General features: G+C 71.8%; 47 protein-coding genes and 3 tRNA genes (2 of these 50 cut by a window edge). 36 read left to right on the top strand and 14 right to left on the bottom strand.

Annotation, left to right across the window (positions count from 1 at the left end; all coding sequences use genetic code 11):
• The 9 genes from ACIP6W_RS00760 to ACIP6W_RS00720 all read left to right on the top strand — a co-directional run.
• Positions 1–145, top strand: the final stretch of a protein-coding gene (locus ACIP6W_RS00760) for a sugar ABC transporter substrate-binding protein (protein ID WP_251159823.1). Its footprint begins 1,151 nt before the window's first position; the window shows 145 of its 1,296 coding nt (coding positions 1,152–1,296); its start codon lies beyond the left edge, outside the window; the stop codon is at positions 143–145.
• Entirely contained in the window at positions 145–1,017 is an 873-nt protein-coding gene (locus tag ACIP6W_RS00755) for a carbohydrate ABC transporter permease (RefSeq protein ID WP_058727596.1), read from the top strand. Before ACIP6W_RS00760 ends, ACIP6W_RS00755 begins: the two co-directional genes overlap by 1 nt.
• Positions 1,014–1,979: a carbohydrate ABC transporter permease gene (locus tag ACIP6W_RS00750; protein WP_200884135.1), complete on the top strand. Its 966-nt coding sequence runs from the start codon at positions 1,014–1,016 to the stop codon at positions 1,977–1,979. The genes ACIP6W_RS00755 and ACIP6W_RS00750 overlap by 4 nt, the downstream gene beginning before the upstream one ends.
• Positions 1,979–3,358, top strand: a complete 1,380-nt coding sequence (locus ACIP6W_RS00745) for a glycosyl hydrolase (protein ID WP_400427680.1) — start codon at positions 1,979–1,981, stop codon at positions 3,356–3,358. The genes ACIP6W_RS00750 and ACIP6W_RS00745 overlap by 1 nt, the downstream gene beginning before the upstream one ends.
• A gap of 66 nt (positions 3,359–3,424) precedes the next feature.
• A complete protein-coding gene (locus ACIP6W_RS00740) occupies positions 3,425–6,454 on the top strand; it encodes an alpha-mannosidase (RefSeq protein ID WP_400427678.1) in 3,030 nt (1,009 codons plus the stop codon).
• A gap of 86 nt (positions 6,455–6,540) precedes the next feature.
• Entirely contained in the window at positions 6,541–7,503 is a 963-nt protein-coding gene (locus tag ACIP6W_RS00735) for an endo-beta-N-acetylglucosaminidase H (RefSeq protein WP_209683458.1), read from the top strand.
• A 13-nt stretch (positions 7,504–7,516) separates the two neighbouring features.
• Positions 7,517–10,708, top strand: coding sequence for a GH92 family glycosyl hydrolase (locus tag ACIP6W_RS00730; protein WP_400427676.1), 3,192 nt, complete (start codon positions 7,517–7,519; stop codon positions 10,706–10,708).
• A gap of 137 nt (positions 10,709–10,845) precedes the next feature.
• Complete coding sequence (locus ACIP6W_RS00725) at positions 10,846–12,012, top strand: hypothetical protein (RefSeq protein WP_251154781.1); 1,167 nt, start codon at positions 10,846–10,848, stop codon at positions 12,010–12,012.
• The gene (locus ACIP6W_RS00720) at positions 12,009–13,721 is read left to right on the top strand and encodes a glycosyltransferase (protein ID WP_400427673.1); all 1,713 of its coding nucleotides are present in this window, start codon (positions 12,009–12,011) and stop codon (positions 13,719–13,721) included. Before ACIP6W_RS00725 ends, ACIP6W_RS00720 begins: the two co-directional genes overlap by 4 nt.
• A gap of 75 nt (positions 13,722–13,796) precedes the next feature.
• On the opposite strand, the gene ACIP6W_RS00715 is transcribed toward ACIP6W_RS00720, so the two are convergent.
• Positions 13,797–13,870 (bottom strand) — tRNA-Gly (locus ACIP6W_RS00715).
• 55 nt (positions 13,871–13,925) lie between these two features.
• On the opposite strand from ACIP6W_RS00715, the gene ACIP6W_RS00710 reads away from it, so the two are divergent.
• From ACIP6W_RS00710 to ACIP6W_RS00690, 5 genes are all read left to right on the top strand, one after another.
• Positions 13,926–14,249, top strand: a complete 324-nt coding sequence (locus ACIP6W_RS00710; protein WP_209683452.1) for a hypothetical protein — start codon at positions 13,926–13,928, stop codon at positions 14,247–14,249.
• Positions 14,250–14,302: 53 nt separating this feature from the next.
• A tRNA-Pro gene (locus ACIP6W_RS00705) sits at positions 14,303–14,379 on the top strand.
• 36 nt (positions 14,380–14,415) lie between these two features.
• The gene (gene tig, locus ACIP6W_RS00700; protein WP_066653120.1) at positions 14,416–15,759 is read left to right on the top strand and encodes a trigger factor; all 1,344 of its coding nucleotides are present in this window, start codon (positions 14,416–14,418) and stop codon (positions 15,757–15,759) included.
• A gap of 158 nt (positions 15,760–15,917) precedes the next feature.
• The gene (locus tag ACIP6W_RS00695) at positions 15,918–16,544 is read left to right on the top strand and encodes an ATP-dependent Clp protease proteolytic subunit (RefSeq protein ID WP_066653123.1); all 627 of its coding nucleotides are present in this window, start codon (positions 15,918–15,920) and stop codon (positions 16,542–16,544) included.
• A gap of 26 nt (positions 16,545–16,570) precedes the next feature.
• Positions 16,571–17,230: an ATP-dependent Clp protease proteolytic subunit gene (locus ACIP6W_RS00690; protein ID WP_066653125.1), complete on the top strand. Its 660-nt coding sequence runs from the start codon at positions 16,571–16,573 to the stop codon at positions 17,228–17,230.
• A 112-nt stretch (positions 17,231–17,342) separates the two neighbouring features.
• Here the strand turns inward: ACIP6W_RS00690 and ACIP6W_RS00685 are convergent, their stop codons facing one another.
• Both ACIP6W_RS00685 and ACIP6W_RS00680 read right to left on the bottom strand, forming a co-directional pair.
• A complete protein-coding gene (locus ACIP6W_RS00685; protein ID WP_066653127.1) occupies positions 17,343–17,966 on the bottom strand; it encodes a copper resistance CopC family protein in 624 nt (207 codons plus the stop codon).
• A gap of 65 nt (positions 17,967–18,031) precedes the next feature.
• Positions 18,032–18,754: a YcnI family protein gene (locus tag ACIP6W_RS00680; RefSeq protein WP_251154786.1), complete on the bottom strand. Its 723-nt coding sequence runs from the start codon at positions 18,752–18,754 to the stop codon at positions 18,032–18,034.
• A gap of 196 nt (positions 18,755–18,950) precedes the next feature.
• Between ACIP6W_RS00680 and clpX the strand changes: the two genes are divergently transcribed.
• A complete protein-coding gene (gene clpX, locus ACIP6W_RS00675) occupies positions 18,951–20,231 on the top strand; it encodes an ATP-dependent Clp protease ATP-binding subunit ClpX (RefSeq protein WP_066653131.1) in 1,281 nt (426 codons plus the stop codon).
• 250 nt (positions 20,232–20,481) lie between these two features.
• Here clpX and ACIP6W_RS00670 read toward each other — a convergent pair whose 3' ends face one another.
• From ACIP6W_RS00670 to valS, 4 genes are all read right to left on the bottom strand, one after another.
• Positions 20,482–22,509, bottom strand: coding sequence for a M3 family metallopeptidase (locus tag ACIP6W_RS00670; RefSeq protein ID WP_066653134.1), 2,028 nt, complete (start codon positions 22,507–22,509; stop codon positions 20,482–20,484).
• A 139-nt stretch (positions 22,510–22,648) separates the two neighbouring features.
• Positions 22,649–23,257 (bottom strand): TetR/AcrR family transcriptional regulator, encoded by a 609-nt coding sequence (locus ACIP6W_RS00665; protein WP_271827119.1) that lies wholly within the window; start codon positions 23,255–23,257, stop codon positions 22,649–22,651.
• 115 nt (positions 23,258–23,372) lie between these two features.
• On the bottom strand, positions 23,373–23,600 hold the full coding sequence (locus ACIP6W_RS00660) for a hypothetical protein (RefSeq protein WP_251159813.1): 228 nt from the start codon (positions 23,598–23,600) through the stop codon (positions 23,373–23,375).
• Positions 23,601–23,723: 123 nt separating this feature from the next.
• Positions 23,724–26,315: a valine--tRNA ligase gene (gene valS, locus ACIP6W_RS00655; RefSeq protein WP_245171563.1), complete on the bottom strand. Its 2,592-nt coding sequence runs from the start codon at positions 26,313–26,315 to the stop codon at positions 23,724–23,726.
• Positions 26,316–26,540: 225 nt separating this feature from the next.
• Here valS and proP point away from each other — a divergent pair, with 225 nt between their 5' ends.
• Complete coding sequence (proP, locus tag ACIP6W_RS00650; protein WP_235426521.1) at positions 26,541–28,115, top strand: glycine betaine/L-proline transporter ProP; 1,575 nt, start codon at positions 26,541–26,543, stop codon at positions 28,113–28,115.
• A gap of 175 nt (positions 28,116–28,290) precedes the next feature.
• Here proP and ACIP6W_RS00645 read toward each other — a convergent pair whose 3' ends face one another.
• The 4 genes from ACIP6W_RS00645 to ACIP6W_RS00630 all read right to left on the bottom strand — a co-directional run bounded on the left by ACIP6W_RS00645 (position 28,291) and on the right by ACIP6W_RS00630 (position 33,501).
• Complete coding sequence (locus tag ACIP6W_RS00645; RefSeq protein WP_400427666.1) at positions 28,291–29,859, bottom strand: ATP-binding cassette domain-containing protein; 1,569 nt, start codon at positions 29,857–29,859, stop codon at positions 28,291–28,293.
• A 68-nt stretch (positions 29,860–29,927) separates the two neighbouring features.
• Positions 29,928–30,797 carry an ABC transporter permease gene (locus ACIP6W_RS00640; RefSeq protein ID WP_400427664.1) on the bottom strand — a complete coding sequence of 290 codons (870 nt, stop codon included), beginning with the start codon at positions 30,795–30,797 and terminating at the stop codon, positions 29,928–29,930.
• 5 nt (positions 30,798–30,802) lie between these two features.
• Positions 30,803–31,873, bottom strand: a complete 1,071-nt coding sequence (locus tag ACIP6W_RS00635; RefSeq protein ID WP_400427662.1) for an ABC transporter permease — start codon at positions 31,871–31,873, stop codon at positions 30,803–30,805.
• The gene (locus tag ACIP6W_RS00630; RefSeq protein WP_251154790.1) at positions 31,858–33,501 is read right to left on the bottom strand and encodes an ABC transporter substrate-binding protein; all 1,644 of its coding nucleotides are present in this window, start codon (positions 33,499–33,501) and stop codon (positions 31,858–31,860) included. The genes ACIP6W_RS00635 and ACIP6W_RS00630 overlap by 16 nt, the downstream gene beginning before the upstream one ends.
• A 31-nt stretch (positions 33,502–33,532) precedes the next feature.
• Here ACIP6W_RS00630 and ACIP6W_RS00625 point away from each other — a divergent pair, with 31 nt between their 5' ends.
• The gene (locus ACIP6W_RS00625) at positions 33,533–34,132 is read left to right on the top strand and encodes a TetR/AcrR family transcriptional regulator (RefSeq protein WP_066653145.1); all 600 of its coding nucleotides are present in this window, start codon (positions 33,533–33,535) and stop codon (positions 34,130–34,132) included.
• An 11-nt stretch (positions 34,133–34,143) separates the two neighbouring features.
• On the opposite strand, the gene ACIP6W_RS00620 is transcribed toward ACIP6W_RS00625, so the two are convergent.
• Positions 34,144–35,178: a cation diffusion facilitator family transporter gene (locus tag ACIP6W_RS00620; RefSeq protein ID WP_066653147.1), complete on the bottom strand. Its 1,035-nt coding sequence runs from the start codon at positions 35,176–35,178 to the stop codon at positions 34,144–34,146.
• A 241-nt stretch (positions 35,179–35,419) separates the two neighbouring features.
• Between ACIP6W_RS00620 and ileS the strand changes: the two genes are divergently transcribed.
• The 5 genes from ileS to ACIP6W_RS00595 are packed head-to-tail and all read left to right on the top strand — an operon-like array spanning position 35,420 to position 41,888.
• On the top strand, positions 35,420–38,674 hold the full coding sequence (gene ileS, locus ACIP6W_RS00615; protein WP_400427659.1) for an isoleucine--tRNA ligase: 3,255 nt from the start codon (positions 35,420–35,422) through the stop codon (positions 38,672–38,674).
• Positions 38,671–40,155, top strand: coding sequence for a folylpolyglutamate synthase/dihydrofolate synthase family protein (locus tag ACIP6W_RS00610; RefSeq protein WP_251159807.1), 1,485 nt, complete (start codon positions 38,671–38,673; stop codon positions 40,153–40,155). Before ileS ends, ACIP6W_RS00610 begins: the two co-directional genes overlap by 4 nt.
• A gap of 41 nt (positions 40,156–40,196) precedes the next feature.
• Positions 40,197–40,568, top strand: coding sequence for a DUF4233 domain-containing protein (locus ACIP6W_RS00605; RefSeq protein WP_066653151.1), 372 nt, complete (start codon positions 40,197–40,199; stop codon positions 40,566–40,568).
• Positions 40,569–40,594: 26 nt separating this feature from the next.
• The gene (gene ndk / locus ACIP6W_RS00600) at positions 40,595–41,014 is read left to right on the top strand and encodes a nucleoside-diphosphate kinase (RefSeq protein ID WP_058728426.1); all 420 of its coding nucleotides are present in this window, start codon (positions 40,595–40,597) and stop codon (positions 41,012–41,014) included.
• Between the two features lie 25 nt (positions 41,015–41,039).
• Positions 41,040–41,888, top strand: coding sequence for a thioredoxin domain-containing protein (locus tag ACIP6W_RS00595; RefSeq protein ID WP_058728427.1), 849 nt, complete (start codon positions 41,040–41,042; stop codon positions 41,886–41,888).
• Positions 41,889–42,511: 623 nt separating this feature from the next.
• Here ACIP6W_RS00595 and ACIP6W_RS00590 read toward each other — a convergent pair.
• Positions 42,512–43,120 carry a vitamin K epoxide reductase family protein gene (locus ACIP6W_RS00590; protein ID WP_251154794.1) on the bottom strand — a complete coding sequence of 203 codons (609 nt, stop codon included), beginning with the start codon at positions 43,118–43,120 and terminating at the stop codon, positions 42,512–42,514.
• 333 nt (positions 43,121–43,453) lie between these two features.
• On the opposite strand from ACIP6W_RS00590, the gene ACIP6W_RS00585 reads away from it, so the two are divergent.
• Together ACIP6W_RS00585 and ACIP6W_RS00580 are read left to right on the top strand one after the other, a co-directional pair.
• On the top strand, positions 43,454–46,606 hold the full coding sequence (locus ACIP6W_RS00585; protein ID WP_400427654.1) for an Rne/Rng family ribonuclease: 3,153 nt from the start codon (positions 43,454–43,456) through the stop codon (positions 46,604–46,606).
• Between the two features lies 1 nt (position 46,607).
• Positions 46,608–47,585, top strand: a complete 978-nt coding sequence (locus ACIP6W_RS00580) for a hypothetical protein (RefSeq protein WP_400427652.1) — start codon at positions 46,608–46,610, stop codon at positions 47,583–47,585.
• A 586-nt stretch (positions 47,586–48,171) separates the two neighbouring features.
• On the opposite strand, the gene ACIP6W_RS00575 is transcribed toward ACIP6W_RS00580, so the two are convergent.
• Positions 48,172–48,459 (bottom strand): DUF4031 domain-containing protein, encoded by a 288-nt coding sequence (locus tag ACIP6W_RS00575; protein WP_251159805.1) that lies wholly within the window; start codon positions 48,457–48,459, stop codon positions 48,172–48,174.
• A gap of 178 nt (positions 48,460–48,637) precedes the next feature.
• On the opposite strand from ACIP6W_RS00575, the gene rplU reads away from it, so the two are divergent.
• The 12 genes from rplU to ACIP6W_RS00515 form a co-directional block, all read left to right on the top strand.
• Positions 48,638–48,946, top strand: a complete 309-nt coding sequence (rplU, locus tag ACIP6W_RS00570; protein ID WP_066653169.1) for a 50S ribosomal protein L21 — start codon at positions 48,638–48,640, stop codon at positions 48,944–48,946.
• Positions 48,947–48,960: 14 nt separating this feature from the next.
• A complete protein-coding gene (rpmA, locus tag ACIP6W_RS00565) occupies positions 48,961–49,212 on the top strand; it encodes a 50S ribosomal protein L27 (RefSeq protein ID WP_022905368.1) in 252 nt (83 codons plus the stop codon).
• 123 nt (positions 49,213–49,335) lie between these two features.
• Positions 49,336–50,853, top strand: a complete 1,518-nt coding sequence (obgE, locus tag ACIP6W_RS00560; RefSeq protein ID WP_066653172.1) for a GTPase ObgE — start codon at positions 49,336–49,338, stop codon at positions 50,851–50,853.
• Positions 50,854–50,860: 7 nt separating this feature from the next.
• Positions 50,861–51,679 carry a glutamate 5-kinase gene (proB, locus tag ACIP6W_RS00555; protein WP_400427650.1) on the top strand — a complete coding sequence of 273 codons (819 nt, stop codon included), beginning with the start codon at positions 50,861–50,863 and terminating at the stop codon, positions 51,677–51,679.
• Positions 51,680–52,030: 351 nt separating this feature from the next.
• Complete coding sequence (locus ACIP6W_RS00550; RefSeq protein WP_400427648.1) at positions 52,031–53,296, top strand: glutamate-5-semialdehyde dehydrogenase; 1,266 nt, start codon at positions 52,031–52,033, stop codon at positions 53,294–53,296.
• Positions 53,297–53,340: 44 nt separating this feature from the next.
• Positions 53,341–53,541: a hypothetical protein gene (locus tag ACIP6W_RS00545; protein WP_058728434.1), complete on the top strand. Its 201-nt coding sequence runs from the start codon at positions 53,341–53,343 to the stop codon at positions 53,539–53,541.
• A gap of 11 nt (positions 53,542–53,552) precedes the next feature.
• Complete coding sequence (gene nadD / locus ACIP6W_RS00540) at positions 53,553–54,152, top strand: nicotinate-nucleotide adenylyltransferase (RefSeq protein WP_081984738.1); 600 nt, start codon at positions 53,553–53,555, stop codon at positions 54,150–54,152.
• Complete coding sequence (locus tag ACIP6W_RS00535; RefSeq protein ID WP_209683423.1) at positions 54,149–55,747, top strand: hypothetical protein; 1,599 nt, start codon at positions 54,149–54,151, stop codon at positions 55,745–55,747. The genes nadD and ACIP6W_RS00535 overlap by 4 nt, the downstream gene beginning before the upstream one ends.
• A gap of 139 nt (positions 55,748–55,886) precedes the next feature.
• Positions 55,887–56,261: a ribosome silencing factor gene (rsfS, locus tag ACIP6W_RS00530; RefSeq protein ID WP_066653181.1), complete on the top strand. Its 375-nt coding sequence runs from the start codon at positions 55,887–55,889 to the stop codon at positions 56,259–56,261.
• A gap of 103 nt (positions 56,262–56,364) precedes the next feature.
• A tRNA-Ala gene (locus ACIP6W_RS00525) sits at positions 56,365–56,437 on the top strand.
• Positions 56,438–56,519: 82 nt separating this feature from the next.
• Positions 56,520–57,488 carry an aldose 1-epimerase family protein gene (locus ACIP6W_RS00520; protein WP_400427644.1) on the top strand — a complete coding sequence of 323 codons (969 nt, stop codon included), beginning with the start codon at positions 56,520–56,522 and terminating at the stop codon, positions 57,486–57,488.
• Positions 57,467–57,671, top strand: the start of a protein-coding gene (locus ACIP6W_RS00515; protein ID WP_400427641.1) for an anthranilate synthase component I family protein. 1,298 nt of this gene lie beyond the right edge of the window; only the first 205 of its 1,503 coding nucleotides appear in the window; the start codon lies at positions 57,467–57,469; its stop codon lies beyond the right edge, outside the window. Before ACIP6W_RS00520 ends, ACIP6W_RS00515 begins: the two co-directional genes overlap by 22 nt.

The raw sequence follows: 57,671 nt of genomic DNA, 5'->3' as shown, positions 1-57,671 counted from the left end.
GGTCCTCAACCCGGTCGAGGCGAACTCCGCGATGACGGACTTCCTCGACCAGCAGATCGCCCTCGCCATGAAGGGGCAGGTCTCGCCGGAGAAGGCCCTGCAGACCGCGCAGGACAAGATGAACTCGCTCCTGGCCAACGGCTGATGCGCGCCAACCGCTGGTTCACGCCCTGGCTGCTCGTCCTGCCGGCACTCGTCTGGCTCCTCGCGTTCAGCCTCTGGCCGTCGATCAACACCGTCCGGTTGTCGTTCACGAACGCCAGCCCGCTCGGGGGCGTGAGCCAGTGGGTGGGCGTCCGCAACTTCCAGACCCTGCTCGCCGACCCGCAGGTGTGGGAGGCGTTGCTCAACAGCGTCATCTACATGGCGATCTGCCTGCCGCTGCTCACCGTCCTGCCGCTGCTCATCGCGGTGCTCGTGCAGCAGAAGCTCCCCGGGATCGCGTTCTTCCGTACGGCGTACTACACGCCCGTGATCGCCTCGGCCGTCGTGGTCGGGCTCATCTGGACGTGGATCCTCGACGACCGCGGCGTGGTGAACGAGATCGTGAAGGCGCTCGGTGGCGCGGGCATCCCGTTCCTCACCGACCGATGGCTGCTGCTCATCAGCGCGATCAGCCTGACGGTCTGGAAGGGCCTCGGCTACTACATGATCATCTTCCTCGCGGCGCTCGGGAACGTCGGCAAGGACCTGCACGAGGCCGCCGCCCTCGACGGTGCCGGGTCGGTCCGCCGCTTCTGGTCCGTGACCATGCCCGGTGTCCGCGGCACCATGACGCTCGTCGGCATCCTGGTGTGCGTCAGCGCGCTCCGCGTGTTCAGCGAGCTCTACATCCTCACCAACGGTACCGGCGGACCCGGCGGGCAGGACAACTCGCTCGTCATGCTCATCCAGCAGTACGCCCGCGGCTTCACCGGCAACCTCGGCTACGCGTCCGCGCTCAGCCTGCTGCTCTTCGTGGTGACGCTGGTGCCGATGCTCGCCCTGGCGCGCATGAACAGCAAGGCGGACAAGTGACGAACACGACCAGCACCACGGAACCCGTGATCGGGGGCGCCGCCGGCGTCGCCGCACCCGCACCGGACGTGACCGGCGCGACGGCACGCGGACGCGCCTCCGGTCCGACACCGCGGAAGCGCCGCCGGGTCTGGGGCGTCATGTCCACCCGTGAGAAGGTCGTCCGCTACGTCCTGCTCGTGGTCGTCCTCTTCATCACGATCGGCCCGTTCCTCTGGCAGTTCTCCACCTCGCTCAAGGGTGCGGGCGAGGACATCTACACCGCGAACCCGTCGTTCATCCCGAGCGAGCCGACGTTCGACAACTACCTCAAGGTGGCGGCGGCGATCCCGGTCTTCCGGTACATCGGCAACTCGCTGCTCGTCGCCGCGATCGACGTGTTCGGCAACATCGTGTTCGCCACCCTCGCCGGGTTCGCCCTCGCCCGCCTGCAGTGGCGCTTCCGGAAGCTCGTGCTCGGCCTCTTCCTGGCCACCCTGGTGCTGCCGGGCGAGGCGACGATCATCAGCCAGTTCGTCACGGTCAAGGACCTCGGGCTCGCCGACAACCTGGTCGGCGTCGCGCTGCCGGGCATGATCGCCGCACTCAACGTGCTGCTCATGTTCAACGCGTTCCGGCAGATCCCCGAGGAGATCGACCAGGCCGCGGTGGTGGACGGCGCGAACGCGATGCAGCGCCTCCGGTACATCTCCCTGCCCGCCGTGCAGGGGACCATCGCGGTGATCGCGATCTTCTCGTTCATCGGTGCGTGGGACGACTTCCTCTGGCCGCTCATCGTGCTGCAGTCGCCCGAGAACCTCACGCTGACGGTGGGACTCCAGTACCTGCAGGGCACGTTCGCGACCGACCAGCGCATGATCGCCGCAGGCACCATGATCGCCTTCATCCCGATCGCCGTGATCTTCGCCGTCCTGCAGCGCTTCTTCTTCAAGGGCGTCGAAGAGGGCGGGGTGAAGGGCTGATGCGCTTCGGTGTCAACCACACCCCGTCGGTCGGCTGGTTCCACTCGTGGCTCGACTTCTCGCCGGCGGACACCGCGCGGGACATGGAGCAGATCGCCTCGCTCGGTGCCGACCACGTGCGGATCTTCCCGCTGTGGCCGGTCGTCCAGCCGAACCGGACGCTCATCCGGGAGGCGGCGTTGCGCGACGTCGCCACCGTCGTCGACATCGCCGGCTCCTTCGGGCTCGACGTGAACGTCGACGCGCTGCAGGGGCACCTGTCGAGCTTCGACTTCGTGCCGTCGTGGCTCGACAGCTGGCACCGCCGGAACATGTTCACCGATCCGGACGTGGTCGCGTCGACGGCCGCGTACGTCGAGGCACTCGCCGCGGCGGTCGCCGACAAGCCGAACCTGCTCGGCATCTCGATCGGCAACGAGGTCAACCAGTTCGCGCACGCACCGCACCCCGCACCGCACGACATCACCGCGGAACAGGGACACGCGTGGGCCGCGGCGATGGTCGCGGCGGCGCGGCGCGGGCTGTCCGGTGGGTCCACGGTCGGGTCGTCCGCCGGCCGGGAGGCACCACCCGCGTCCGCCTCGTCGGCTCCTGCCGCCCCCGGGTCGCGTCCTGCGCCGCTGGTCACCGTCGCGCAGTACGACGCGGCCTGGTACGACGACACGCAGCCCTTCGGTCCGGCCCACGCGGCGGACCACGGCGACGCGACGGTCACGCACTCGTGGGTGTTCAACGGGTCCGCGGCCCTGCACGGCGCACTCGGCGCCGGGTCGGTGCGGCACGGGGAGTACCTGCTCCAGCTCGCCGCGGCCTGGAACCGTGAGCCCGGTCGACCGAACTGGCTGCAGGAGGTCGGCGCCCCGACGAACGTCGTCGACCCGGCCGACGCCGCCGCGTTCACCGACCGGACCATCCGGCACGTCGCCGGCGCCCAGGACCTGCTCGGGGTGACCTGGTGGTGCTCGCACGACGTCGCACGGTCGCTCGCCGACTTCCCGGAGCTCGAGTACGACCTCGGGCTGTTCACGAACGACGGCCGGCTGAAGCCCGCGGGCGAGGCGTTCGCCGCCCTGGCCCGGACCGGTCTGCCCGCCTCAGCGGCGCCGCCGACCACCGCGGTCGTGCTGGACGACGTGCTCCCGGACGGCTCGCCCCGGTACGGGGTGCGTGCGGACTGCGCCCCCGGTGGCCGGTTCGCGGCCGCGTGGCTCGCGTGCGCCGAGTCCGCCACGGACGGCCGCGGACCCCAGGTCGTGCTGCGTTCCCGGCTGCCCGACACCGCGCACACCGCGGCCAGGGGCATCAGGAGCACCGTGGAGGTGCCGGACGACCTCGCCGGCACCGCGCTGTCGATCGCCCACCCCGCGACGATGCCCTGACCCCGGCCCACCACGGCCCACCGCCCCGCCCGACCACGCCCCGATCCGTCCACCCGGAAGGACCCCATGCACGACGACATCCCCCTCACCACCGGACGCGCCCGACGGGTCCTCGACGAGCGGATCCTGCCCGCGGTGCACGCGACCGCGGTGCCGCTCGGAGCCGCCTGGCACGAGCTGCCCGGTGAGCCGGTCCCGCCCGCCGCCGGTCTGCAGCTCGACTTCACGCCGTACGAGGTGGGGACGCCGTGGGGCGCGGCCTGGGGCACCACGTGGTTCCGGCTGTCCGGCACGATCCCGCAGGAGTACGCCGGGCAGCGCGTGGAGGCGGTGATCGACCTCGGCTTCGACGAGAACATGCCCGGGTTCCAGTGCGAGGGGCTCGTGTACCTGGCCGACGGCACGCCGGTGAAGTCGATCAACCCGCGGAACCAGTGGGTGCTCGTCACCGAGCGGGCCGAGGGCGGCGAGACCGTCGAGCTCTTCGTCGAGGCCGCGTCGAACCCGGTGCTGCTCGACTACCACCCCTTCCTGCCGACGCAGGAGGGCGACGTGCAGACCTCGTCGTCGAAGCGGCTGTACACGAGCCGCCGGATGGACCTCGCGGTGTTCGCGTCCGAGGTGCACCACCTGTCGCTCGACCTCGAGGTCCTCCTCGAACTCCAGGCCCAGCTGCCCGACGGCCCGCGGCGGATGCGGATCCTGCAGGCACTCGACGACGCCCTCGACCGGCTCGACCTGCAGCACATCGTCGGGACGGCAGCGGACGCCCGCGCCGCACTCGCCGACGTGCTCGCCGCGCCCGCCGAGGCCTCGGCGCACACGATCTCGGCGATCGGGCACGCACACATCGACTCCGCGTGGCTGTGGCCCGTCCGCGAGACGATCCGGAAGGTCGCCAGGACGACCTCGACGATGACCGAGCTCATCGACCAGACCGACGACTTCCTCTACGGCATGTCGAGCGCGCAGCAGTACGCCTGGATCAAGGAGCACCGGCCCGAGGTCTACGCTCGGGTGCAGGCCGCGGTCGAGGCGGGTCGTTTCCTGCCGCTCGGCGGCATGTGGGTCGAGTCCGACACCGTGATGCCGACGGGCGAGAGCATCGTGCGGCAGTTCTCGCAGGGACAGCGGTTCTTCGAGCGGGAGTTCGGCATCCGGCCGAAGGGCGTCTGGCTGCCGGACAGCTTCGGGTACTCGCCGGCGCTGCCGCAGCTCATGCGCCGCGCGGGCTTCGAGTGGTTCTTCACCCAGAAGATCTCGTGGAACCAGGTGAACAAGTTCCCGCACCACACCTTCCTCTGGGAGGGCATCGACGGGTCGCGGGTCTTCTCGCACTTCCCGTCCATGGACACCTACAACTCCCGGCTCTCCGGGGAGGAGGTCGCGAAGGCCTCCCGCCAGTTCCGCGAGAACCGCCTCGCCACGGGGTCGATCGCCCCGGTCGGGTGGGGTGACGGTGGCGGGGGCACGACGCGCGAGATGACCGGCACGGCCGAACGCCTCGCCGACCTCGAGGGCAGCGCGAAGGTCCGGTGGGAGCACCCGGACGCGTTCTTCGACCGGGCGAAGTCGGAGCTGCCGGACCCGCCGGTGTGGGTGGGGGAGCTGTACCTCGAGCTGCACCGCGCCACGCTCACCAGCCAGCACCAGACGAAGCAGGGCAACCGCCGGTGCGAGCAGCTGCTCATCGAGGCCGAGCTCTGGGCCACGACCGCCGCGGCACGCACCGGGTTCGTGTACCCGTACGACGAGCTCGACGCGCTCTGGCAGCAGGTCCTCCTGCAGCAGTTCCACGACATCCTCCCCGGCACCTCGATCGCCTGGGTGCACCGCGAGGCGGTCGCGAAGTACGCGGAGACGGCCGCGGCCCTGACCGCGATCATCGAGGACGCGCTGTCGGCACTCGCCGGCCCCGGGACGGAGACCGTCGTCGTCAACCCGGCCCCGGTCCTCCAGGCCGGTGCTCCCGCGCAGGGTGCGCTCCCGGCGACCGACGTGCCCACCGCGGAGCCGGTCTCGCTGGCCCGGCAGGACGGCGGGTACGTGCTCACCAACGACCTGGTGCGGATCGTCGTGACCGCACAGGGGCTCGTCACGAGCGCCGTCGACCTGGCCACCGGACGCGACGCGATCGCCCCGGGGCAGGCCGCGAACCTGCTGCAGCTGCACCAGGACTTCCCGAACATGTGGGACGCGTGGGACGTCGACCGGTACTACCGGAACCGGGTCGAGGACCTGGTCTCCGTCGACTCGCTCGACGCATCGGTCGACGCCGCCGGGATCGCGCGCATCGTCGTGTCGCGCTCGTTCGGGGACTCCACCGTCACGCAGGAGATCGTGCTCGCGCCCGGTTCCCGCACGCTCGAGTTCGACCAGACGACCGACTGGCACGAGACCGAGAAGTTCCTCAAGGTGGCGTTCCCGCTCGACGTCCGCGCCGAGCACACGGTCGCCGAGACGCAGTTCGGCGCGCAGAAGCGCGTCACGCACACGAACACCTCGTGGGAGGCCGCGAAGTTCGAGACGTCGATGCACCGCTACGTGCTGGTGGAGGAGCCCGGGTTCGGGGTCGCCCTCGTGAACTCGTCCATCCACGGCTTCGACACCACCCGTGACGCCGTCGACGGCCACGTCACCACCACCGTCCGGCTCTCGCTGCTCCGCGCACCGCGCTTCCCCGACCCGGAGACCGACCAGGGCGTGCAGACCCACCGGTACGGCATCGTCGTCGGGACGGACCAGCTCGGCGCGACCGCGGCCGGCATCGTGATGAACGCCCCGGCACGGCGCCTCACGGGCGCCCACGGGTTCGAGCCGCTCGTGCAGGTGTCGGGCGACGTCGTGCTGTCGAGCGTCAAGCTCGCCGACGACCGCTCGGGCGACCTGGTCGTCCGCGTGTACGAGCCGAGCGGGCGGCGGGGGACCGGCGGCATCGCCGTGGCCGAGCCCGGCGTCTTCGGCGACCCGGTCGAGGTGACGCTGCTCGAGGAGGTCGACGACGCCCTGCCGGGCGTCGCCGCGCTCACCGACGGTGTCGCGGCCTTCCCGGTCGACGCGTACGAGGTCCGGACCTTCCGCTACCCGCGCGCCTGAGACCCCCGCCGCCGGGGGTTCGGGATCCCCGGCGGCGGTCCCCGGTCGGCACCGGTCGACCGGGCCACCACTCGATGAGGAGTGACATGAAGCAGTCCGTGAAGATCGGCATCGTGGCGGCGCTCGCCGCGATGCTCGCAGCACCGATGGTGCCGGCCGCAGCGTCGGCGGCACCGTCCCCGACCGGCCTCTCCCACGGGGTCGGCGCGTACCACGGCGTCGGCCACGGGAAGCAGCCGCACGACGTCCCCACGAAGGACGGCCCGACGAGCATCGCCTACGTCGAGGTCAACAACGACCAGCTCGCGAACGTCGGCCGCTACCGGCTCGCGAACGGCGCGAACGCCTTCGACGTGGCGATCATCTTCGCCGCGAACATCAACCGCGACGCGGACGGCAACGCGGTGCTGTACGCCAACGAGAACGTGCAGCGCACCCTCGACGACGCCGCCACGCAGATCCGGCCGCTGCAGGCGAAGGGCATCAAGGTGTCGCTGTCGATCCTCGGCAACCACCAGGGCACCGGCATCGCGAACTTCCCGACGCAGGCCGCCGCCGAGGACTTCGCGGCACAGGTCTCCGCGACCGTCGCGGAGTACGGCCTCGACGGGGTCGACCTCGACGACGAGTACTCCGACTACGGCACGGACGGCACCCCGCAGCCGAACCAGCAGTCGATCGGCTGGCTCGTCAGCGCCCTGCGCGCCGACATGCCCGACAAGCTCGTCTCGTTCTACGACATCGGCCCGGCGTCCGACGCCCTGTCGTCGTCGAGCAGCGCGATCGGTTCCCAGCTCGACTACGCCTGGAACCCCTACTACGGCACGTACTCGGCGCCGTCGATCCCGGGGCTCGGCAAGGACCGGCTCTCGGCGGCGGCGGTCGACATCCAGAACACCCCGCAGTCGACGGCGGTGTCGCTCGCGCAGCGCTCGAAGGCCGACGGGTACGGCGTCTTCATGACGTACAACCTGCCCGACGGCGACGTGAGCTCGTACGTCTCCGGGTTCACGAACGTGCTGTACGGCCAGAGCACGACCCACGAGTGAGGACGACCGACCGATGAGTGCTGAACGCCGTGGCGGCCCGACCGGCCCCGTGACCGCGGTCGCGGCCCGGAACGGGGTCGGGTTCGTCTCGCAGCAGGCGACCCCGATCGAGCAGACCGACCCGACGGGGACCGTGCAGGTCCTCGACGGGCACCGAGGTCACGACGTCGGGCCGACCGACGTCCTGACCTGGGTCTGGTTCCCGGAGCGGTCGCTGCCCGACGGGCGGACCGAGCCGACGACCACGGACCTCGACCGGTTCTGGGCCGCCACGGCGTTCGCACTCGACGTCGTCTTCACCGACGGCACCCGACTCAGCGCGGGCGGCGCCCGCGACCAGTACGGCGACCTCGTCACCCCCGAGGCGCAGGACGACGCCCGCAAGCAGTGGGTCGACCAGTGGAACCGGCGGACCGTCGACCTGTCGGCGCACGTCGGCCGGACGGTGGACCGTCTGGAGGCCCGGCTCGGCCGGGCGGACCGGCCCGCGCCCGACGGTGACCCCGGCACCGCCGTCCGCGGTTGGCTCGACGACGTCCGGATCGGACCCGCCGGGCGCGCGACCGGCCACCTGCCGGAGGGTGCCCGACCGCTCGACCACGTCCGCACCACGCGTGGCACCCACTCGTCCGGCACGTTCTCGCGCGGCAACACCGCGCCCCTCGTCGGGCTCCCGCACGGAGGTGTCTTCGGCCTGCCGATGACCGACGCTGCCGACAGCCGGTGGCCGTACGCCTACCAGGAGCACAACCGGCGGAGCGACAACCGGCCCACGATCCAGGCGTTCGCGACGAGTCACCTGCCCTCGCCGTGGATGGCCGACCGCGGGGTGTTCCAGGTCATGCCCTCCCCGCTCGCCGACCCCGACCTCGACCGGACCGCCCGCGCGCTCGGCTTCGACCACGTCGACGAGGCCGACGGCCCGCACCGCTACCGGGTCACCCTCGACGCAGGCGTCACCGCCGAGATGACCGCCGGGGAGTTCGCCCTCGCGTGGCGGTTCACCGGCGTCCGCAGCATCGTCCTCGACCACCACGGCGTCCTCCGCTCGTGCACGGTCCGCATCGAGGACGGCACCGCGGTCGTCGACGCCCTGCTCGACGACCGGGCCGAGACGCCGCCGCACCACGTGCACGTGCGGATCGGGAACGCCCTCGCCGACCGGACGACGTTCGTCGACGGCGAGCTCCGCGGACGGGTCGAGGTCGCCGGTGACACCGACGTGCTCCTCGGCATCTCCACCGTGTCCGCCGAGGACGCGGTCGCGAACCTCGACGCCGCCGGTGACTTCGACGCGATGTACCAGCACGCCGAGGAACGCTGGACCGCCGAACTCGACACACTGCAGGTCGAGGGCGCCACCCCGGACCAGCTCGTCTCGCTGTACTCCGGCCTGTACCGGGCGTTCCTCCACCCGACCCGGGCGGGGGAGACCGCGCTGACCGGGAGCCCGCGACACCGTTCCCCGTACGGCGGCGTGCTGACCGTGCCGATCCGCGACGAGCCCGGGCCCGAGGTCGTCGACGGCCCGCTCACCACCACGAACGGGTTCTGGGACACCTACCGGACCGCCTGGCCGCTGCTCGCGCTGCTCACGCCCGACACCGCCGCCGACCTCGCCGAGGGGGTCGTCGGCCACTTCACCGACGGCGGGTGGACTCCGCGGTGGAGTGCGCCCGGGGCCGAGGACGTGATGACCGGCACGACGAGCGACACCGTCCTCGCCGACCTCGTGGCGAAGGGTGTCGACGGCTTCGACGTCGAGCAGGCGTACCGGTCCGCGGTGCGGAACGCGACCGTCCCGTCACCGGACCGACGCGTCGGGCGGAAGGGGAGCCTCCCGGGTGACCTCCGCGGGTACGTCGACACGGCGACCGACGAGGGGATGTCGTGGACCCTCGACGCCGCGATCAACGACTGGGGCGTCGCCGTCCTGGCCGACGCGATGGCCACGCGAGCCGCGGCCACCGGTGACGCGGACGGCGAGCGACGGTACCGGGCCGAGCACGAGTGGTTCGCACGCCGCTCGCTCCGCTACCGGAACGTCTTCGACCGGGAGCGCGGGTTCTTCATCGGCCGCACGCCGGACGGCGCCTGGCGGTCCGGGGACGACTTCGACCCGGACGTGTGGGGGAGCGACTACACCGAGACCAACGCCTGGGGCACGATGTTCACCGCGCCGCACGACGGCGCCGGGATCGTCGACCTGCACGGTGGACCGGCCGGCTTCGACGACGCCTTCCAGCGGTTCCTGCAGCGGCCCGAGACCGGCGCCACCGACCGGTCCGGGTCCTACGGGTTCGCCATCCACGAGATGACCGAGGCGCGCGACGTCCGCACGGGGATGCTCGGCCTGTCGAACCAGCCGGCGCACCACATCCCGTTCTTCCCGATGTTCACCGGACGGCACGACGACGCCCACCGCATCGTCCGCGAGTGCCTCGACCGGCTCTTCGTCGGCTCCGACCTCGGGCAGGGGTACCCGGGCGACGAGGACAACGGCGAGATGAGCGCCTGGTACGTCCTCGCCACGATCGGCCTGTACCCGCTGGCGCCGGCGACCGGCACCTACGTGCTCGTCCCGCCGTCGGTCCGGCGGACGGTCCTGCGACGGCCGGGAGGCGCGTCCACCGTCATCGAGACCGCCGGGGACGGACGGTTCATCGCGTCCGTCACGGTCGACGGTGACATGTGGGGGTCGATCAGCATCCCGCACACGGTGGTCGCCGCCGCGGAGCGGATCGTCGTCACCCTGTCGGAGGCCCCGACGGGGTGGGCTGCGGACACCCGACCGGTCTCGGCGTCCGAGCTGCACGGCTTCCGGGACACCCCCGACGACGTCCTGCCCGTGGGGGCGTCGCCCCTGACCGACGACACCGGACTGACCCCGGTGGCGCTCACCGCGGGGCAGTCGGTGTCGGTGCCGGTCACCGCGGCCGGGACGTCCCTGTACACCGTGACCGCGGCAGCGCCGGTGACGGCCTCGTGGCGTGCGGTGCTCCGGAGTGCGGACGGCACGGTGGTGCACGCCGTCGAGGAGCGGGACGCGGCGTTCACCTGGGCCGGGCAGACCCGGGTCTTCCGGTTCGCGGGCGGGGTGACCGGCGGGACGTTGGCGTTCGAGGCTGCCACACCCGTGGTGCTGACGCAGCTGCAGCTGATCGCGGCCGACGGCACGGTCACGGACGGGACCGACGTGCACTGACCCGGCGCACCCGGTGCTGGTCGGTCCGCCACGAGGGGGACCGGCTTGTACCCCGTTCGTGGGCTGTCGCGCTCCGGGGACACGGGGTGGAATGGACGGTGCAGGACACCCCTGCGTGCTTCACCCGGAGGAGCCGCATGACCGTCACGCTCTCCCGCCCGCACCCGGCGCCGACCGGTGCGGTGCCGGCACCCGCACCGCTACGGCCCCTGCCGTCCGTCGCCGTCCGGTGGCTGCTCCGCGCCGCCTTCGCGCTGCCCTACGTGGCCCTCGCGCTCGTGGCGTCGCGCATCACGACGACGCCGCTCATCGGGCTGACCGGCAACCAGGTGACGCTCGACCGGGCGACGGCCGCGCTCGACGGCGGCGTGGTGCCGGCCATCGGGCAGCTCTGGCCGCTGCTCTCCGGGGTGCTCCTGCGCTTCATGCCCTTCGGTGTGCAGGGTGCCGCGGTGCTCGGCGGGATCGTCGCCGGCGTGCTGCTCCAGCTCCTCGCGCAGGACATGCTGCGCCGCGGCCTGCGCATGCGCGAGGTCGTCGCGTTCACGATCGCGCTCGGCGCCAACCCGCTGTACGCCTTCCTCGCGCTCGACGACCTGCAGGCGTTCCTCGGCATCGCCCTCTTCGCCCTGGCCGTCGTCGACATGGTGCGGTTCTTCGCGTGGGGGGACACGCAGGCGGGGTTCCGCGCCGGCCTCGCGCTGATGCTGTCCACGCTGGTCGACCCGATGGGCTTCGTCTACGTCGGCATCGCGGCGCTCGCCGCCCCGTTGCTCGACCTGGCACGGCACGACCAGCGCGGCATCCGGCGGGCGAACGTGCTCGTCCTGGTGTTCCCGAGCATCGCCGTCGCGCTCTCGACGGCCGTCCTCGACCTCATGGTGCTCCACGACCCGTTCGCGGCGCTGCGCGGGACGATCAGCGTGTCCGAGGAGCGACTCGACGGCCTGCGCCACCTCTTCGCCTCGGCGGACGGCCTGCTCCTGGTGACGATGCTCGTCGCCGGCGCCACCCTGGCCCTGCTCGTGCGCCGGCCCGGCGCGATCGCCCTCGTCGCGGCGCTCTTCGTCGGCACCGTGGGCGGGTACGCGATCGGGCTCGTGCCGGTCGCGACGGCCGGCAACGTCTTCGTCACGATGCTCAGCGTCGCGATCGCGATCCTGCCGCCGGTCGCCGGCCGGGTCACCAGCACCCTGGTCGTCGTCCTCGCCGTCCTGCAGGTCCCGCTCGCGTGGGCCGCGGCCTCCGAACGCCAGGTCGTCGTCGAGTGGATGCACGCCGTCGTGGCGGTGGTGCTCCGGTGACCGCCGTCGGAGCGCGGTCGCCGGTGGACGCCGAGCCGACCGTCGTGGTCGGTGGGACCGGTCGGCACCGCGGCGAGGACGTCGACTGGCGACCGCGGCACCGGTGCTCCGTGCAGCGGCACGTCGAGGAGGGCTGGGTCGCGTCCGCCCGCATCCGCGAGGGCGTCCTCGTCCTGACCAGCGGTCGGTCGGACCCGGACGTCCTCCGGGCGGCGCTCACCGAGGAGTTCGGCGAACCCGTCGTCCTCCGCAGCGCGTCCGCGGCGGACGTCCGGCAGCGCATCGCGTACGAGCTCGAGGAGGAGGTCGCCGACCTCGCCGCCCACGGTCTCGCCCGGACGAACCCGGCCCTGTCCGCACGGACCGTCCTCTCACGAGGACAACGGGTCGGCGGTGCGGTCGCCCTGCTCCTGTTCGCGGTGTGCCTCGTCCTCGCACCGGGCAGCACGGTCGCGGTCGCGACGGCGGTGCTCTCCCTGGGGTTCCTGGCCGGGATCCTCTTCAAGTTCTGGGTGTCGATGGTCGGGGCCCGCTTCGACCTGGTCGAGCAGGTCTCGGCCGAGGACGTCGCCGCCCTGGACGACGACGCCCTGCCGACCTACACCGTGCTCGTGCCCGTGTTCCGCGAGGCGAACATCGTGCACGACCTCGTCCGGAACCTCGAGGTGCTCGACTGGCCGAAGGACCGGCTCGAGGTCCTGGTGCTCGTCGAGGCCGAGGACCACGAGACCCGCGAGGCCGTCATCGACGCAGCCCCGCCGGACTGGATGCGCATCGTCATCGTCCCGCCGGGGTCACCCCAGACGAAGCCGCGCGCCTGCAACGTCGGCCTCGCCATCGCGCAGGGGGAGTACGTCGTCATCTACGACGCCGAGGACCGTCCCGACCCCGACCAGCTCAAGAAGGTGTTCCTGACCTTCGACCGCGCCGGGGACGACACCGTGTGCGTGCAGGCGGCGCTGAGCTACTTCAACGCCGACGAGAACGCGCTCACGCGCATGTTCACGCTCGAGTACTCGTACTGGTTCGACTACATGCTCGCCGGCCTCGACGCGCGACAGCTGCCGATCCCGCTGGGCGGGACGTCGAACCACTTCCGCGCCGAGCTGCTCCGTGAGCTCGGCGGGTGGGACCCCTACAACGTGACCGAGGACGCCGACCTCGGCATCCGCGCGTCCGCCGTCGGGTACCGCGTCGCCGTCGTCAACTCCACGACGATGGAGGAGGCGAACACCTCGATCCCGAACTTCGTCCGGCAGCGCTCCCGGTGGATCAAGGGCTACATGCAGACCGCCCTCGTGCACGCGCGCAGGCCCCGGGCGCTCGTCCGCGAGATCGGCCCGCGTCGCGCGGCCGCGTTCGCCCTGCTCATCGCGGGGACCCCGCTGACGTTCCTCGGGATGCTGCCCGGCGTCCTCGTGACGATCGCGACGCTCGTGCTGCCGGCCGACTGGACCGCGCCGCTGTTCCCGGCGCCGGTGCTGTGGCTCTGCGTGCTCGACTTCCTGCTCGGCAACGCCACGATGATCTACCTGACGATGATGGGGCCGTACAAGCGCGGGCGGTTCGACCTGATGGGCTGGGCGCTCCTCAACCCGCTGTACTGGATCCTGCACTCGGTCGCCGCGTACAAGGGCCTGTGGCAGCTGATCACCCGGCCGCACTACTGGGAGAAGACCGAGCACGGCCTGACGAAGACGACCGCCTGATCGCGACGACGGTGTGGAGGGGATGACGGGAACCGAGTTTCGGCGCAGCGCCGGTCGGAAGCCGTGAAGAGGACGTGGAGGGGATGACGGGAATCGAACCCGCGTGGCCAGTTTGGAAGACTGGGGCTCTACCATTGAGCTACATCCCCGCACTGCGGCACCAGTCCGCAGCGCCACCATCGTAGCGGACGAACGGCCCCCGACATGCCATCGAACGTGCTGCCGCAGCCGGACGGCCCCGACACGCGCCGGATCAAGCGCTCCCGGGTGCTCTCGTTCGCGCTGCTCGCCGTCGCCGCCGTGGTGTTCTCGCTCCGTCCCGAGGCCTTCGGCGACCCGCAGGCCCAGCCCTGGCACGCCCTGCTGCACGTCTGGCGCATCGTCCTCGGCGTCGCGCTCATGGTCGCCGCGCTCGGGGTGCAGGTCGCCGTCGGGGTGCGGTGGCGACGGGGCCTGCGGCGCAGCGCCGAGCAGGAACCGTCCACACGCGGCACGCCGCCCGGGAACCAGGCAGCGGGGGACCGCTAGACTCGTCGCGGTCGTGCGTGCCCTCGGGCGTGCGCGGTCACCTGGCCCAGTCACGGGGCGTAGCTCAGCTTGGTAGAGCGCCCGCTTTGGGAGCGGGAGGTCGCAGGTTCGAATCCTGTCGCCCCGACCAGGTCCACTCGAACGTCAACCAACAGGAGTACATCCCTTGGCCACCAGCACCGTCGACAAGGTGAGCGACACCCGCGTCAAGCTCACCGTGAACGTGACGCCGGACGATCTCAAGCCGAGCATCGACCACGCCTACAAGCACATCGCCGAGCAGATCAACATCCCCGGCTTCCGCAAGGGCAAGGTCCCGCCGGCGATCGTCGACCAGCGCGTCGGCCGCGGCGAGGTCCTGAACCACGCCGTCGGTGACGCCATCGACACCTTCTACCGCCAGGCGGTGGAGGAGCAGGAGCTGCGCATCCTCGGCCGTGCCGAGGCCGACGTCGCCGAGCTCCCGAACGTCGCGGACTTCTCGGGCGACCTCGTCCTCACCTTCGAGGTCGACGTCCGTCCCGAGTTCGACCTCCCCGCGTACGACCAGTACGAGCTCACGGTCGACGCCGTCGAGGTCTCCGACGACGAGATCGAGGAGGAGCTGCAGAACCTGCGCACCCGCTTCGGCACGCTCGTGACGGTCGACCGCCCGGCCGAGACCGGCGACTTCGCCCAGATCGACCTGACCGCCACCATCGGTGACGACGAGGTCGACTCGGCCACCGGCGTCTCCTACGAGATCGGCTCGGGCGACCTGCTCGAGGGCATCGACGAGGCGCTCGAGTCGCTCACCGCCGGTGAGTCGACCACCTTCGAGTCCACGCTGGTCGGTGGCGACCGCGAGGGCGAGACCGCGCAGATCGCCGTCACCGTCACCGCCGTCAAGGAGCGCGAGCTCCCCGAGGCCGACGACGAGTTCGCCCAGATCGCCAGCCAGTTCGACACCATCGACGAGCTCAAGGCGGACCTGAAGGAGCAGATCGCGAAGTCCAAGACCTTCGGTCAGGGCGCCGCGGCTCGCGACAAGCTCGTCGAGAAGCTCATCGAGGACGTGGACATCCCGATCTCGGAGCAGCTCATCGAGGACGAGGTGCACCGTCACCTCGAGCAGGAGAACCGTCTCGAGGACGAGGAGCACCGCAAGGAGGTCTCCGAGTCCAGCGAGAAGGCCTTCCGCTCGCAGCTGCTCCTCGACGCCATCGCCGAGAAGGAGGAGATCCAGGTCTCCCAGGAGGAACTCACGCAGTACCTCATCCAGGCGGCGTCGCAGTACGGCATGGAGCCGGCCGAGTTCATCAAGGTGATCGACCAGAACGGGCAGATCCCCGGCATGGTCGGCGAGGTCGCCCGCTCGAAGGCGGTCGCGACCGTCCTGTCGAAGGTCACCGTCAAGGACACGAACGGCGACGCCGTCGACCTGTCCGCCTTCACCGCCGGTGTGGCGCAGGAGTCGGCTGACGACGAGTCGGCCGACGCCGACGAGGTCACCGAGGCCGACGCGAAGTAACGCGACGCGCTGACGGACGGGAGGCACGGTGCCAGCTGGCACCGTGCCTCCCGTCCGTCGTCCCGGCACCATCCGACCGCCCAGAGCGAACAGACGCGAAGTGGTGCGTTGCACCCGATAAGTTCGACATCAAGCGACAACTGAACGGGAGCTTTTCCATGGCCGAAGCGACACTGAACCCCAGTGTTTTTGACCGCCTTCTGAGAGACCGGATCGTGTGGCTCGGCTCTGAGGTCCGCGACGACAACTCGAACGAGATCGCAGCGAAGCTGCTGATGCTCGCCGCCGAGGACCCCGAGAAGGACATCTACCTCTACATCAACTCGCCCGGTGGCTCGATCACCGCGGGCATGGCGATCTACGACACGATGCAGTTCGTGCCGAACGACATCGTCACCGTGGGCATTGGCCTCGCCGCCTCGATGGGGCAGTTCCTGCTCTCGTCGGGCACCCCGGGCAAGCGCTACATCACCCCGAACGCCCGCGTGCTCCTGCACCAGCCGTCCGGTGGCTTCGGCGGCACCGCTGCCGACATCCAGACGCAGGCGAAGGTCATCCTCGACATGAAGCAGCGGATGGCGGAGCTCACGGCGGAGCAGACCGGCAAGACGATCGAGCAGGTCCTCAAGGACAACGACCGTGACAACTGGTTCACGGCGCAGGAGGCCCTGGAGTACGGCTTCGTCGACCACCTCCGTGCCTCGTCGGTCGAGGTCGTCGGCGGCGGCGGCACCGTGAGCGACGGCGAGACGCCGACCGCGGCAGCCGAGCCCGAGTCCAACTGACCACCACCGAAGAGAAGGAAACGAGAATGCACCTCCCCATGCTCGGTGGCGCGCAGAACGTCCCGGCTCCGTCCGATCGCTACATCCTCCCCAGCTTCGAGGAGCGCACGGCCTACGGCTTCAAGCGGCAGGACCCGTACGCGAAGCTCTTCGAGGACCGCATCGTGTTCCTCGGCGTCCAGGTGGACGACGCGTCCGCCGACGACGTCATGGCCCAGCTGCTCGTGCTCGAGTCGATGGACCCGGACCGCGACATCGTGATGTACATCAACTCGCCCGGTGGCTCGTTCACCGCGATGACGGCGATCTACGACACGATGCAGTACATCCGTCCGCAGATCCAGACGGTCTGCCTCGGCCAGGCCGCTTCGGCCGCGTCGGTGCTCCTCGCCGCGGGGACCCCCGGCAAGCGTCTCGCCCTGCCGAACGCCCGCGTGCTCATCCACCAGCCCGCCGTCCAGCAGGGTGGCGGTCAGGCGTCCGACATCGAGATCCAGGCGGCGGAGATCCTCCGCATGCGCACCTGGCTCGAGGAGACGCTGTCGAAGCACTCGAACCGGACCCCGGAGCAGGTCAACAACGACATCGAGCGCGACAAGATCATGTCCGCGGAAGAGGCACTCGAGTACGGCCTGATCGACCAGGTCCTCACGAGCCGCAAGAACCTGCCGGCGCTCGTCAAGTAGCGCTGCACGCTCGAAGGCCCCGCACCGATCGGTGCGGGGCCTTCGTCGTGTCCGGTGCGGCGTCGAGGATGCGGATCCGGCCTGGAGGCGCGGTGCCGGCCTGCGGGGCTGTTCAGTCCTCGTCGTGGTCGTCGGCCGCCGGGGCGGCGGGACGGCGACGGAGCAGCAGCAGGACCGCGACGACGACGCCGGCGAGGACGATGCCACCGGCGCCGATGAACAGGGCGTCGGTCGCGCTCGAGTCGCCGGTGTCACCGGATGCGGCGTCGGGTGCGCTTGACGCTGCGGCCCCCGAGCCGCCCCCGCTGCCGTCGGCGCAGGTCGCCGGCGTCGCGGTGCCGCGGTCGGGGGAGAAGCCGGCCGGGGCCTTCCAGGTGAAGTCGTACCGGTCGGAGACCGTGTGGCCGTCGGCCGAGACGATCTGCCACTCGACCTCGTACTTCCCGGAGTCGCCGAGGGCGGCCTTCGTGGTCATCGAGGGGCCGTCCACGGAGACGCAGCCGTCCTCGTGGTAGCGACCGTCCGGGCCGATGACCCGGAAGGCGAAGCCCGAGTCCGACCCGCCGATCGCCAGGAGCCGGTCGTTCGTCGTGATGTCGAAGCGGTCGGGGAGCTCGGTGAGCGTCCCGCCCACCTTCGGCGTCGACGACACCAGGTAGTTGTGCGCGCTGGCGGGGGCGGCGAGCCCGAGGACCGCACCGCCCGCGACGGCGAGGGTCGCGGCGGTCGCGGCCACGGGCCTCCAGACCGGACGCCGGTCACCCGGGGACCGACGGGCGCGCGTCGGCCGTGCGGTCCGCGTCACTTCGAGGCGTCCCGGCGGCGCGTGGCGGCGACGGCGACGACCAGGCCGACGGCCCCGACCACCAGGCCGCCGAGGCCGAGGAAGCGACCGACCAGGTCGGGCTGCGCCGCGGTGGTCGTGGTGTCGCTCGCGGTGGCCGTCGTCGCGTCGTCGTCGTCGCCGCTCGCCGCGCTGGCGGCGGTCAGGACGATCGACGGCGCGGGGTGCTCCGGCTCGGACTCGCCGCTCTTCTGCACCTGGTCCCAGTCGGTCGACCCCTGCTCGCAGGTCTGCACGACCGGGAAGGCCACGCGGTCGCCCGGCTTGCCGTCGGGCAGCGCGAAGGACAGCGAGAAGGTGTCGCGCTCGTCGGCGGGCAGCGGGGTCTTCGCGGTGTAGGTGACGCTCGTGACGCGCTCGGCGCCGGCCTCGGACTCCTCGTCGCTCGCAGCGCTGCTCGACGGGGCGGTGTAGGGCTCGGTCGCCTTCGTGATCGTCCAGTTCGGGTTGACGGTCGGCGTGACCTCGATGACGGACTCGGGCACCTGGAAGACGAGCTTCGTGGTGGGGGAGCCGTCGCAGCCGTGCGGCACCGAGAACGTCGCGGTCGTGTACGAGTTCGCCGCCGTCGAGGTCGCATCCGCCTCGACGTGTGCGCTCGCGGCGGCCGCGGTGCCGAGGACGATCGCGGCGGTGACGCCGAGGGTTCCGGTGCCGAGGAGGGCGAGGCGCTTCGTCATGGGGTCCTTCCGGTTTTCTACAACTTGTAGAGGAACGTGCCAACGGTACCAGGTGTGCACGCCCTGGGCGAACGCGTGGGGACAGGCCGGACGGCGTCGCCGTGGGTGTCACCGGATGCGGTTAGAGTCGATCACATCGGGCGGGTCACCAGCCTGCATCGCTGAACTGCACCGGTCATCCAAGGAGGGCACCGACATGGCACGCATCGGGGAGAGCGCTGACCTGCTCAAGTGCTCCTTCTGCGGCAAGAGCCAGAAGCAGGTCCAGCAGCTCATCGCCGGGCCGGGGGTGTACATCTGCGACGAGTGCGTCGAGCTGTGCAACGAGATCATCGAGGAGCGCCTCGCCGAAGCGGGTGAGGACACCACGAGCGGCGACTTCGAGCTGCCGAAGCCCCGCGAGATCTTCGACTTCCTGCAGGAGTACGTGATCGGCCAGGACCCGGCGAAGCGTGCGCTGGCCGTGGCCGTCTACAACCACTACAAGCGCATCCGTGCACAGGGGCAGATCACCGCTGCCGAGGACCGCGACGACGTCGAGATCGCGAAGTCGAACATCCTGCTCATCGGGCCGACCGGCTGCGGCAAGACCTACCTCGCGCAGACCCTGGCGAAGCGGCTCAACGTGCCGTTCGCCGTCGCCGACGCCACCGCCCTGACCGAGGCCGGGTACGTGGGCGAGGACGTCGAGAACATCCTGCTCAAGCTCATCCAGGCCGCGGACTACGACGTCAAGCGGGCCGAGACGGGCATCATCTACATCGACGAGGTCGACAAGATCGCACGCAAGGCGGAGAACCCGTCGATCACGCGCGACGTCTCCGGCGAGGGCGTGCAGCAGGCGCTGCTCAAGATCCTCGAGGGCACGACCGCGTCGGTCCCGCCGCAGGGCGGTCGGAAGCACCCGCACCAGGAGTTCATCCAGATCGACACGACGAACGTGCTGTTCATCGTGGCGGGGGCGTTCGCGGGACTCGAGGACATCGTGTCGTCGCGCGTCGGCAAGCGCGGGATCGGGTTCGGCGCTCCGCTGCACAGCCCGCTCGACCAGCAGGACCTGTTCGCCGACGTCCTGCCCGAGGACCTGCACAAGTTCGGGCTCATCCCCGAGTTCATCGGTCGTCTGCCCGTCGTCACGACGGTGTCGCAGCTCGACCAGGCGGCGCTCATGCAGATCCTGACCGAGCCGAAGAACGCGCTGGTGAAGCAGTACCAGCGGATGTTCGCGATCGACGGTGTCGAGCTCGACTTCGACCGCGGGGCGCTCGAGGCCATCGCGGACCTCGCGGTGCTGCGCCAGACCGGTGCCCGCGGCCTCCGGGCCATCCTCGAAGAGGTCCTCGGCCCGGTCATGTTCGACGTGCCGTCGGACGACGACGTCGCGCGCGTCGTCATCACCCGCGAGTCCGTGCTCGAGAACGCCGCGCCGACGATCGTGCCGCGTCCCCGGGCGAAGCGCGTGGAGAAGTCCGCGTAGCGTCCGACGCCCGCAGGCCGACGGCCCGGTCCCCGCGTGGGGCCGGGCCGTCGCCGTGTGCGGGAGGGGGCGCGGGTGCGGGTGCGTTCGTGGGAGCGGTGCGCAGGCGGACCGGGGTGATCCGCGGTGTGACGTGCCGCTGCACAACGGGAAGCACGTCGCGCCGCGGACTTCCGCGGCGCGACGTGCTTCCGGTTGTGCCGACGCACTGGCCCAGCGCCGCGGCGGCGCGCCGGCCCGCGGCGCCGCGCTACTCGAGCCCGCGACGGCGCAGCAGCGGCCCGACCTCGGCGTCGCGGCCGCGGAACGCACGGTAGGCCTCGAGGGGGTCCTGCGCGCCGCCGACCCCGAGCACGAGCGACGCGAACCGCCGCCCGGCCTCGCGCGAGAGTCCGCCGTGCTCGCGGAACCACTCGACGGTGTCCGCGTCGAGCACCTCGGACCAGATGTACCCGTAGTACCCGGCGTCGTACCCGCCCGAGAACGTGTGCGCGAAGTACGTCGACGAGTACCGCGGCGGCACCGCGGTCACGTCGATGCCCGCGGAAGCGAGGGCCTGGCGCTCGAACGCCTCGACGTCGGTCACCTCGGCGGCCTCGGCGGCCGACAGGCGGTGCCACGCCTGGTCGAGCAGCGCCGCGGCGAGGTACTCGGTGGTCGAGAAGCCCTCGTTGAAGCCGGCGGAGTCGCTCAGTCCGAGCACGAGCTCGGGCGGCAGCGGCTCGCCGGTCTCGTGGTGCTTCGCGTAGTTCGCGAGGACCGAGGGCCAGGTCACCCACATCTCGTTGACCTGCGAGGGGAACTCCACGAAGTCCCGTTCGACGTTCGTGCCCGAGAACCGTGGGTAGGTCGTCCTGGCGATGAGCCCGTGCAGCGCGTGCCCGAACTCGTGGAAGAGCGTCTCGACCTCGTCCTGGATCAGCAGCGTGGGGGAGCCGGCGGCGGGCTTCGCCACGTTGAGGTTGTTCACGACGACGGGCAGCGTGCCGAGCAGGTGTGACTGCTCGACGACGGGGTTCATCCAGGCACCGCCACGCTTGCCGTCCCGTGTGTAGAGGTCGAGCAGGTAGAGCCCGACCTCCTCCCCGGAGTCGCCGTGCACCTCGAAGACCCGGACCTCGTCGTTGTAGCCGTGCAGGTCCGAGCGTTCGGTGAACGTCAGTCCGTACAGGGCGCCGGCGGCGTGGAACACCCCGTCGTGCAGGACGCGGTCGGCCTCGAAGTAGGGCCGCAGCGCCGAACTGTCCGCGGCGAACTGCTCGCCGCGCAGGACCTCCGTCGCGTGTGCCCAGTCCCAGGCCTCGACGTCGAAGCCGACCGTGCGGGAGCGGACGGCGCGCTCGTCCTCGGCGTTCGCGGCGGCGGCCGGGACGAGCGAGGAGAGCAGGCCGTCGACCGCCTCGGGCGTCCCCGCGGTCTCGTCGGCCGTCACCACGGCAGCGTGGTTCGGGAAGCCGAGGAGTTCGGCCCGCTCGGCCCGGAGCCGGACGATGCGCAGCAGGACCTCGCGGTTGTCGTGCGCGTTCCCACGACGCCCCCGCGACAGCGAGGCGCGCATGATCCGTTCGCGCAGGCCGCGGTCGGTCAGCGAGGCGAGCCACGGGTGACCCGTGTACAGCGGCAGCGTCACGAGCCAGCCGTCGAGGCCGCGGTCCGCCGCGGCTGCGGCGGCGGCCGACTTCGCGCCGTCGTCGAGTCCGGCGAGCTCCTGTTCGTCGGTGACGTGCAAGGCGAGGTCGTTCGTGTCCTCGAGCAGGTTGCGCTCGAAGGTCGTGGTGAGCGTCGAGAGTTCCTGGTTGATCGCGGTGAGACGCTCCTTCCCACCGTCGTCGAGGCCGGCTCCCGCGAGCGTCATCTCGGTGTGCACCCGCTCGACGAGTCGACGGTCCTCGTCGGACAGGTCCGCACGCTCGTCGAGCGAGGACCGCACCGCATCGACCCGTGCGTACAGGCGCGCGTCGAGGGTGATCGCGTCGCGGTGGGCGGCGAGGAGCGGCGACACCTCGGCCTCGAGGTCGTGCAGCTCGGGCGTCGAGTCGGCGGAGGACAGCGTGAAGAAGACGTGCGAGACCCGGGTCAGCAGCTGCCCGGAGCGTTCGAGCGCCACCAGCGTGTTCTCGAACGTCGCTGCACCGGGATCGGCGGCGATGGCCTCGACCTCGGCACGCTGCTCGGCGATGCCGGCGTCGAACGCGGGACGGAAGTGCTCGAGCCGGACGTCGTCGAACGGCGGCAGGGCGTAGGGGAGGGTGCTCGGCTGGTCGAACGGGGTGTCCATGGCCCCACCCTACGGACCGGACCGGACGCCGGTCTGGAGGCACGTGGCGGGCCCGCCCCGCGCCTCCCGGCCGACGTCGGGTCGTGTCGGGCGTCGTGTCGTCGAGCGTCCGGTCGGAGCGTCAGGTCAGCGCGTCGGGTCAGCGCGTCCGGTCGGTCCCCGCACGCATGGCCACGTCGATCAGCGTGGCTGCCGCGCGCCGCGCGTGCCGTGCCGGCGTCGTGTCGCCCGCGATCGCGGCCGTCGTCTGCGCACCCTCGGCGAGGAGTGCGAGCTGGGCGGCGAGCTCCTCGGCCGCGTCGAGGTCCGGCACGGCGGCCGCGGCGAGCCCGGCGACGTACCGCTGGAACGAGTCCTTGTGCTCGCGGGCGATCTCGGCGACCGCGGGGGAGGTCGCACCCAGTTCACCGAAGGCGTTGATGAAGCCGCAGCCGCGGAAGGTGTCGTCGCCGAACCACTGCTCCAGGAAGTCGTACATCGCGAGCAGCCGGTCCCGCGGGGTCCCCGCTGCGGCCACCGCCTGCTCGATGCCCTGCTCCCAGAGGTCGTGCCGCCCGCCGAGCACCGCGGCGACGAGCTGCTCCTTGCCGGGGAACACCGAGTAGAGCTTCTTCAACGAGACGCCGGCGGTCGTCCGGATCTCGTCCATGCCGACCGACTGGAACCCGCGGGCGTAGAAGAGCGCGTCCGCGGCGTCGACGATGCGCTCGCGCACCTGCGGGTCGGTCGTGCTGGCGGTGCCGGACACGGGCATCCCCTTCCTCCGCTGCGGTCCCACTCGTCCCCGTCGCCTCGGGAACGGACGTTCTCCAGTGTAGGCCGCGTCCCCCGGTCCCGGTCGAGCCCGGGATCGGGGGGACGGCCTAGTCCTCCTCCGGCGCGTCGTCCGGGTTCGTCACCTGCGCACGCCCGGCGGGGTCGAGGTGGATCGACGTGCCGTCGTCGAGCTCGACGATCGGCTTGCCCTCGAGGTACGTCAGCGTCCAGCGCCAGGTCGATGCGTCGACCGACGCCGCCGCCAGCTCCTCCTCGACACCGCGCGCGGCGACGACCATCGCCTCGGGGAGTCGCTCGGGTGGCTGCCCACCCACGTTCCAGCGTGTACCCAACTGCATCCGTGCCTCCAGTGCCGACTCGTGCTCGTGCTCGTGCTCGTGCTCGTGCTCGTGACGACGGGCCGGGCCGCACGCGACCCGGCCCGTCGACGGACGACGCTACGCCTGCTGCTCCGCGAGCTCGATCTCGGTCACCGCGAGCTCCTCGCCGTCCGTGAACGACAGGTTCTCGATGCGGCCCACGGCGGCCAGGTCGACCGCCGCGCGCTCGATGAGCGCGCGCTGGTCGGCCGGAGCCGCCACGACGGCACGGGTGACCGGCGTCTTCTGGGACGCCTTGGCGGCGGTCTTCGCACCGCGGATCCCGATCAGCGCCTGGCCGACGGCGGCCAGCAGCCCGGACGGCTCCGCCTGCGTCGGGAGCTCCGTGACCGTGGGCCACGCGGCCGTGTGCACGCTGGTGTCGTGGGTCCAGGCCCACACCTCCTCCGTCGCGAACGGGAGGAACGGTGCCAGCAGACGGAGCAGCGCGTCGATCGCGGCGCGCAGCGCCAGGACCGCACTCGCCTGGGTCTCGTGCGTCGCGTCGGGCGCGGTGCCGTAGGCACGCTCCTTGACCAGCTCGAGGTAGTCGTCGCAGAAGGTCCAGAAGAACCGCTCGGTGACCTCCAGCGCACGGGCGTGGTCGAAGCCGTCGAACGCGGCGGTGGCCTGCTCGATCACGGAGCCGAGCTCCGCCAGCACGTCGACGTCGAGGGGCTCGGTGACGGTCGTCGCACCGCTCGGCAGTTCGAAGCCGTACACGAACTTCGCCGCGTTGAGCACCTTGATCGCCAGGCGACGACCGACCTTGATCTGCTTCGGGTTCTGCGGGTCGAAGGCCGCGTCGGTGCCGAGCTTCGACGAGGCTGCCCAGTAGCGGACCGCGTCGGCACCGTGCTGCTCGAGGATCGAGAGCGGCGTGACGACGTTGCCCTTCGACTTCGACATCTTCTTGCGGTCGGGGTCCACGATGAAGCCGGAGATGCTCGCGTGCTTCCACGGCGCGACGTCGGCCTCGAGCTGGCTGCGGAGTGCCGTCGTGAAGAGCCACGTGCGGATGATGTCCTGCGCCTGCGGGCGGACGTCGTACGGGAACACGAGGTCGTAGAGCGCCGGGTCCGTCTCCCACTTGCCCGCGAGCTGCGGGGTGAGGGACGAGGTCGCCCAGGTGTCCATCACGTCGAGCTCCCCCTGGAAGCCGCCGGCGACGCCGCGCTGGTGCTCGGCGTACCCGGGGGCCGGCTCGGACGCCGGGTCGACGGGCAGCTGTGCCTCGGTCGGGACGATCGGCTGGTCGAAGACCGGGTTGCCGTCGGCGTCGAGCGGGTACCAGACCGGGATCGGCACGCCGAAGAAGCGCTGGCGCGAGATGAGCCAGTCGCCGGAGAGGCCACCGACCCAGTTGTCGTAGCGGACGCGCATGAAGTCCGGGTGGAAGGCGATCTCCTCGCCGCGCTTCCGCAGGGTCTCCTTGAGCTGCTCGTCGCGCGCGCCGTTGACGATGTACCACTGGCGGGTCGAGACGATCTCGAGCGGCTTGTCGCCCTTCTCGAAGAACTTCACCGGGTGGTTGATCGTCTTCACGTCGCCGACGAGCTCGCCCGACTCGGTGAGCGCGTCCACGAGGACCTTCTTCGCCGAGAAGACGGTCTTGCCGGCCATCTCGGCGTAGAGCTCCCTGCCGCGGGTCGACTCGATCCACGCGGGCTCGTCCGAGCGGACGCGGCCGTCGAAGCCGATGATCGCGCGGTTCGGCAGCTGCAGTTCGCGCCACCACACCACGTCGGTGGTGTCACCGAAGGTGCAGACCATCGCGATGCCCGCGCCCTTGTCCTGCTGCGCCAGGTGGTGCGCGAGGACCGGGACCTCGACGTCGAACAGGGGGGAGCGGACGGTCGTGCCGAACAGGTCCTGGAAGCGCTCGTCGTCCGGGTGCGCGACGAGGGCGACGCAGGCGGGGAGCAGCTCCGGACGGGTGGTCTGGATGACGACGTCCTCGCCGCCGTCGGTGCGGTGGAACGCCAGGCCGTGGTACGCGCCGGGCATCTCCTTGTCCTCGAGCTCGGCCTGCGCGACGGCGGTGCGGAAGGTGACGTCCCAGAGCGTCGGGGCGTCGGCCTGGTAGGCCTCGCCGCGCTCGAGGTTGCGGAGGAACGCACGCTGCGCGCTCGCCCGCGAGGTGTCGTCGATCGTGCGGTACGACTGCGTCCAGTCCACCGACAGGCCGAGCGTGCGGAAGAGGTGCTCGAACTGCTGCTCGTCCTGCACGGTCAGGCGCTCGCACAGCTCGATGAAGTTGCGGCGCGAGATCGGCAGCTGGTCGCCCGCCTTGCTCGACTTGCCGTCGCCGCCCTCGAACGGCGGCACGAAGGCGGGGTCGTAGGGGAGCTGCGGGTCGCACCGGACGCCGTAGTAGTTCTGCACGCGGCGCTCGGTCGGCAGGCCGTTGTCGTCCCAGCCCATCGGGTAGAAGACGTGCTTCCCGCGCATGCGCTCGTACCGGGCCTTGAGGTCGGTGTGCGTGTAGGAGAACACGTGCCCGATGTGCAGCGAACCCGACGCGGTCGGCGGCGGGGTGTCGATCGAGTACACCGCGTCCTTCGTCGCGCTGTCGCGGTCGAAGCGGTAGGTGCCGTCCTGCTCCCAGACCGGACCCCAGACGTCCTCGAGGCCGTCCACCGTGGGCTTGTCGGGCATGGGCTTCGTCATGGCAGGGCCTTTCGATCGATGTGTGCGGCACCGAGTCCGTGGTGAGGTGCCTGAGTGTCGCGCGTACAGTACGCGGTGGCCTCATCGTAGCGGTCCGCCGCGTCGGAGCGCTCCATCTGGTAGGCTGTCGGAGTTTGTCCGGCGAGCGCGGTGTTCGCGAGGACTGCACAGTCGCTCTCCGCCGGATGCCCGAAGGCAAGACACAGCACTACCGGAGGAACGAACTTGGCACCGAACGACGCACACCAGCACGGCGACCGGCCGTTGCGCACGAAGGGCGCAGCGAAGCGTGCACGCCGCAAGCTGACCGAGGACGACGTCACCGTCGTCGAGGAGTCGCTGCTCAAGCGTGCCGTCGCCGCTGCGGCCCTCGGCAACGCGATGGAGTGGTTCGACTTCGGCATCTTCGCGTACCTGACGGTCACGATCTCGAAGGTGTTCCTGCCGGCGGGCGACCCGACGTCGAACCTCGTCGCGACCTTCGGGTTCTTCGCGGCCGCCTTCATCGTCCGCCCGATCGGCGGCGCCGTCTTCGGCCCCATCGGCGACAAGATCGGCCGGCAGAAGGTCCTCGCGCTGACGATGATCCTGATGGCCGCCGGCACGCTCATGATCGGCCTCATCCCGTCGTACGCGACGATCGGCTTCTGGGCCCCCGTGCTGCTCCTCGTCGCCCGCTTCGTGCAGGGCTTCTCGACCGGTGGTGAGTACGGCGGTGCCGCGACGTTCATCGCTGAGTACTCGCCCGACAAGCGCCGCGGGTTCATGGGCTCGTGGCTCGAGTTCGGCACGCTGGCCGGCTACGTGCTCGGCGCGTCGATCGTCACGGTCCTGCAGTACGCGATGCCCGAGGACACCCTGCTCAGCTGGGGCTGGCGCATCCCGTTCATGATCGCCGGTCCGCTCGGCCTCATCGGGCTCTACCTCCGCCTGAAGCTCGAGGAGACCCCGGCCTTCCAGAAGCAGCAGGAGCAGGCCGCCGAGCGCGAATCGCAGAAGACGCCGTTCCTCAAGCTGTTCGCCGAGAACTGGCGCTCGCTCATCATCTGCATCGGCCTGGTCCTCGTGTTCAACGTGACCGACTACATGCTGCTGTCGTACATGCCGACCTACCTCGAGACGAACCTCGGGCAGAACGCCACGTTCGGCCTGATCCTCATCGTCATCGTGATGATCCTGATGATGGTCGTCATCACCTTCGGTGGTCGCCTGTCCGACAAGTTCGGCCGCCGGCCGGTCCTCGCCGCCGGCTGCATCGGCTTCATCGTGCTGTCGTGGCCGGCGCTCAAGCTCGTCCAGACCGGGACCGGTGCCGGGGTCTTCTTCGGCCTGCTGATCCTCGGTCTCGTGCTCGTCACGTTCACGTCGACCATGCCGTCGACGCTCCCCGCGCTGTTCCCGACGATCATCCGCTACGGCGCGCTGGCGATCGCGTTCAACGTGTCCGTCTCGCTCTTCGGTGGCACGACGCCGCTCGCGACGCAGGCGCTCATCGCCGGGGCGAAGGACGCCGGGCTCTCGTGGGCCGAGGACATCCCGGCCTTCTACCTCATGCTCGCGGCCGTGATCGGCCTCGTCGCGGTGTTCTTCACCAAGGAGACGGCTGCGACGCCGCTCATGGGCTCGGGCCCCACGGTCGCCCACGAGGACGAGGTCGCCGACGTCATCAAGGACTACAACGACCCGACCTCGGAGCTCGCGCAGTCCGACTGGGCGAAGGACTTCTCGACGAGCGAGATCCCGATCATCTCGGGAGACACCCCGAAGCCGGGGTCCGACAAGGAGCCCGCGGGCTCGTAGCCGCCGCTGTCGGCCGGGAGGCACGGTGCACGTCCGCCACGGACGCGCACCGTGCCTCCCGGCATGTCCGCTCCGTGGGCGCTCCCCGAGTCTCGGCCCGGCGGACACGTTCGCGGCTTCGGTGCCGCGAACGTGTCCGCCTGAGCGAGACTCGCCCGCTGGCGCGGCGCAGCGGTCAGGCGCCGCGGGCGAGCCGGGCGGCAGCGTCGACCAGGCGCGCGGTCGCCGGGTGCTCCGGCGCGCCGAGCACGCGTTCCGCGGGGCCCTGCTCGACGACGCGGCCGTCGTGCACCACGAGCACCTCGTCCGCCATCCGCCGGACGGCGCGCAGGTCGTGCGACACGAACACCATCGCCACGCCGGTCTCGTCGCGCAGTCGTTCGAGCAGCGTGAGCACCGCGTCCTGCACGGTCGCGTCGAGTGCCGTCACCGGTTCGTCGAGCACCACCACCTCGGGCGACGTCGCCAGCGCCCGGGCGATCGCCAGTCGTTGCCGCTGTCCGCCGGAGAGCGTGCGCGGGGCGCGTGACCGCAGCTCGGGGTCGAGTCCCACCTGACGGAGTGCGGCGTCGACCGGGTCGGCCAGACCACCCCGCGCCCGCCGCTCCTGCCCGCGGGACAGGGCGTCCGCGAGCACCCGTCCGACGCTCCACCGCTCGTCGAAGGTCGCCCCGGGGTCCTGCACGACGGCCGCCACCCGGTGCCGACGAGCCCGGCGCTCGCGCTCGGGCAGGGGCACCCACGGGTCGCCGTCGAGCGTGACGGTGCCGGCGTCCGGCGTCTCGAGTCCGAGCAGCATCCGCGCCACCGTCGTCTTGCCCGACCCGGAGGCGCCGATGACACCGGTCACGCGGCCCGGTCGCACGGTGATCGACACGTCCTGCACGGCGGGCACCCCGTCGAAGGAACGGGTCAGTCCGGAGCCCTCGACGAGCGGGGCCGACGGCGCACCGGTCCGGGGCGCCCGTCCCACGGCCCGGTGCGTGTCCGCCCGTGCCGCCCGCACCAGGGCTGCGGTCGCCGGGTGCTGCGGTGCTGCGAAGACCTCGGCGACCGGTCCGTGCTCGACCACCGTCCCCTCGTCGACGACGAGCACCCGGTCCGCCCACCCGGCGACGAGCCCGAGGTCGTGCGTGATGACCAGCAGCCCGGCGCCGCGGTCCTGCACGGCCCGGAGCTGCTCCATCACGGTGACGGCCACGGCGGCGTCGAGGGCGGTCGTCGGTTCGTCCGCCACCACGAGCGCGGGGGAGGCCACGGTCGCCGCCGCGATCAGCGCGCGCTGTCGCATGCCTCCGGAGAGCGTGCCGGAGCGCCGGCCGTCGGTCGCCATCGCGGGGTCGAGCCCCACGCCCGCCAGTGCGGCGCGCACGGCATCGACCCGTTCTGCTGCGCGCAGGTCGGTGTGCAGGCGCAGGGCGTCGGCGACCTCGCGGCCGACGGGGCGGAGGGGGTCGAGTGCGCCGAGGGCCTCCTGGCCGACGTAGCCGACGGTGCTCCCGCGGAGCCGACGCCAGCGCCGCTCGGCGAGCCCGCGCACGTCGGAGCCGACGAGGTCGAGGCGGTCGGCGGTGACCGCGGCACCCGCTGCGGAGAGCCCGAGCACCGCCCGGGCGGTCACGGTCTTGCCGGAGCCGGACGCCCCGACCAGGGCGACGCACTCACCGGCGTCGACGTGCAGGTCGACGCCGTGCACCACCGTCGCGCCGTCGATCGACACCGCGAGCCCGCGGACGTCGAGCACGCGGGTCCCCACCGGCCGTGCTGCACCGGTCCGTCCCGCGACGTCGTCGGGCCCCCGCTCGGAGCTCCTCACCGCACGGCCCCCGTCCGCCGCACCGCACGGCCGAGCACCGTCAACGCGGTCGCCAGCACCACGATGGCGAGGCCCGGGAAGGTGCTCATCCACGGCGCGGTCAGCAGGTAGGTGCGGCCGTCCGCGAGCATCGCACCCCACTCCGGCGCGGGCGGCGGGGTCCCGACCCCGAGGTAGCTGAGCGCCGACGCCCACACGACCGCCTGGCCGACCCCGAGCGTGGCGACGGCGACGACGGGCCAGAGTGCCGCGGGCAGGACGTGCCGGAACACGATCCGGCCGGGGGAGCGGCCCTGCAGCACGGCGGTCTCGACCACCTGCGACGACCGCGCACTCCGGACCAGGCCGCGGACGATCCGGGCGTACCCGGGCGCCGTGGCGAACCCCACCGCCAGGGTCGCGGGCACCGGTCCGGGGCCGGTGACCGCGATGACGACGAGCGCGACGAGCAGCAGCGGCAGCGCGAACGCCACCTCGGTGACCCGGCCGACGACCGCGTCCACGATCCGACCACCGAGTCCGGCGAGCGTGCCGAGCAGGATCCCGGTGAGACCGCCGACGAGCGTCGCGGCGACCCCGACCACGAGTGACGCCCGTGTCCCCGCGACCACGCGCGCGAGCACGTCGCGTCCGGACTCGTCGGTGCCGAAGGGGTGCGCCGGTCCGGGTGGCGTCAGGGCGTCGGCGGGGTGCACCGCGAGCGGGTCGCCGCCGCCGAGCAGCGCCGGCCAGACCGCCGCCAGCACCGCGACCGCGACGACGACCGCCGCGACCGAGCCCGCCGGGCCGAGCGTCCCCCCACGGAACCGCTCGGACCGTCGGGCCCGCCCCTCGGACGCACCGGCCGGGAGGCCCGGGTCGAGCACCCCGCTCACCGTGCGTCCACCCCGCCCTGCGTGCGCACGCGCACTCGCCCCACGCGACCGGCCGGGCGTCGGTCGCGGGTCCGCGGGTCCACCGCCCGCTCGACCAGGTCCGCGACCGCCAGCACGACGACGTACGCCGCGGCGGACACGAGGGCGATCCCGGCCACCAGGGGCATGTCCCGCTGGGTGACCGCGGTGACCAGGGCACGACCGATCCCGGGCAGCGCGAAGACCGACTCGACGACCACGGCACCGGAGACCAGCGAGCCGAAGGCCCACGCGGACAGGGCGATCCCGGGGAGCGCCGCGTGCCGGAGCAGGTGACGACCGAACAGTCCGACGCGGGTCTCCCCGCGGCCGCGGGCTGCGAGGGCGAACGCGGAGCGCTGGGCGTCGACCACGCCGTCGCGGACCGTCTCGGCGAGGTACCCCGCGACCGGCACGGCGACGGTGAGCACGGGCAGGACCCAACCGCGCAGGCTGCCGTCCGACACCGCCGGCACCCACCCGAGTGCGCTCGCGAAGACCACGATGAGCACGCTGCCGAGCCAGAAGTGCGGCACGACGCTCGCCGTCACGGTGATCGCGCCGGTCAGGGCCGCGGCGATCCGCCCGCGCTGCGTCGACCACCACGCGGCGCCGATCGCCAGGACCCAGGCGACGACGAGTCCGGCGACCGCGAGCGTCAGCGTCACGGGGACCTGCTGCGCGAGGAGCTCGGACACGGGCGTGCGGAACGCGTACGAGTCGCCGAGGTGCCCGGTCGCCAGGCGCCCGAGGAACACCGCGTACTGCACGAGCACCGGCCGGTCGAGGCCGTACTCGCGGCGGACGGCCTCGACCGCCTCCGCCGAGGCCTGGGACCCGGGGCCGCCGAGGATCGCCAGCGCCGGGTCACCCGGGATCAACCGGATCGCGACGAAGACGATCGTGGCGACCGCCCAGAGCACCCCGATGCCGCCGGCCGCACGGCGGAGACCCCACAGGACCCACGCCGACCACCCGCGACGGGTGCCGGTGCGTGGCGGACGCGGGGCGGGCCTCCCGGCCGGCTCGCCCGTCAGCGGGCGATCCACGCGGTGCCGAACCACGGGGTGGAGACCGACGTGGTCTCGATGCCGTGGACGGCGGAGCGGTACAGGAAGTGGTTCTGCTGGTCGTAGAGCGGCAGGACGGTGCCGCTCGCCAGGATCCGCTGCTGCGCCTGGCGGTACAGGTCGCCGCGCTCGTCGGCGTCCGACGTGCGTGCCGCACGCTCCAGCAGGTCGTCGACCGTCGGGTCGTCGAGCTGCGCGAGGTTCGCGAAGTAGCCCGACGGTGCGGGCTCGATGCTCGCGCTGTCGTACAGGATGCGGAGGACGTCCGGGCCGACCTTGGTGTACGGAGCGCTGACGACGTCGTACTCGTTCGCGGCGAGGGCGGCGTACCAGCTGGAGAGGTCGAGCTCCTCGAGCCGCACGTCGAACCCGACCGCCTTCTCCGAGGCCTGGACCTGCTGGAACAGGCTGCGCTCCGCGGGCACCGACTGGTTCGTCGACACCGGGAAGGTGACGGTGAGCCGCTGCCCGTCCTTCTCGCGGACGCCGTCGCTGCCGACCTTCCAACCGGCCTCGTCGAGCAGGCGTCCCGCCGTCTTCGGGGAGTACTCGAACAGCGCCGGATCGGAGTACCCGTCGGGCTCGACGCTCGACAGCACCGAGTACGAGCGCTTCGCGGTGCCGAGGAACAGGCTCTGCAGGCCCGGGTCGATCTCGGCGCCGGCGATGAAGGCCTTCCGGACCGCCTCGTCGCGGAACACCCCGTGCCCGGAGTTCAGTTCGAGGCGGTTCGAGGCGCCGGGGCGCGGGGCGTCGAGGTCGCGGATCGCGCCCTTCGTCGAGGCGCTCTTCAGCTGGTCGGGCTGGGCGTTGTCGATGACGTCGACCTGGCCGGCCTGCAGTGCGGCGTAGCGCGAGGTCGAGTCGGGCAGGAAGCGCCACGTGATGCCGTCGAGGCGGGGCTCCGTCGAGCCGGTGAGCGGCGTGTACGCGTCGTTCTTCGCCAGGGTGATGCGATCGCCCCGCTGCCACTCCGTGACGGTGAACGGGCCGGTGCCGACGGGGGATGCGCAGTTCGTCGCCTGCGGGCGCTGCAGGGCCTTCGGTGACTCCATGCCGACCCAGGGCTGCGAGAACGACTCGAGCAGCGCGCTGTCCGGGCGGCTCAGGGTCAGCGTGACGGTGTGGTCGTCGGTCGCCGTGGCCTTCGTGATCGACTGCAGGGCGAGGTAGCCCGTGCTCGACGCCGTCGTCGGGTCCTGCACGTGCTCGATGTTCGCGACGACGGCGGCCGCGTCGAACGGGGTGCCGTCGGAGAACGACACGTCCGTGCGCAGGTCGAGCGTCAGGGTCTTCCCGTCGTCGCTCGTCGTCCACCCGGTCGCGAGGGCCGGCGTCGGCTTCCCCGCCCGGTCGAGGCCGGTGAGCATCTCGATGTACTGCGTCGACAGCAGGGCCTGCGGGTAGTTCCCGCCGACGTGCGGGTCGAGGCAGGTCGGCTCGGCGTCGCCGGAGGCGTACGTGAGCGTCCCGCCGCTGACCGGCGTGCCGGCGTCCGTGGCGGTGCCACCGCCGGTGCAGGCGGTCAGGGCCAGCAGGACCGCGGTGGCTCCCGCGGCGGTGAGGAGCGCGCGGGCGCGTGTTTTCTGTACTCGGTCCAAGATCATGGCTGCACGAGTCTAGCGGTTTACTGGCGGCATGGACGAGACGATGCGCCGCGGTGGCCGCCCCCGACGCTCGAGTGCCGAGGTCCTCGCCGACGCGGCTGCCGAGCTGTTCCTCGAGCAGGGGTACGCGCGGACGACCGTCGACCAGATCGCGGCCCGGGCCGGGGTGAGCCGGGCGACGTTCTTCAACTACTTCGGGGCGAAGTCGGACGTGCTCTGGCTGGAGCTCGACGCCGCGGTCGCCGACCTGCCCGCGTTCCTCACCGCCTCGACGGAGTCCTCGCCCGTGCGCGCCGTGGAGCAGGCCGTGCTCGCCGCGGCGCGGGCGCACGACCCCGACCGCGTGCCGTGGGCGATCGCCCAGGCCGAGGTGATGGACATCGGCACCGAGCTCGTCGCCAGTGTGGCGGCGCGGGTGATGGCGCAGCACGGGGCGGTCTCGGCGTTCGTCGGCTCGCGGACGGGGGAGCACCCGACGTCCCTGTGGCCGCAGACCGTGTCCGGGGCGATGCTCGGGGCCGCGGCGGCGGCGTTCGGGGTGTGGGTCGCCGACGGCGTCGCCCGCAGGTCCCTCGTCGAGTACGTCGGCGCGGCGCTCACGCCGGTCGCGGCGGGCCTCGACGCGCGCTGACCCGACAGGCGCTACTCGGTGCGGAGCGTCCCGGCACCGCCGGCCGCGACGTCCTCCACCGTGCCGTCGCGCACGATCCCCGGGACGTCGCCGTCCCCTCGGGCCGCGAGCGACGCGTCGCCCGGGATGCTCAGGGTGAGGACGGCCTCCTCGATGTACTGGCTCTCCTCGAGCGACGCCTCGACCCGACGGAGCCGGACCGCGACGTGGTCCTCGAGCTCGTTGCCGGTCAGGTCGACCGCGGCCACCAGGAACACCCGGGACGGTCCGACGAACTCCAGGTGCAGGTAGGTGACGCGCTCCACCTCGTCGCGACGGAGCAGCTCGGTGAGCACGGCGTCCTCGAGCTCGGGGGACGTCGCCTCGCCGACCAGGAACCGGCGGTTGCGCTCGATGAGGACGATCGCGACGACCCCGAGCAGGAGTCCGACCGCGATGGAGCCGATCGCGTCGAACACCGCGAGGCCGGTGAGCTGGTGCAGCAGCACGCCGAGGAACGCGATCACGAGGCCGACCAGCGCCGCGGCGTCCTCGGCGAAGACCGCCCGGAGCGTGGGGTTCGACGACTGCAGCACGTGGCGGAGCACCGGGACGCGGCGCTTCGTGGCGGCTCCGTGTGCCTGGCGGTAGGCCTGCAGGAAGCTCGTGCCCTCGAGGACGAACGCGATGCCGAGCACGACGTAGTTGAGCACGACGTCCTCGGCCGGACCGGTCTCGCCGAGCTCGGTGATGCCGTGCCAGATCGACACGACGGCACCCGCGGTGAAGAGGCCGAACGCGGCGAACATCGACCAGATGTAGGTCTCGCGACCGTACCCCAGCGGGTGCTTCCGGTCCCGCTTCTTCGCGCCGCGTCGTTCGGCGACGAGCAGGAAGATCTCGTTGCCCGTGTCGGCCCACGAGTGCGCGGCCTCCGCGGTCATCGACGCTGAACCCGAGATCAGGGAGGCGACGGTCTTGGCGATGGCGACGAGCAGGTTGGCGGCGAAGGCGATGACGACGGTGAGCAGGGACTCCGGACGGTCCTGCTTCTCGGACGAGGGCATCGCTCCAGCATGCTCCGACTCTTGTAGACTCGTCCCACCAGGCGTCGAACCGGCCATCACCGGTGAGCCTCCGGAAGAACGCGGCAGCACCACCGCCGTCAGTAGACCCGGGCGGACCGGACCGCACCCCATCCGGCGAACGAGCGGTCGGTCGCAGCGCGAGCAGCGTCCGGCAAGCGAGGTGGTACCGCGGAGCACGCTCCGTCCTCGTGGAGACGAACCGAACCCACAGGAGCAGCTCGTGGCCTACCCCCTCAACGTCCCCACCGACGGTGTCGTCCCGTCCCCGTCCTTCCCCGCCGTCGAGCAGGGCATCCTCGCCTTCTGGAAGGGCGACGACACGTTCCGGGCGTCGATCGACCAGCGCGAGGGCTGCACGGAGTGGACGTTCTACGACGGCCCGCCCTTCGCGAACGGCCTGCCGCACTACGGTCACCTGCTGACCGGCTACGCGAAGGACGTCTTCCCGCGCTACCAGACCATGCGCGGCAAGCAGGTGCACCGCCGCTTCGGGTGGGACACCCACGGGCTGCCCGCCGAGCTCGAGGCCATGCGGCAGCTCGGGATCACCGAGAAGCACGAGATCGACGACATGGGCGTCGACGTCTTCAACGCCGCGGCCAAGCAGTCCGTGCTGCAGTACACCGACGAGTGGCAGGCGTACGTCACCCGTCAGGCGCGCTGGGTCGACTTCGAGGACGACTACAAGACCCTCGACGTCACCTTCATGGAGAGCGTCCTGTGGGCGTGGAAGCAGCTCTGGGACAAGGGCCTGGCGTACGAGGGCTTCCGCGTCCTGCCGTACTGCTGGAACGACCAGACGCCGCTCTCGAACCACGAGCTGCGCATGGACGACGACGTCTACAAGATGCGCCAGGACCAGTCGGTCACGGTGTCGTTCCCGCTGCATGGCGCCCGCGCCGCTGCACTCGACCTGATCGGGGTCCGCGCACTCGCCTGGACGACGACCCCCTGGACCCTGCCGACGAACGCGGCGCTCGCGGTCGGTCCGGACATCGCCTACGCGGTCGTGCCGGCCGGGCCGGGAGGCGCGGCTGACGGTGGCGACGCCGGCTCGGCTCGGTACCTCCTGGCTTCGGACACCGTGGCCGCCCACGCGAAGGAGCTCGGCTACGAGAGCGCGGACGACGCGCTCGCCGCCGTGCTCCGCACGGTCGTCGGCGCCGAGCTCGACGGCGTCGAGTACGAGCGCCTGTTCGACTTCCTCGCGGAGGCCGAGGGCTACGAGCACGCGTGGCGCATCCTCGTCGCCGAGTACGTCGAGACGGGTGAGGGCACCGGCATCGTGCACCAGGCCCCGGCGTACGGCGCCGACGACCAGGAGGTCTGCGCGGCCGCCGGCATCCCCGTGGTGCTGTCCCTCGACGAGGGCGGACTCTTCACGGCGCAGTTCGGCGACGTCGCCGGCATGCTCTGGTCGGACGCCAACAAGCCGCTGACGAAGGCCGTGCGCGAGGCGGGCCGACTGCTCCGCCAGGCCTCGTACGAGCACAGCTACCCGCACTGCTGGCGCTGCCGCAAGCCGCTCATCTACAAGGCGGTCTCGTCGTGGTTCGTCCGCGTCACCGAGTTCCGCGACCGCATGGGCGAGCTCAACCAGGACATCAACTGGGTGCCGGACAACGTCAAGGACGGTCAGTTCGGCAAGTGGGTCGGCAACGCGATCGACTGGTCAGTGTCCCGCAACCGGTACTTCGGCACGCCGATCCCGGTCTGGGTGTCGGACGACCCGGCGTACCCGCGCCAGGACGTCTACGGCTCGCTCGAGGAGCTCGAGCGCGACTTCGGTCGCCTGCCGCTGAACGCCGACGGCGAGGTCGACCTGCACCGTCCGTTCATCGACGAGCTGACCCGGCCGAACCCCGACGACCCGACGGGGCAGTCGACCATGCGACGCATCTCCGACGTGTTCGACGTGTGGTTCGACTCCGGCTCGATGCCGTACGCGCAGGTGCACTACCCGTTCGAGAACCGCGAGTGGTTCGAGGAGCACAGCCCCGCGGACTTCATCGTCGAGTACATCGGGCAGACCCGCGGCTGGTTCTACGTCATGCACGCGCTGTCGACCGCGCTGTTCGACCGCCCGGCCTTCCGGAACGTGATCAGCCACGGCATCGTGCTCGGCTCGGACGGCCAGAAGATGTCGAAGTCGCTCCGGAACTACCCGGACGTCTCCGAGGTGTTCGACCGCGACGGCGCCGACGCGATGCGCTGGTTCCTCATGTCGTCGTCGGTCATCCGCGGCGGCAACCTCGTCGTGACCGAGGAGGGCATCCGCCAGGGTGTCCGCGAGTTCCTGCTGCCGCTCTGGTCGACGTACTACTTCTTCACCCTCTACGCGAACGCCTCCGGCGACACCGGCTACCAGGCCTCGCGCAGCACGGCGAGCACCGACGTGCTCGACCGGTACCTGCTCGCGAAGACCCGGGTGCTCGTGGCGGACGTGACCACGCACCTCGACGCGCTCGACACCCCGCTCGCGGCCCAGGCCGTCCGGGACTTCGCCGACGTGCTGACCAACTGGTACGTCCGTCGGTCGCGCGACAAGTTCTGGCTCGGCGCGGAGTCCTCACCCGAGGCCCGCGCGGCGTTCGACACGCTGTACACCGTGCTCGAGACGCTCACCCGCGTCGCCGCCCCGCTCGCGCCGCTCGTCACGGAAGAGGTCTGGAAGGGCCTGACCGGCGGGCGCAGCGTGCACCTCGAGGACTTCCCGTCCGCCGACGAGTTCCCGGCCGACGACGCCCTGGTCGCCGCGATGGACCGCGTGCGCGACGTCGCGTCGAAGGGGCTCGCGCTCCGCAAGGCGACCGGCCGCCGTGTCCGTCTGCCCCTCGCGACCCTGACGCTGGTCGTGCCGGACCCGGCAGCGATCGAACCGTTCGCGGACATCCTGCGTGACGAGCTCAACGTGAAGCGCGTCGTGCTCGAGCAGCAGGAGGAGTCCTCGCTCGGCCGCTACGGCATCGAGCGGAAGCTCACCGTCAACGCCCGCGCCGCCGGCCCCCGGATCGGCAAGCAGGTGCAGCAGGTGATCCCGGCCGCCAAGAAGGGCGACTGGGTCGCGACCGAGTCCGGCGTGACGGTCGGCGGCGTCGACCTCGTCGAGGGCGAGTACACGCTCGACCTCACCGTCGCGGACGACTCCGTCGCGGTGGCGTTCCTCGACGGCGGCGGCTTCGCGGTGCTCGACACCGTGACGACCCCCGAGCTCGAGGCCGAGGGGCTCGCCCGTGACGTCGTCCGCGCCGTGCAGCAGGCCCGCCGCGACGCCGACCTCGACGTCAGCGACCGCATCGTCCTGACGCTCCGGGTCTCCGAGGACGCCGAGGACGCGATCCGCACGCACGAGCAGCTCATCGCGGGGGAGACCCTCGCGACGAGCGTCGAGGTGACCACGACGACGTTCGCTCCCGGCGAGGGCTCGGACGTCGGCGACGGTGCGAAGGTGTCCGTGGAGGTGGCACGCGCATGAGCGACAGCGAGCAGTACGACGACGACCACGACGGCATCGAGGACCTCGGTCCGCTCGACGACACGGCCGGGGTCCGCATCCCGGTCGGACCGTCCGGCGAGCAGGCCCCGACGGACGCGCTGCCGTACGGCGGCGACGACGACGAGGTGCAGCGCGTCGAAGCCGCCCTGTACGCCCGGATCGGCGAGCAGGCACCCGAACGTCGGTTGACCGCCACCCGACGGGCCGTCGAGCTCCTCGGCGACCCGCACCTGGCGTACCCGGTCATCCACGTCACCGGCACGAACGGCAAGACGTCGACCGCGCGCATGGCCGAGAGCATCGTCCGCGCCCACGGGCTGCGCACCGGCCTCATGACGAGTCCGCACCTGGTGTCGATCCGGGAGCGCATCGTCATCGACGGCGAGCCGATCGCGGCCGACCGGTTCGTGGAGAACTGGGACGACATCACCCCGATCCTGGCGATGACGGACCAGGAGCTCACCGACAAGGGCGAGCAGCCGCTGACCTTCTTCGAGGCGCTGACCGTCCTGGCCCTGGCGTGCTTCGCCGAGGCACCGGTCGACGTCGCCGTCATCGAGGTCGGCATGGGCGGCGAGTGGGACTCCACCAACGTCGTGCAGAGCCAGGTGCAGGTGATCACCCCGGTGGCGATCGACCACGCCAAGCAGCTCGGGTCGACCGTCGCCGAGATCGCGCGCACCAAGTCCGGCATCATCAAGCCGTCGTCGTCGGTCGTCTCCAGTGCCCAGACGCCCGAGGCCCTCGCGGAGCTCGAGCGGGCCGCGGAGCTCACCGAGTCGACGCTCGCCGTCGAGGGCACCGGGTTCTCCGTCGTGTCCGACACCCCGGCCGTCGGCGGACAGCTCGTCACCGTGCAGGGCATCGCCGGGCGCTACGACGACCTGTTCGTCCCGCTCTTCGGCCAGCACCAGGCGCACAACGCCGCCGTCGCGATCGCCGCGGTCGAGTCGTTCCTCGGGCGGGGCTCGCAGGCCCTCGACGAGGACGTCCTGTCCGAGGGCCTCGCGAACGCGACCAGCCCCGGCCGGCTGCAGCCGATCGCGCAGGAGCCCACCGTCGTGGTCGACGCCGCGCACAACCCGCACGGGGCGCGCGCCCTGGCCGAGGCGCTGCCGGTCGCGTTCCCGTCCGAGCACGTCGTCGGCGTCGTCGGGATCCTCGGCGACAAGGACGCCCGCGGCTTCGTCCGGGCGCTCAAGGACACTGTCCAGACCTTCGTCGTCACGCAGCCGCCGGGGGACCGTGCACTCGACGCCGACGCGTTCGCCCGCATCGTCGTGGCCGAGGTGGGCGAGGACCGCGTGGTCGTCGAACCCGCGCTCGAGCAGGCACTGCAGGAAGCGCGCGACCTGGCGGAGGAGGCGGACGCCGAGGACGCCCTCGTGCTCGTCGCCGGCTCCATCGTCATGGTGGGGAAGGTCATGGACCTGGTCCACGCGGAGAGCGGGACGAAGTGACGGACGCACCACGGGCCTCCCGGCCGGGTCGACAGTCGCGCGTGCGGAAGCCGCGCCCGCAGCGCGGTGCCCGCGAGAGCCTCCTCGCGATCACCCTCGGACTCGAGGCCGTGATGTTCTTCTTCCCGATGCTCGTCGTCTACGGGAAGGGCACGCTGCCGCCGCTCGCGGCGTTCGGTGGCGGCATCCTGGCGATCATCGTCCTCGCAGCTGCCTCACGCCTGACGGGCAAGCGCGCCGGTGTATGGTTCGGGTGGCTGCTGCAGGCGGCCATCCTCGCCACCGGCTTCATCGAGCCGTTCATGTTCGCGGTCGGCGCGGTGTTCCTGGCGCTGTGGGTGTTCTGCTTCGTCAAGGGCGGTCAGCTCGACCGGCAGAACGCCGCGTTCCGGGCCGCTCAGGCCGAGGACTGACCACCACCGAACCACAGGAGAACTGCGTGTCCGATCTCGAAGAGACCCTCGTCCTCGTCAAGCCCGACGGCGTCGCCCGCCAGCTCACCGGAGAGGTCCTCCGTCGCATCGAGACCAAGGGCTACGAGATCGTCGACCTCAAGATGGTCACGGCGTCGCGTGAGCTCCTCGACCAGCACTACGAGGAGCACCAGGGCAAGCCGTTCTTCGAGCCGCTCGTCGAGTTCATGCAGTCCGGCCCGGTCGTCGCCGTGCGCGTCGCCGGCAACGGTGTGATCGCGGGCTTCCGCTCGCTCGCCGGCACCACGGACCCGACCTCGGCCGCCCCGGGGACCATCCGTGGCGACCTCGGTCGCGACTGGGGCCTCAAGGTGCAGCAGAACCTCGTGCACGGCTCGGACTCCCCGGAGTCGGCCGCCCGCGAGCTCGCCCTCTGGTTCGCCTGATCGACCGAAGCGGAGCACAGACGCGATGACGAACAACGACCGTCCCACGAAGAACGAGCGTCGCCAGCACGCCCGTGAGGTCGCCCGCCAGCGGGCCGACGCCGAGAAGCGCCGCAAGCGCCGCAACAAGTGGTTCCTGCAGGGCGGCATCGGCCTGGGCATCGTGGCCGTCGCGGCGATCATCGCGATCGTCGTGGTGAACGTGAACAGCGGGGGCACCACCTCCGCCGCCGGCCCGAAGAACATGGTCACCGGTGGCATCCAGTTCACCGGCGGCGACGGCAAGATCACCCCCGTCACGACCGGAGCGGTCTCGGCGGACGGCACCCCGTCCCCGGTCGCCACGGCCGACAGCGACGGCAAGGTCAAGGTCGTCGAGTACGTCGACTGGGCCTGCCCGGTCTGCAAGCAGTTCGAGGGTGCCTACGCCGACCAGATCACCGACTTCGTGAAGAACGGTCAGGCGACGCTCGAGATCCACCCGGTGTCGATCCTCGACCGCAGCTACCTCGGCTCGCGCTACGCCAGCCGTGCCGCGAACGCCGCGATGTGCGTCGCGAACTACGCGCCGGACAAGTTCCTCGACGTGCAGACGCAGTTCTTCGAGAAGCAGCCGGAGGAGGGCACGAAGGGCCTGACCAACGCCGAGATCGCCGACCTGGTGAAGGCCGGCGGGGCCACCGGCTCCGACGTGTCCGAGTGCCTGTCGAACGAGACGTACAAGGGCTGGGTCACGAAGATCACGAACCAGGTCACCTCGGACCCGGCGGTCGCCGGTCCCCAGGGCTTCGGCACGCCGACGATCCTGGTGAACGGGCAGCGTGTGAGCACCCTCACCGACGTCGTCCCGACCATCGAGGCCGCCGCGAAGTAGTCGGCCCCGCCGCACTCGGCCCCGCGCTCCCGATCCGGGAGCGCGGGGCCGATCGCTGTCCCCGGACTGCCTGGGGCGCGGGCGCGCGACGCAGAGCCTGGGGCGCGGGGAGGCGCCTGGGGTGCGGGGAGGTGCGGTGCGGCGCGGGGGCGCGCGGCGGCGTGCGCACCTGGTCGATCCGGGCGTACCGAGCGAAACCGGGCGTACCTGGCGCTTCGGTTGCACCAGGAATGCCCGAAAGCGCCTTGCATCGCAGGTGTCATGGGAAGGATCGGGCGTCCGGGCCTGGCCGGGTCGGCGGATCACGGGCCGAGGCAGCACGCTCGCCGGTGCGGGACGATCCGCTCGCACACCGGAGGAGCGAGGAGCACGTGTCGTCCGGACGCTGCGCGAGCGATCAGGACCGATCCGCCGGCCCTCCCGAGTGGGCAGGACACGCCGCTGGCGATCCGGGCGAGGGCACGATCCGTCGCCGGAGAACGTCGAGCGTGACGGATCTGGCCCGCTCGAGGGACCGGGACGGGGGCATCGCAACGGTCCGGTGGCGTCAGGACGACCGGGACGTGCACCGAGCAGCGGCCCGGCAGCGTCAGGCGGACCGGGACGCCGTCACGAGCGCGGCGTCAGAACGGGAGCGTCGAGAGCACGCGGGGGAACACGATGAGGATGCTGACCACGATCACGGCGTAGTTCGCCAGCACGAACGCCCACGAGTAGGGCAGCAGCGAGCGCCCGACCCGCTGGAGCCCGGCGCCGAAGCGTCCCTGCGCCGCGTTCCAGGTCGTGAAGATCCAGAACATCGGGATCGTCACGGTCCACACGAGCAGGCACCAGGGGCACAGGTAGCCGATGACCCAGACGGTCTGCGTGAAGAGCCAGGTGACGAACACCCACGCCAGGAACACCCCGGCGTTGAACAGCACCCAGAACCAGCGGTGACCGTTCCGCATGCCGGCGAGCAGCATCACCCCGACGGCGATCGGGGCGACGAAGCCCATCACGCCGAGGAGCGGGTTCGGGAACCCGAACAGGGAGCCCTGCCAGCTCGTCATCACCTGCGAGCAGTTCACGAACGGACTCACGTCGCAGCTGAGCGCCTTCGAGGGGTTCTCGTACTTCGCGAACTCGTCCAGCACCAGGTTGAACGCGGCGAAGAGGCCGACTGCTCCGGTGACGATGAGGAAGACCGCCATCGCGACCGGGCGGCGGGGCGTGGTTGCGCTCGTGCTCACGGCGTCATCATCGCATGCCCGTTCCGGACCTTTCCTGGCACCTCGTGCGACAATGACAGCAGTCGCGCGGCCGATCCGTGCGGCGAGAGAGCTTTCCGGGCGCAGCCCGGACGATCAGGCGCGGTGAGAGCGCGCCGTGACCGGGACTCGCGTCACACCCGATGCCGAGCCGGTCGGGCCGGGTGTCCGACACGGAACGACACCGGACCGCACGCCGGGACGACGAACACCGGTCACGAGAACGAACACGGGGGCGTGGACGCCACCCGTGACAACCACAGAATTCCCGCCGTCCGTCAGGACGCGAGTGGGGCCGAGGAGTGCACCAGATCCATGGTGGAGCAGAACACCGACAACCCGAACAACGAAGAAGTCGCACCGAAGCGCCGTGGCCGCCTGTTCGGCAGCCGTCGCGCCCGGTCCACCGGCCAGGAGGCCCGTGGTGACGTCGACACCGACACCAGCGACATCGAGGCGGTCGCCGTGACCGACGACGCGCCGACCGACGGGACCGCTGCGGTCGACGGACCGGTCGCCCCGGACAGCGCGTCGACGGATGCCGAAGCGACGGACACCGAAGCGACGGACACCGAAGCGACGGACACCGAAGCGACGGGCAGCGAGCCGACGACCCCCGAGCCGACGACCCCTGCGTCGACGGACACGGCGACGGCGGACGACGCCGTCGAGGTCGCGGTCGAGCACGTCACGGCCGCCGCGGCTGAGCCCCAGGACGTCTCGACGGTCACGGGCAGCCAGCCCGTCGTCGAGGCGTCGTCGGACGGCGGTGCAGCCGGCATCGAGCGCAGCACGGTCGCGGACGCACCCGCTGCGACCACACCAGCCGACCCGGACGGGGCGACCACGGCGGACGTCGCGTCCTCCGCGGTGGCGACCGACGCGGTCGAGGTGGGCGGTGCCTCCCGGCCGGAGCCCGCATCTGCTCCCGAGGCGGACGAGCCCTTCGTGCCGAAGGCGACCAGCACCCTCAGCCTGATCTTCCACGCGCCGGTCCTGCCGGACCTGCCGGCCCTGCCGGCGCGCGCTGCGCGTGACGAGGACGACGACGAGGACGACGAGCAGGGCGGCAGCCGCCGTCGCTCGCGTCGTCGCGGGAGCAGTGCCGACCGCCAGGAGCGCGGCGTCCGTGAGCCGCGCGACCACCAGGAGCCGCGCCGCCGCGAGCCGGAGCTCATCACCGAGCCACAGCGCATCAAGGGGTCCACCCGACTCGAGGCGAAGAAGCAGCGTCGCCGCGACGGCCGTGACGCCGGTCGTCGTCGCACGGTCATCACCGAGGACGAGTTCCTCGCGCGCCGCGAGAGCGTCGACCGCCAGATGATCGTCCGGTCGAGCTCGTCGAAGATCGAGATCGGCGTGCTCGAGGACAACGTCCTCGCGGAGCACTACGTCACCAAGTCGCACAACGTCTCGCTCATCGGGAACGTCTACCTCGGCAAGGTGCAGAACGTGCTGCCCTCGATGGAGGCGGCCTTCGTCGACATCGGCCGCGGTCGGAACGCCGTGCTCTACGCGGGCGAGGTCGACTGGAACTCGGTCGACACCGGCAACCACGGCCGACGCATCGAGGCCGCGCTCAAGCCCGGGGACAAGGTCCTCGTGCAGGTCACCAAGGACCCGGTCGGGCACAAGGGTGCCCGTCTGACCTCGCAGGTCTCGCTGCCGGGTCGCTACCTGGTCTACGTGCCGAACGGCTCCATGAACGGCATCTCGCGCAAGCTGCCGGACACCGAGCGTGCGCGCCTGAAGAAGATCCTCAAGGAGGTCCTGCCGGAGCACGCGGGCGTCATCGTCCGCACCGCTGCCGAGGGCGCGACCGAGGAACAGCTCACGCGCGACGTGCAGCGTCTGACCAGCCAGTGGGACGCGATCCAGAAGAAGGTGCAGAACGGGCACGCCCCGGTCATGCTGCACTCGGAGCCGGACCTGCTCGTCAAGATCGTGCGTGACGTCTTCAACGAGGACTTCACGAAGCTGATCATCGACGGCGAGGCCGCGCGCGGCACCATCGAGGAGTACCTCGACGCCGTGGCGCCCGACCTCAAGGACCGCGTCGAGATCTACGACGGCCCGGACTCGTTCGAGGAGTACCGCCTCAACGAGCAGATCGAGAAGGCCCTGGACCGCAAGGTGTGGCTGCCCTCGGGTGGCTCGCTCGTGATCGACCGCACCGAGGCCATGACGGTCGTCGACGTCAACACCGGCAAGTTCGTCGGCTCGGGCGGCAACCTCGAGGAGACCGTCACCAAGAACAACCTCGAGGCGGCCGAGGAGATCGTCCGACAGCTCCGCCTGCGCGACATCGGCGGCATCATCGTCATCGACTTCATCGACATGGTGCTCGAGTCGAACCGCGACCTGGTGCTGCGTCGTCTCGTCGAGTGCCTGAGCCGCGACCGCACGAAGCACCAGGTGGCCGAGGTCACCTCGCTCGGCCTCGTGCAGATGACCCGCAAGAAGATCGGTGTCGGGCTGCGTGAGTCGCTCGACGAGGTCAACGCCAAGGTCAACGACAACAACGCGGACCCCGGGCCCTCGAAGGGGCGCCGCAAGGGCCGCGGCAACGGCGGCTCGACCGGTGGCAACGGCAACGGCAACGGCCAGGGAGGCAACGGGCACGGTGGCAACGGCGGCTCGGGCAACGGGGGCTCCGGCAACGGGTCGACCGGCCAGTCGTCGCAGGCGCACCAGATCACCGAGGACGTCAAGAACGCGCTGTCCCGCATCGCGGCCTCGACCCTGCCCCACGACGAGGCGTCGTCCGGCGAACCGGTGACCGGCGTGGCGTCGCCGCGCGGCGGTGCGGCGACCCCGGACCCCGAGGCCGCGGTCTCCGCCTCGGCCGATGCACCAGCGTCCGGTCCGTCGCCGGTGTCCGCGCCGGAGCGTGGCGCGGAGGACGCCGGGGGTGCGGGCAACCGTGACGGCGAGCAGTCGTCCGGGTCGAAGCGCCGCCGCCGTCGTGGCGGTCGTGGTGCCGGCAGTGCTGCACCCGAGCAGCGCGGTACCGACGAGCAGGATGCCGAACAGCACGGCGGCGAGCAGCGCGGGTCCGCCGTGCGCGACACCGACGAGGCCGTCCAGCACCGTTCCGGCCGCGCGGGCTCCGCTGGCGCACAGGAGACCCCTTCGCAGGGGTCCGCTCCCGAGCCGTCCGCGCAGGAGGCTGCTCCGGCGAAGACCGCGCCGACCCGTCGCCGCGTGAGCTCGAGCGCTCCCGTCACCCCGACCGAGAACACCGTCGCGATCCTCGACATCCCGGTGGCCGTGACCAAGCGTGAGCCGCGTCCGGTCCGGGACGACGCGGAGTCGCTCCTCGACTCCGTGCTGCAGGCCCTCCCGGAGCCGAAGCAGCCGGGGCAGGGCCGATCGCGGTCGCGCCGTGTGTCGTCGCCGAGCATCAGCGCACCGGCGTCCTCGGACGACGACGGGCAGGACGACGGCGCCGTGATCGTGGGGAACTGACGTGACCCACGCGGGCGACCCGAACGGTCGGCAGCAGGACCGCGGGTACTACGGTGCGGGCTGGTCGCAGCCCGCACCGCCCGCGGGCGGCCAGCCCGGTGGCCCGGCGTGGCCCGGCCAGCAGCACGTCGGCCAGCAACCCGGCGGCCAGCAGCAGCCGCCGTACGGCCGCCCGCAGGACGGTCAGCAGCCGTACGGCCAGCCGCAGGACGGCCAACAGCCGTACGGCCAGCAGGGCCGGGTGCGGTCACGGCCGCCCCGGACCGCGGATCCGCGCCGGGCGTTCGCACCCGGAGCGTCGGTCGCCAACGTCACGGGGGCCCTCATCGCCGTCGTGTCCGTCGTGCTCGTCGAGGTGGTGTCCGGCGTCCTCGGGCTGCTCGGGGCGTCCCTCGTCGTGCACCCCTTCTCGACGTACGGCACCGGGGCGAGCCTGCTCGGCAGCTTCGTGTCGGGCGTGTTCGCCTCGCCGTTCCCGTTCTACGTGGGAGCGTTCACGGCCCTCGCGTTCCTCACGCCGATCGCGCGGCGGAGTCCGCTGCCGACGGTGCTCCTCCGTGCCGTGCTCGCCGGTGCCGCGGGGACGGTCGCCCTGGCGCTCGTCGGGGTCTTCACCGGGTCCTACGCCGCGGTCCGGACGGGGTCGGGTGCCCGGCTCGTCATCGACGTCCTCACCGGGCCCCTGCAGAACGGCATCCCCTTCACCCTCATGCTCCTCGCGACGTCGACCGTGGCGTGGCTCTGGCTGGGACGTCCACGGGGAGGACGCCCGGGGCAGGGGCCGACGGGCGGACGACCGGGGACGGTCCGTCCTGCGGACGCCGTGCCCGCGCCGACCGTGCAGCCCGCCGTGCAGCCCTACGGTGCGCAGCAGCAGCAGCAGCAGCAGCAGTACGGTCAGCCGTCCGGGTCCCAGCAGGCCGCCGGCCAGCCGCCCGTGCAGCGGCCCGACGACCGGTGGACGCCGCCGACGCGCTGACACCGACACGCTCGGTCGCCGGGCACCGCCGGTGCGCTGGCACAGCCACCGGCGGGAGCCCGGCTCCGGGCGTCCGTCGTCGGCTCGCTCGACCCCGCCCGGCCACCCCGCGCACCGCCGGACCGCCGGACGCCGAACCGTGCCGACCGCATGGCGCGAGCTGCTGCTGACCACCGGGAAGCACCTCGCGCCACGCCGTCACGTGGTTCGACGTGCTCGACGTCGTGCGGACGCCGACAGCGCCGCCACACTGCCGCTCGCCAGCCGGCAGCCGCCACCCTGCCGCTCGCCGGCCGGGGGCTGCCGGCGACCGGCGGCTGCCGGCGTCCGGCGTCCGGCGCCCGGCCTCCCGCTGCTGCCGTCCGCTGTGGCGGCCGGCCGCCGACCGCACGCTACGGCGGGTCGCATCGATCGTCGTGCCATGGCCGACGGGACCGCGGCGACCCCGCGTCCTGCCGGGTGGGCCACCGGGCGCGACGCTGCGTGGCGGCGGCGGGGCGCGCCTCCCGGCCGTCGCGCCGCGGACCCGTGCGACGCGCCACGGAGGGAGCGCGTCGCCGACCGTCCGCGCGGCCTGCGCGGACGGTCAGTGCGCGTGCCGGTCCCGACCGCGCTTGTCGCGCTGCGCCACCCGCAGGCCGCTCGCGATGAGCCGGAGCACCAGCTCGCGCCCGGTCACCGCCGTCGCGCCCGCAGCCACCAGTTCGTGGTAGCGGGAACGCGGTACGTCGTAGTGGTCGTGGTCGAACGCGCGGCGGGGGATCCCGGCCCGTTCGGCGAAGGCGTGGAGTTCGTCGTAGGATGCATCACTGACGAGGTGCGACCAGACGGTGTCGTGGGCGGGCCACGTCGGCGGGTCGATCAGCACGGTCACGCGAGTCATCGTACGTGTGTCGCCGTTTGACCGGACCCGGGGGGATCGAGTATTCTCGATCCCTGGTGTCAGCGGGCCGTTCTGCCTGCGTCGCCGATCGGGCCCGGCCTCCGGGAGCCGCTCGTGCAGAAGTGGGCACCCGAGACTTCCCTCAAGCAGAGTACGTAAGGAATTCCACGTGGTTTACGCAGTAGTGCGCGCCGGCGGCCGTCAGGAGAAGGTCGAGGTCGGCACGATCCTCACGATCGACCGTGCCAAGGCCGACGACAAGGGCAACATCGACCTCGCCCCGGTGCTCCTCGTGGACGGTGACAAGATCACGTCGGCGGCTTCCGAGCTCGCGAACGTGACCGTCACCGCCCAGGTGCTCGAGGACCTCCGCGGCCCGAAGGTCGTCATCCAGAAGTTCAAGAACAAGACCGGGTACAAGAAGCGCCAGGGCTTCCGCGCTGAGCTCACCCGTGTCAAGATCACCTCGATCGCGTAAGGCGGGAGTAGAAGATGGCACACAAGAAGGGTGCGAGCTCCACTCGCAACGGTCGTGACTCGAACGCACAGCGCCTCGGCGTGAAGCGCTTCGGTGGCGAGGTCGTCAACGCCGGCGAGATCATCCTCCGCCAGCGTGGCACCCACTTCCACCCGGGCGCCAACGTCGGCCGCGGTGGCGACGACACGCTGTTCGCCCTCTCGGCCGGTTCGGTCGAGTTCGGCACCAAGGGCGGCCGCAAGGTCGTCAACATCGTCAACGCGTAACACCAGCGACGACAGACTCTGCGGGAGGGGCGGGCCACGTGCCCGCCCCTCCCGTTCTTTCGTGCACGACCTCGAGCGCCGCGGTACCGTCCGCGCGCTCGAGCCAGAACCAGGAGTGGACCCATGGCGACCTTCGTCGACCGCGTGACCCTGCACCTCACCGCGGGGAACGGCGGCAACGGCTGCGTGTCGGTCCGCCGTGAGAAGTTCAAGCCCCTCGCCGGCCCGGACGGCGGCAACGGCGGTGACGGCGGGGACATCGTCCTCGTCGCCGACCCGCAGGTGACGACCCTGCTCGGCTACCACCGCTCGCCGCACCGCTCGTCGAAGAACGGCCAGCCGGGCATGGGCGACATGCGCAGCGGTGTCAGCGGCGAGACCCTCGAGCTCCCCGTCCCGATCGGCACCGTGGTGCACGACGAGGACGGCGAGGTCCTCGCCGACATGACCGAGCCGGGCATGCGCGTCGTCGTGGCCCCCGGCGGTCAGGGCGGTCTCGGCAACGCCGCGCTCGCGACCACGAAGCGCAAGGCCCCCGGCTTCGCGCTGCTCGGCACCCCGGGGTGGACCGGCGACGTCAGCCTCGAGCTGAAGACGATCGCCGACGTCGCCCTCGTCGGCTTCCCCAGCGCCGGCAAGTCCTCGCTCATCGCCGCGATCTCCGCCGCGAAGCCGAAGATCGCCGACTACCCGTTCACGACCCTGACGCCGAACCTCGGCGTCGTCGAGTCGGGCGAGGTCCGCTTCACCGTCGCCGACGTCCCGGGCCTGATCGAGGGCGCGTCGGAGGGCAAGGGCCTCGGCCTCGAGTTCCTCCGGCACGTCGAGCGCTGCGAGGCGCTCCTGCACGTCATCGACTGCGCCACGCTCGACCCGGGCCGCGACCCGCTCTCCGACCTCGACGTCATCCTCGGCGAGCTGGAGCGCTACCCGGTGCCCGAGGGCCAGACCCCGCTCCTCGAGCGTCCGCAGCTCGTCGCGCTCAACAAGGTCGACGTGCCCGAGGCAGCCGAGCTCGCCGACTTCGTCACCGCCGAGCTCGAGGAGCGCGGCTACCGCGTGTTCCCGATCTCGACCGCATCCCGCAAGGGTCTGCGCGAGCTGACGTTCGCCCTGGCCGAGGTCGTCGAGCAGGCCCGTGCCGACCGTCCCGCCGCGCCCGAGCAGGAGCGCATCGTCCTCCGCCCGAAGGCCGTCAACGAGAAGCCCTTCACCGTGCGCGCCGAGGGCGGCGAGGAGCACCGCTTCTACCGCGTCCGGGGCGACAAGCCGGAGCGCTGGGTCACCCAGACCGACTTCACGAACGAGGAGGCGATCGGCTACCTGGCCGACCGGCTCGCGAAGCTCGGCGTCGAGGACGGCCTGTTCAAGGCCGGAGCGGTCGCCGGGTCCACCGTCGTCATCGGCGGGGACGGCGGCATGGTGTTCGACTGGGAGCCCACGCTGACGTCGACCGCCGAGCTCATCACGAGCGCCCGCGGCACCGACGCCCGCGTCGGCGGATCGTCGCGCCCGACGCGCAACGAGCGCCGCGAGGAGTACTTCGAGCGCATGGACGCCAAGGCGGCTGCGCGCGCCGAGCTCGAGCAGGAGCGCGTGTCCGGCCTGTGGGCCGACGACGACCGGGACGACCAGGACTGACCGACGCATGACCGACGCGCGCGCACGCACCGACCTCGGGCCCGTCAGCCGGCGGCAGGACGTGCCGCGTGCGCGTCGGCTCGTCGTCAAGGTGGGGTCGTCGTCGGTCAGCGGTGACAACACCGGGCAGATCGCCGCGCTCGTGGACGCCCTGGCCGCGGCACATGCGCGTGGCACCGAGGTCGTCCTCGTGTCCTCCGGTGCCATCGCCACCGGGTTCCCGTTCCTCGGGCTCGAGGGACGCCCCGATGACCTGGCGACCCAGCAGGCAGCGGCCGCGACCGGGCAGAACGTGCTCATGTTCCGGTACCAGAAGGAGCTCGACCGGCACGGCATCGTCGCGGCTCAGGTGTTGCTCACCGCGGGGGACATGCAGAACCCGACGCACCGGGTGAACGCGCAGCGGGCGGTCGACCGGTTGCTCGCGCTGCGGGTGCTCCCCATCGTCAACGAGAACGACACGGTCGCCACCCACGAGATCCGCTTCGGGGACAACGACCGGCTCGCGGCCCTCGTCGCGCGGCTCCTCGGGGCCGACGCGCTCGTGCTGCTGTCCGACGTCGCGTCGCTCTACACCCGTCCGCCGGAGCACCCGGGGGCCGAGCCCATCGACGAGGTCCCGTTCGGCGACGAGCTCGCCGGCGTGACCTTCGGGTCGGTCGGGGCGGCCGGCGTCGGGACCGGCGGAGCGGGCACGAAGGTCGCCGCGGCCCGGCTCGCGGCCGAGGCGGGGACGTCGGTGCTCGTCACCGGGACCGCGCTCGTCGACCGGGCACTGGCCGGGGAGCACGTCGGCACCTGGTTCCACGCGGCGCCGCGGCGCTGACGGGACTCGGTCGGCCTGGAGGCACGGTGCCGGCCCGCTACGTCGGCCTGCGGTCGGGACGCCGGCGTTCGGTCGACGTCGGCCTGCGGTCGAGACGCCGGCGTTCGGTCGAGACGCCGCGGAGCGGGTGAGACGCCGCCGGAAGCGGGTCCGTCTCGGCGGCACCGGACCGTCCCGCGCCGACGGCGGCGTCCCACCGCGGCACGCTCCGCCCCGGCGGCAGGATCGCGAGCGGTGCCGGACACTCGCGGACGTGAGCCGAGTCCTGCACCGGAGTCGCGCCTCCCGGCCGTCTCCACAGGCATGACCCCACCAGCGTCACGAGCCCGGCGGCCGACCTAGTATCGGACCATGTCGCCGACCGTCACCGCCCCCACCCTCACCGACAAGCTGGTCGCGGCGCGTGCCGCCTCGACGGCGCTCGCGACGGCGACCACGGCGGTCAAGGACCAGGCACTGCGCGCCGTCGCGGTCGCCCTGCGTGCCGGGACGGACGCCATCGTCGCGGCGAACCACGGAGACCTCGTCGCGGGCGAGGACGACGGGCTCTCCTCCGGTCTGCTCGACCGCCTGCGCCTCGACACCGCACGGATCGACGCCCTCGCCGGGGCGGTCGAGCACGTGGTGGGACTGCCGGACCCGGTCGGCGACCTCGTCCGCGGGTCCCGGTTGCCGAACGGACTCCAGCTCACCCAGGTCCGCGTGCCGTTCGGGGTCGTCGGGGCCATCTACGAGGCGCGCCCGAACGTGACCGTCGACATCGCCGCGCTCGCGCTGAAGAGCGGCAACGCCGTCGTCCTCCGTGGCGGATCGGCAGCGCAGCGCACCAACGCCGAACTGGTCGAGCGCATCCGCGGGGCGGTGGCCTCGGTGGGGCTGCCGGCGGACCTCGTGCAGACGATCGACGAGTTCGGGCGCCAGGGAGCGACCGACCTGATGCGTGCTCGCGGCCTCGTGGACGTCCTGGTGCCGCGGGGGAGTGCCTCGCTCATCCAGACCGTCGTGACCGAGTCGCAGGTGCCCGTGATCGAGACCGGTGCGGGCGTGGTGCACGTGTACCTCGACGCGTCGGCACCGCTGGAGCGCTCGGTCGACATCGTGCTGAACAGCAAGGTCCAGCGGCCGAGTGTCTGCAACGCCCTCGAGACGCTGCTCGTGCACGAGGCGGCTGCCGAGCGGTTGCTGCCGGTGCTGGCCGACCGCCTCCGAGCCGCCGGCGTGACCCTGCGCGGCGACGACGCCACCCGGACCATCGTCCCCGGCGTGCTCCGCGCGACCGATGCGGACTGGGCGACGGAGTCGATGGACCTGGACCTGTCGATCCGGGTCGTGCCCGACGTCGACGCGGCGATGGCGCACATCGCGCGGTGGTCCACGCACCACACGGAGTCGATCGTGACCGACGACGTCGACACGGCCGAGCGCTTCCTGGCCGAGGTCGACTCCGCGGTGGTGATGGCGAACGCGTCGACGCGCTTCACCGACGGCGGCGAGTTCGGTTTCGGCGCCGAGGTGGGCATCTCGACGCAGAAGCTGCACGCGCGCGGCCCGATGGGACTGCCCGAGCTCACCAGCACCAAGTGGATCGTGCGCGGGCACGGACAGATCCGCGGCTAGACTGGGCCGCGACTTCCCACCCGATCGAACGGAGCACCGGACCGATGACCTTCCTCGCAGAAGCTGCTGAGCACGCCTCCGGGGTGCCCGCGTTCGTCTTCCCGATGTGCGGCGCGCTGTTCTTCACGTTCCTCGGGTTCGTCACCTGGAGCTTCCGCGACGTCGCGTACCGTCACTCGCACAAGTTCGAGGCCACCCGCCACCACGAGACGGGTGTCGACGAGTTCGGTCACACCAAGCTCTGACACGCCGCTCGATGCTCGAGAGCACGGGGCGCCCACGCATCGGCGTGATGGGCGGCACGTTCGACCCGATCCACCACGGGCACCTCGTGGCGGCGTCCGAGGTCGCGCGCGCCTTCGACCTGGACGAGGTCGTCTTCGTCCCCACCGGTCAGCCGTACATGAAGTCGGACGTCACCGACGCCGAACACCGGTACCTGATGACGGTCATCGCGACGGCGTCGAACCCGATGTTCACGGTCAGCCGGGTCGACATCGACCGTCCGGGGCCCACCTACACGATCGACACGCTCCGCGACCTGCGTGACCAGCGACCGGATGCGCAGCTCGTCTTCATCTCGGGCGCGGACGCCGTTCAGCAGATCCTCGACTGGAAGGATCATGATGGTCTCTGGGACCTCGCGCACTTCGTCGCGGTCACCCGTCCGGGCCACGATCTGAGCATCACCGGACTCCCCGAACGAGACGTGAGCTTGCTCGAAGTCCCTGCACTGGCGATATCCTCGACGGATTGCCGCGACCGGGTCAGGCGCGGCCACCCCGTGTGGTACTTGGTCCCCGACGGGGTCGTCCAGTACATCTCCAAGCACCACCTGTATCGGAGCGTTGCATGAGTTCGTCCGACGCGCAGCCGCCTCTCTCGCGGCGTGAGGCGCGCGAGCGGGAGCGTGCCGCCGCAGCCGGCGGGCAGCCGGTCACCCCGCCGCCGACCGTCGCAGCACCGTCCGACCAGCCCGAGGCCCGTCGTCGACCGGGCTCGCACGTCGCGCCGTCGCCGAGCGGCCCCGCGCAGTCGGCAGCCCGTCCCACCTCCGGCGACTCCGCTCCTGCCCCGCAGCCCGCCAGCGCGGTGTTCCCGCTCACCCCGGCTCCGGCCTCGGCGACGGAGATCGTGCCGGGGACCGGCGGCCTCACCCGTCGTCAGCTCCGCCTGATGCGCGAGGCCGAGGGGCAGGCGGTGCAGCCCGTGCCGCTGCGCGCGCCGACCCCGCAGTCCTCCGACCGCACCGTCCAGGACGTCATCGGGTCGGTCGGTCACCTCGACCAGGACACCGAGCGTCCGCGCCCGGCCTCGGCAGACCGCGGGTCGTCGACCCCGCCGCGTCCGGTCCCGGCGTCCGCGGATCGTCCGACCTCGGCGCAGGACCCGGTCCGGTCCGCCCAGGTCCCGCTCGCCCCGACCCCGGTCGTCGACGCCTCCGAGGCGACGGACGGGACCGGCGACGCCACGGACGCACCCGGTCAGGAGCCTGCCGCCGAGACCGAGATGCTCGACGCCGCTGCGGTGGCCCAGGCGACCGAGGCCGACGGCTCCCCGGACGCGATCGAGCCCCTGAGCGAGGCCGCGGCGCACGCCGAGGAACCCCGACGCCACCGCACGACCTGGGCGCCGCCGGAGACCGACGACGCCCCGACCACCGACGACGCCCGGGCCACCGACGACGGCCAGGCCACCGACGACCGTCAGACCGACGACGACGCACGGCGCTCGGACGGTGCCGCGGACGACGATGCTCCCCGAGTGTCGCCGTCGTCGGCGCCGATGGCCTCGTCCTCGACGCCCGTCGTCTTCCCGCTGTCGCTCGACGACGACACGAACGAGGTCCCGATCCAGCGCCCGACGCCGGCGACGGACTCCCGTCCCGACGACGGTGCCGACGCCGTCGGTGACGCCCCCCGCGTCCCCGCCGCGTTCCGTCGGAGCCCCGAGCCGAAGCCGGTCACGACGGCCTTCGAACCGCCGGCCGGTCACTGGACCCAGCAGGCGCGGGACGCCGGTGACGCCGAGGTGCACGACGTGACGGGCACGCGCCGCGTCGCGGTGCAGGACACCAACTCGATCGTGCTGCCGAACTCGGCGCTGGCCGACCCGACCGGGGCCCTGAACGCCACGGGTGAGGTCATCCTGACCGGTTCGATCGACCTGCCCGCGTCGCTGTCCTCCACCGGGTCACACCGACCGATCGACGGGTCCGAGGTCGACCGTCTGCTCGAGCAGCACGACGAGCAGCCGGAGACGGACGCGAGCCCCGTCCGGGCGAGCCGTGCGGTGTCGAGCCACACGTCCACCCGTCAGGTCGTGCTCGCCGCCGCGAAGCCGAAGGAGTCCCGGACCCCGGTCATCCTCGGCGTCACCGTCGGCGCCGTCGGTCTGGCGGCCGCCGGGGTCATCATCGTCGCCCTGCTCACCACCCACCTCGGCGGCTGACCGCCCGCCGACCCCTCGTCGAACGTCGCCCCGTCGCCCGACCCGGCCCACCGGCCTGGCCGCTGTCGGCGGGGTGGCCTATGATCAGGACCCACCACACGGACCCGCAGAGCGCGGTGCCGACGACCGGAAGGACTCCGTGACCGCCTCCTCACGCGCACTGGAACTCGTGCAGATCGCCGCCCAGGCGGCCGACGCGAAGCAGGCCGAAGACCTCGTCGCCCTCGACGTGACCGGGCCGCTGCAGCTCACCGACGTGTTCCTGCTCGCGACCGGCCGGAACGAGCGCAACGTGCTCGCCATCGCGGACGAGGTCGAGGACCGTCTGATCGCTGCCGGCGCCAAGCCGCTCCGACGCGAGGGCCGGACCGAAGGCCGCTGGGTCCTCATCGACTTCGGCGACATCGTCGTGCACGTCTTCCACGAGGAAGACCGTCAGTACTACTCGCTCGAGCGCCTCTGGTCGGACTGCCCGACGATCCCGCTCGAGCTGCCCGTCGACCACACGGCGTAGACGCGACGCGCCCGGGTGGCGGAGACGATTTCGTCACCCGGCGTTCGCGTGGTGTACGCTTTCATGGTGCCGCCGGGAACGGGGGCACGGAGCAACACGATCTGGGTCTGTGGCGCAGCTGGTAGCGCACCTGCATGGCATGCAGGGGGTCAGGGGTTCGAGTCCCCTCAGATCCACCGAAGAACACGACGAAGCCCCGCCGGACACCCGGCGGGGCTTCGTCGTTCCGGGCCGCCGCACCCCAGTACGCTGTTGCGCATGAGCAACGACGCCCCCGTGACCGGTTCCCAGCCGACCGGTCCTCACCTGGCCGGATCCCCGCTGTCCGGGTCCGCCCTGACGATCACCGCCGGCGGGTACACCGCCGAGATCGCCTCGGTCGGGGCGTCGCTCCGGACACTCCGCGCCGACGGACGCGACCTGGTCGTCCCGTTCGCCGCCGACGAGGTCCGTCCGGCCTTCCGCGGCGCCGTCCTGGCCCCGTGGCCGAACCGGGTCGTCGACGGCCGGTACACCTTCGGCGGACAGGACCACGAGCTCGCCCTGACCGAACCGAAGCGGCACCACGCGCTGCACGGCCTCGTCGCCTGGACCGACTTCCGCATCGTGGTCCACGAGCCCGACCGTGCCGTGCTCGCCACGACCGTCCCCGCGCAGGAGGGGTACCCGTACCGCGTCGAGGTGCTCGTCGAGTACCGCGTCGACGCCGACGGGCTGCACACGACCGTCACCGGGACGAACACCGGTGGGGACGCGGCACCGTGGGGGACCGGGCCGCACCCGTACCTCGTCGCCGGCGCCGGTCGCGTCGACGACTGGACCCTCACCCTGCCCGCCGCCGAGGTGCTCGAGGTCACCGAGGACCGTCTCGTGCCGACCGGCACCGCCCCCGTGCACGACGAGTTCGACCTGCGCACCGCGACCGCGATCGGCGACCGTTTCATCGACCACGCGTTCACCGGGTTCGACCGGAACGGCGACGGGCTGGCGACGATCGTGCTCACCGCGGCGGACGGCCACGGGGTCCGGGTGTCCTTCGGGCCGGAGTGCGGCTGGGCGCAGGTGCACACCGCTGACCACGTCGTGCCGGAGTACCACCGCGTCGGCCTCGCGGTCGAGCCGATGACCTGCGCACCGGACGCCTTCAACGCGGGCGAGGAAGCCGGGCTCGTCGTGCTCGCCCCCGGAGCCGCGCATGCCGCCTCGTGGACGATCGCCGCGGTCTGACCCGAGCGCGGGTCCTCGCGCGACGGCTCGACGGCACGCCCGACCTCGGCGCGCTGGCGGCCGCCACCGGGTCCGACGTCGTCTGGCTGGACTCCGGGCTGCCGGAGGGGGCTCCGGAGGTCGCTCGCGGACGCGCCCGCTGGTCGGTCCTCGCCCACACCGACGGACCGTTCGCGACGCGGT

Origin of the sequence: Curtobacterium sp. NPDC088465, assembly GCF_044753165.1 — a bacterium.
Taxonomy (GTDB): Bacteria; Actinomycetota; Actinomycetes; order Actinomycetales; family Microbacteriaceae; genus Curtobacterium.
Note: the sequence above shows the minus strand (reverse complement) of the source record. Positions and strands in the feature narration are given on the sequence as shown.

Bases quoted from the DNA above. Each gene is read 5' to 3' on its own strand.
- ACIP6W_RS00755 (WP_058727596.1), top strand. From the start codon at position 145: ATGCGCGCCAACCGCTGGTTCACGCCCTGGCTGCTCGTCCTGCCGGCA.
- ACIP6W_RS00745 (WP_400427680.1), top strand. From the start codon at position 1,979: ATGCGCTTCGGTGTCAACCACACCCCGTCGGTCGGCTGGTTCCACTCG.
- ACIP6W_RS00740 (WP_400427678.1), top strand. From the start codon at position 3,425: ATGCACGACGACATCCCCCTCACCACCGGACGCGCCCGACGGGTCCTC.
- ACIP6W_RS00735 (WP_209683458.1), top strand. From the start codon at position 6,541: ATGAAGCAGTCCGTGAAGATCGGCATCGTGGCGGCGCTCGCCGCGATG.
- ACIP6W_RS00730 (WP_400427676.1), top strand. From the start codon at position 7,517: ATGAGTGCTGAACGCCGTGGCGGCCCGACCGGCCCCGTGACCGCGGTC.
- ACIP6W_RS00725 (WP_251154781.1), top strand. From the start codon at position 10,846: ATGACCGTCACGCTCTCCCGCCCGCACCCGGCGCCGACCGGTGCGGTG.
- ACIP6W_RS00710 (WP_209683452.1), top strand. From the start codon at position 13,926: ATGCCATCGAACGTGCTGCCGCAGCCGGACGGCCCCGACACGCGCCGG.
- ACIP6W_RS00695 (WP_066653123.1), top strand. From the start codon at position 15,918: ATGGCCGAAGCGACACTGAACCCCAGTGTTTTTGACCGCCTTCTGAGA.
- ACIP6W_RS00690 (WP_066653125.1), top strand. From the start codon at position 16,571: ATGCACCTCCCCATGCTCGGTGGCGCGCAGAACGTCCCGGCTCCGTCC.
- ACIP6W_RS00680 (WP_251154786.1), bottom strand. From the start codon at position 18,754: ATGACGAAGCGCCTCGCCCTCCTCGGCACCGGAACCCTCGGCGTCACC.
- clpX (WP_066653131.1), top strand. From the start codon at position 18,951: ATGGCACGCATCGGGGAGAGCGCTGACCTGCTCAAGTGCTCCTTCTGC.
- ACIP6W_RS00670 (WP_066653134.1), bottom strand. From the start codon at position 22,509: ATGGACACCCCGTTCGACCAGCCGAGCACCCTCCCCTACGCCCTGCCG.
- valS (WP_245171563.1), bottom strand. From the start codon at position 26,315: ATGACGAAGCCCATGCCCGACAAGCCCACGGTGGACGGCCTCGAGGAC.
- ACIP6W_RS00630 (WP_251154790.1), bottom strand. From the start codon at position 33,501: ATGATCTTGGACCGAGTACAGAAAACACGCGCCCGCGCGCTCCTCACC.
- ACIP6W_RS00625 (WP_066653145.1), top strand. From the start codon at position 33,533: ATGGACGAGACGATGCGCCGCGGTGGCCGCCCCCGACGCTCGAGTGCC.
- ACIP6W_RS00620 (WP_066653147.1), bottom strand. From the start codon at position 35,178: ATGCCCTCGTCCGAGAAGCAGGACCGTCCGGAGTCCCTGCTCACCGTC.
- ACIP6W_RS00610 (WP_251159807.1), top strand. From the start codon at position 38,671: ATGAGCGACAGCGAGCAGTACGACGACGACCACGACGGCATCGAGGAC.
- ACIP6W_RS00595 (WP_058728427.1), top strand. From the start codon at position 41,040: ATGACGAACAACGACCGTCCCACGAAGAACGAGCGTCGCCAGCACGCC.
- ACIP6W_RS00585 (WP_400427654.1), top strand. From the start codon at position 43,454: ATGGTGGAGCAGAACACCGACAACCCGAACAACGAAGAAGTCGCACCG.
- rpmA (WP_022905368.1), top strand. From the start codon at position 48,961: ATGGCACACAAGAAGGGTGCGAGCTCCACTCGCAACGGTCGTGACTCG.
- obgE (WP_066653172.1), top strand. From the start codon at position 49,336: ATGGCGACCTTCGTCGACCGCGTGACCCTGCACCTCACCGCGGGGAAC.
- proB (WP_400427650.1), top strand. From the start codon at position 50,861: ATGACCGACGCGCGCGCACGCACCGACCTCGGGCCCGTCAGCCGGCGG.
- ACIP6W_RS00550 (WP_400427648.1), top strand. From the start codon at position 52,031: ATGTCGCCGACCGTCACCGCCCCCACCCTCACCGACAAGCTGGTCGCG.
- ACIP6W_RS00545 (WP_058728434.1), top strand. From the start codon at position 53,341: ATGACCTTCCTCGCAGAAGCTGCTGAGCACGCCTCCGGGGTGCCCGCG.
- nadD (WP_081984738.1), top strand. From the start codon at position 53,553: ATGCTCGAGAGCACGGGGCGCCCACGCATCGGCGTGATGGGCGGCACG.
- ACIP6W_RS00535 (WP_209683423.1), top strand. From the start codon at position 54,149: ATGAGTTCGTCCGACGCGCAGCCGCCTCTCTCGCGGCGTGAGGCGCGC.
- ACIP6W_RS00520 (WP_400427644.1), top strand. From the start codon at position 56,520: ATGAGCAACGACGCCCCCGTGACCGGTTCCCAGCCGACCGGTCCTCAC.